The sequence below is a fragment of the Halanaerobium sp. ST460_2HS_T2 genome (assembly GCF_003337665.1).
Lineage (GTDB): Bacteria > Bacillota > Halanaerobiia > Halanaerobiales > Halanaerobiaceae > Halanaerobium > Halanaerobium kushneri.
The window spans coordinates 57,672-108,740 of the sequence record NZ_QPJF01000008.1 but is presented as its reverse complement, the minus strand read 5'-3'; the positions used below and the strand labels follow the sequence as shown (position 1 = coordinate 108,740).

51 protein-coding genes (1 of these 51 cut by a window edge) are annotated in these 51,069 nt (G+C 35.0%); all 51 read left to right on the top strand.

The annotated features are described in order from the left end of the window. The first annotated feature begins 211 nt into the window (after positions 1–211). Positions 212–1,195 (top strand): flagellar hook-basal body complex protein, encoded by a 984-nt coding sequence (locus DFR80_RS05630; RefSeq protein WP_158537683.1) that lies wholly within the window; start codon positions 212–214, stop codon positions 1,193–1,195. Positions 1,196–1,276: 81 nt separating this feature from the next. Next, positions 1,277–1,486, top strand: coding sequence for a flagellar FlbD family protein (locus DFR80_RS05625; protein ID WP_076544433.1), 210 nt, complete (start codon positions 1,277–1,279; stop codon positions 1,484–1,486). Beyond that, positions 1,487–2,296 (top strand): motility protein A, encoded by an 810-nt coding sequence (locus DFR80_RS05620; RefSeq protein WP_076544432.1) that lies wholly within the window; start codon positions 1,487–1,489, stop codon positions 2,294–2,296. Beyond that, the gene (locus DFR80_RS05615) at positions 2,286–3,140 is read left to right on the top strand and encodes a flagellar motor protein MotB (RefSeq protein ID WP_076544483.1); all 855 of its coding nucleotides are present in this window, start codon (positions 2,286–2,288) and stop codon (positions 3,138–3,140) included. The genes DFR80_RS05620 and DFR80_RS05615 overlap by 11 nt, the downstream gene beginning before the upstream one ends. Beyond that, positions 3,133–3,585, top strand: a complete 453-nt coding sequence (fliL, locus tag DFR80_RS05610; protein ID WP_076544431.1) for a flagellar basal body-associated protein FliL — start codon at positions 3,133–3,135, stop codon at positions 3,583–3,585. The genes DFR80_RS05615 and fliL overlap by 8 nt, the downstream gene beginning before the upstream one ends. A 12-nt stretch (positions 3,586–3,597) precedes the next feature. Next, positions 3,598–4,605, top strand: coding sequence for a flagellar motor switch protein FliM (fliM, locus tag DFR80_RS05605; protein ID WP_076544430.1), 1,008 nt, complete (start codon positions 3,598–3,600; stop codon positions 4,603–4,605). Further along, positions 4,595–5,836, top strand: coding sequence for a flagellar motor switch phosphatase FliY (gene fliY, locus DFR80_RS05600; RefSeq protein ID WP_114489419.1), 1,242 nt, complete (start codon positions 4,595–4,597; stop codon positions 5,834–5,836). Before fliM ends, fliY begins: the two co-directional genes overlap by 11 nt. 12 nt (positions 5,837–5,848) lie before the next feature. Beyond that, complete coding sequence (locus DFR80_RS05595) at positions 5,849–6,217, top strand: flagellar biosynthetic protein FliO (protein ID WP_076544428.1); 369 nt, start codon at positions 5,849–5,851, stop codon at positions 6,215–6,217. Beyond that, on the top strand, positions 6,210–6,974 hold the full coding sequence (gene fliP, locus DFR80_RS05590; RefSeq protein WP_076544427.1) for a flagellar type III secretion system pore protein FliP: 765 nt from the start codon (positions 6,210–6,212) through the stop codon (positions 6,972–6,974). The genes DFR80_RS05595 and fliP overlap by 8 nt, the downstream gene beginning before the upstream one ends. Positions 6,975–7,032: 58 nt before the next feature. After that, the gene (gene fliQ, locus DFR80_RS05585) at positions 7,033–7,302 is read left to right on the top strand and encodes a flagellar biosynthesis protein FliQ (protein WP_076544426.1); all 270 of its coding nucleotides are present in this window, start codon (positions 7,033–7,035) and stop codon (positions 7,300–7,302) included. A gap of 13 nt (positions 7,303–7,315) precedes the next feature. Next, entirely contained in the window at positions 7,316–8,101 is a 786-nt protein-coding gene (fliR, locus tag DFR80_RS05580; protein ID WP_076544425.1) for a flagellar biosynthetic protein FliR, read from the top strand. Positions 8,102–8,180: 79 nt separating this feature from the next. Further along, positions 8,181–9,239 (top strand): flagellar biosynthesis protein FlhB, encoded by a 1,059-nt coding sequence (gene flhB, locus DFR80_RS05575; RefSeq protein WP_076544424.1) that lies wholly within the window; start codon positions 8,181–8,183, stop codon positions 9,237–9,239. Positions 9,240–9,391: 152 nt separating this feature from the next. After that, complete coding sequence (gene flhA, locus DFR80_RS05570; RefSeq protein WP_365941429.1) at positions 9,392–11,422, top strand: flagellar biosynthesis protein FlhA; 2,031 nt, start codon at positions 9,392–9,394, stop codon at positions 11,420–11,422. Continuing rightward, complete coding sequence (flhF, locus tag DFR80_RS05565) at positions 11,423–12,736, top strand: flagellar biosynthesis protein FlhF (RefSeq protein ID WP_076544422.1); 1,314 nt, start codon at positions 11,423–11,425, stop codon at positions 12,734–12,736. Beyond that, complete coding sequence (locus DFR80_RS05560) at positions 12,729–13,622, top strand: MinD/ParA family protein (protein ID WP_076544421.1); 894 nt, start codon at positions 12,729–12,731, stop codon at positions 13,620–13,622. Before flhF ends, DFR80_RS05560 begins: the two co-directional genes overlap by 8 nt. 17 nt (positions 13,623–13,639) lie before the next feature. Then, positions 13,640–14,281, top strand: a complete 642-nt coding sequence (locus DFR80_RS05555) for a flagellar brake protein (protein WP_076544420.1) — start codon at positions 13,640–13,642, stop codon at positions 14,279–14,281. 129 nt (positions 14,282–14,410) lie between these two features. Continuing rightward, positions 14,411–14,665, top strand: a complete 255-nt coding sequence (locus DFR80_RS05550; protein WP_147270173.1) for a hypothetical protein — start codon at positions 14,411–14,413, stop codon at positions 14,663–14,665. A gap of 16 nt (positions 14,666–14,681) precedes the next feature. Then, a complete protein-coding gene (locus tag DFR80_RS05545; RefSeq protein WP_114489417.1) occupies positions 14,682–15,428 on the top strand; it encodes a sigma-70 family RNA polymerase sigma factor in 747 nt (248 codons plus the stop codon). 20 nt (positions 15,429–15,448) lie between these two features. Next, positions 15,449–17,047 carry a DUF342 domain-containing protein gene (locus DFR80_RS05540; protein ID WP_114489416.1) on the top strand — a complete coding sequence of 533 codons (1,599 nt, stop codon included), beginning with the start codon at positions 15,449–15,451 and terminating at the stop codon, positions 17,045–17,047. 12 nt (positions 17,048–17,059) lie between these two features. After that, positions 17,060–17,812 (top strand): flagellar basal-body rod protein FlgF, encoded by a 753-nt coding sequence (gene flgF / locus DFR80_RS05535; protein ID WP_076544416.1) that lies wholly within the window; start codon positions 17,060–17,062, stop codon positions 17,810–17,812. A gap of 126 nt (positions 17,813–17,938) precedes the next feature. Next, positions 17,939–18,721 (top strand): flagellar basal-body rod protein FlgG, encoded by a 783-nt coding sequence (gene flgG / locus DFR80_RS05530; RefSeq protein ID WP_076544415.1) that lies wholly within the window; start codon positions 17,939–17,941, stop codon positions 18,719–18,721. A gap of 46 nt (positions 18,722–18,767) precedes the next feature. After that, entirely contained in the window at positions 18,768–19,739 is a 972-nt protein-coding gene (gene flgA, locus DFR80_RS05525; RefSeq protein ID WP_114489415.1) for a flagellar basal body P-ring formation chaperone FlgA, read from the top strand. 13 nt (positions 19,740–19,752) lie between these two features. After that, positions 19,753–20,337 carry a flagellar basal body L-ring protein FlgH gene (locus DFR80_RS05520; RefSeq protein WP_076544413.1) on the top strand — a complete coding sequence of 195 codons (585 nt, stop codon included), beginning with the start codon at positions 19,753–19,755 and terminating at the stop codon, positions 20,335–20,337. A gap of 32 nt (positions 20,338–20,369) precedes the next feature. Then, complete coding sequence (locus DFR80_RS05515; RefSeq protein WP_076544482.1) at positions 20,370–21,491, top strand: flagellar basal body P-ring protein FlgI; 1,122 nt, start codon at positions 20,370–20,372, stop codon at positions 21,489–21,491. A gap of 42 nt (positions 21,492–21,533) precedes the next feature. Continuing rightward, the gene (locus DFR80_RS05510; RefSeq protein WP_076544412.1) at positions 21,534–21,860 is read left to right on the top strand and encodes a rod-binding protein; all 327 of its coding nucleotides are present in this window, start codon (positions 21,534–21,536) and stop codon (positions 21,858–21,860) included. Between the two features lie 139 nt (positions 21,861–21,999). Next, the gene (locus tag DFR80_RS05505; protein WP_084566105.1) at positions 22,000–22,533 is read left to right on the top strand and encodes a tryptophan transporter; all 534 of its coding nucleotides are present in this window, start codon (positions 22,000–22,002) and stop codon (positions 22,531–22,533) included. 172 nt (positions 22,534–22,705) lie between these two features. Beyond that, positions 22,706–23,140, top strand: a complete 435-nt coding sequence (locus tag DFR80_RS05500; RefSeq protein WP_114489414.1) for a MarR family winged helix-turn-helix transcriptional regulator — start codon at positions 22,706–22,708, stop codon at positions 23,138–23,140. 44 nt (positions 23,141–23,184) lie between these two features. Then, positions 23,185–25,935, top strand: coding sequence for an RND family transporter (locus DFR80_RS05495; protein WP_114489413.1), 2,751 nt, complete (start codon positions 23,185–23,187; stop codon positions 25,933–25,935). Positions 25,936–25,965: 30 nt separating this feature from the next. Then, a complete protein-coding gene (locus DFR80_RS05490) occupies positions 25,966–26,781 on the top strand; it encodes an outer membrane lipoprotein-sorting protein (protein ID WP_076544409.1) in 816 nt (271 codons plus the stop codon). Between the two features lie 141 nt (positions 26,782–26,922). Further along, positions 26,923–28,308: a hypothetical protein gene (locus DFR80_RS05485; RefSeq protein WP_076544408.1), complete on the top strand. Its 1,386-nt coding sequence runs from the start codon at positions 26,923–26,925 to the stop codon at positions 28,306–28,308. Between the two features lie 225 nt (positions 28,309–28,533). Continuing rightward, a complete protein-coding gene (locus DFR80_RS05480; protein WP_076544407.1) occupies positions 28,534–28,704 on the top strand; it encodes a DUF362 domain-containing protein in 171 nt (56 codons plus the stop codon). A gap of 174 nt (positions 28,705–28,878) precedes the next feature. Then, positions 28,879–30,108, top strand: a complete 1,230-nt coding sequence (gene glyA, locus DFR80_RS05475) for a serine hydroxymethyltransferase (RefSeq protein ID WP_076544406.1) — start codon at positions 28,879–28,881, stop codon at positions 30,106–30,108. An 82-nt stretch (positions 30,109–30,190) separates the two neighbouring features. Further along, the gene (locus tag DFR80_RS05470; protein ID WP_076544480.1) at positions 30,191–31,009 is read left to right on the top strand and encodes a Cof-type HAD-IIB family hydrolase; all 819 of its coding nucleotides are present in this window, start codon (positions 30,191–30,193) and stop codon (positions 31,007–31,009) included. Positions 31,010–31,102: 93 nt separating this feature from the next. Next, positions 31,103–31,765, top strand: coding sequence for a hypothetical protein (locus DFR80_RS05465; protein WP_076544405.1), 663 nt, complete (start codon positions 31,103–31,105; stop codon positions 31,763–31,765). Positions 31,766–31,804: 39 nt separating this feature from the next. Beyond that, positions 31,805–32,779 carry an ROK family protein gene (locus tag DFR80_RS05460; protein ID WP_076544404.1) on the top strand — a complete coding sequence of 325 codons (975 nt, stop codon included), beginning with the start codon at positions 31,805–31,807 and terminating at the stop codon, positions 32,777–32,779. Further along, positions 32,772–33,689, top strand: coding sequence for an HPr(Ser) kinase/phosphatase (gene hprK / locus DFR80_RS05455; protein WP_076544403.1), 918 nt, complete (start codon positions 32,772–32,774; stop codon positions 33,687–33,689). The genes DFR80_RS05460 and hprK overlap by 8 nt, the downstream gene beginning before the upstream one ends. Positions 33,690–33,715: 26 nt before the next feature. After that, a complete protein-coding gene (locus DFR80_RS05450) occupies positions 33,716–34,654 on the top strand; it encodes a glucodextranase DOMON-like domain-containing protein (protein WP_114489412.1) in 939 nt (312 codons plus the stop codon). Positions 34,655–34,679: 25 nt separating this feature from the next. Next, positions 34,680–35,651 carry a squalene/phytoene synthase family protein gene (locus DFR80_RS05445; protein ID WP_114489411.1) on the top strand — a complete coding sequence of 324 codons (972 nt, stop codon included), beginning with the start codon at positions 34,680–34,682 and terminating at the stop codon, positions 35,649–35,651. Positions 35,652–35,691: 40 nt separating this feature from the next. Then, on the top strand, positions 35,692–36,540 hold the full coding sequence (gene rapZ, locus DFR80_RS05440; protein ID WP_076544400.1) for an RNase adapter RapZ: 849 nt from the start codon (positions 35,692–35,694) through the stop codon (positions 36,538–36,540). 12 nt (positions 36,541–36,552) lie between these two features. Then, the gene (yvcK, locus tag DFR80_RS05435) at positions 36,553–37,833 is read left to right on the top strand and encodes a gluconeogenesis factor YvcK family protein (RefSeq protein WP_076544399.1); all 1,281 of its coding nucleotides are present in this window, start codon (positions 36,553–36,555) and stop codon (positions 37,831–37,833) included. Between the two features lie 53 nt (positions 37,834–37,886). Beyond that, positions 37,887–38,810 (top strand): DNA-binding protein WhiA, encoded by a 924-nt coding sequence (gene whiA, locus DFR80_RS05430; RefSeq protein WP_114489410.1) that lies wholly within the window; start codon positions 37,887–37,889, stop codon positions 38,808–38,810. A gap of 144 nt (positions 38,811–38,954) precedes the next feature. Next, positions 38,955–40,004 carry a sugar-binding transcriptional regulator gene (locus DFR80_RS05425; RefSeq protein ID WP_114489409.1) on the top strand — a complete coding sequence of 350 codons (1,050 nt, stop codon included), beginning with the start codon at positions 38,955–38,957 and terminating at the stop codon, positions 40,002–40,004. Positions 40,005–40,095: 91 nt separating this feature from the next. Next, entirely contained in the window at positions 40,096–41,091 is a 996-nt protein-coding gene (gene gap / locus DFR80_RS05420) for a type I glyceraldehyde-3-phosphate dehydrogenase (RefSeq protein ID WP_114489421.1), read from the top strand. 155 nt (positions 41,092–41,246) lie between these two features. Further along, complete coding sequence (pgk, locus tag DFR80_RS05415; RefSeq protein ID WP_076544395.1) at positions 41,247–42,431, top strand: phosphoglycerate kinase; 1,185 nt, start codon at positions 41,247–41,249, stop codon at positions 42,429–42,431. Between the two features lie 106 nt (positions 42,432–42,537). Then, on the top strand, positions 42,538–43,302 hold the full coding sequence (gene tpiA, locus DFR80_RS05410; protein ID WP_114489408.1) for a triose-phosphate isomerase: 765 nt from the start codon (positions 42,538–42,540) through the stop codon (positions 43,300–43,302). Positions 43,303–43,330: 28 nt separating this feature from the next. Next, entirely contained in the window at positions 43,331–44,872 is a 1,542-nt protein-coding gene (gene gpmI / locus DFR80_RS05405; protein WP_114489407.1) for a 2,3-bisphosphoglycerate-independent phosphoglycerate mutase, read from the top strand. A 104-nt stretch (positions 44,873–44,976) separates the two neighbouring features. After that, the gene (eno, locus tag DFR80_RS05400; RefSeq protein WP_114489406.1) at positions 44,977–46,263 is read left to right on the top strand and encodes a phosphopyruvate hydratase; all 1,287 of its coding nucleotides are present in this window, start codon (positions 44,977–44,979) and stop codon (positions 46,261–46,263) included. Between the two features lie 408 nt (positions 46,264–46,671). Continuing rightward, the gene (locus DFR80_RS05395; RefSeq protein WP_114489405.1) at positions 46,672–47,262 is read left to right on the top strand and encodes a TetR/AcrR family transcriptional regulator; all 591 of its coding nucleotides are present in this window, start codon (positions 46,672–46,674) and stop codon (positions 47,260–47,262) included. Then, positions 47,249–48,598 (top strand): TolC family protein, encoded by a 1,350-nt coding sequence (locus DFR80_RS05390; RefSeq protein WP_114489404.1) that lies wholly within the window; start codon positions 47,249–47,251, stop codon positions 48,596–48,598. The genes DFR80_RS05395 and DFR80_RS05390 overlap by 14 nt, the downstream gene beginning before the upstream one ends. Next, positions 48,599–50,107: an efflux RND transporter periplasmic adaptor subunit gene (locus DFR80_RS05385; protein WP_076544389.1), complete on the top strand. Its 1,509-nt coding sequence runs from the start codon at positions 48,599–48,601 to the stop codon at positions 50,105–50,107. Beyond that, positions 50,107–51,069, top strand: the start of a protein-coding gene (locus tag DFR80_RS05380; protein ID WP_114489403.1) for an efflux RND transporter permease subunit. 2,118 nt of this gene lie beyond the right edge of the window; only the first 963 of its 3,081 coding nucleotides appear in the window; it begins with the start codon at positions 50,107–50,109; its stop codon lies off the right edge, out of view. Before DFR80_RS05385 ends, DFR80_RS05380 begins: the two co-directional genes overlap by 1 nt.

Here is a 51,069-nt window from a genome sequence, read left to right as displayed (position 1 = left end):
GTAACTATTTAATTCAACGGAGCCAGGCAAATGCCTTTTTTATTTAGATATTTTTAGATTTACATTTTTTTCTTCACAACATTAATTATACAACCTGAATAGTCTAGAAATTTTAGAACAGAATTTAGAATTATCAACTGCATCTGGTTATGGAGAAGAATTATCATTTAGTCTACAAGAAACAGAAGAATTTAATGTTTGGGATTTTACTTTGAATGCGAGTAACTCATCAACTGAATTTAGTTCAAATGGAGAAACTTTTGATGATACTTTAAAAGGTAAAATTAAATTAGATAATAATGGCAATATTACTTCTTTTGAAACAAATGAAGGATTAGCAACTGAAGTTGATTTGTTGACAAATCCTTTGGTAACAACTATTGTTGACCCAAGCGGAACTAACCCCGATGAAACTTTGTCTCTATCATCAACTGATGTAAATAATATTTTTACTAACTCAACAGGAGTGAATGATGCAAATGTTGATCTTGCCTTCGAACAAACAGCTAAAAGAAACATTGCTGTTGATGTTTTTGATAGTCAGGGCGGCAAACATACTGTAGTGCTTCCACTTGAAAAAACAGCTAATAATGAATGGCAGATAAGTGATAGTGACGAAGATTTTTCTGTAGATGGTATTACTGGTACTGCCAGTTTGGGTGGAGACCATACAATAACCTTTGATGCAAATGGTAATATTGATGGTGGAGAAACTGTTGAATTAACTTTTACCCCTGCTGGTCCTGATATGGAACAAACTGTTGAACTCGATTTTAGTGCAGTAACTCAGTTTGATGGATCTATGACTGCTAATTTTACCAATGTTAATGGTTATGAAGATGGTGCATTAGAATCGTTCTCCTTTACAGAAACAGGAGATGTTGTTGGTTCTTATAGTAATGGTTTAACACAAACTCTGGCTAAGTTAGGATTAGCAAACTTTTCTAACCCGGCTGGATTGATGCGGCAGGAAGGAGTTTTCCAGACTACAAGTAACTCCGGTGATCCGGAATTAGGTGCTGCGGCTCAGGGTGGTTTTGGTTCTCTGGCTCCAGCAACACTTGAAATGTCAAATGCCAACCTTTCTCAGGAGTTTACAAATATGATTACAGCTCAGAGAGGTTTTCAGGCAAGTTCCAAATTGATTACAACCTCAGATGAAATGCTGCAGGAATTAGTTAACTTAAAAAGATAATTTTAATTAAACTGTCAGGCTGAGACCTATCACAGGTTTCGGCCTGATAGATAATAAAGTTCTTTAATAAGGAAGTGTATGATGATTAAATTGACCAGAACCAGTGGAAAAGAATTTGTATTAAATGCTGATCTGATAGAAGAAGTACAGGAGACTCCAGATACGGTAATTACTCTTACCAATGGCAAGAAATTGCTTGTCAAAGATTCAGCAGATGATATAATTAAAAAAGTAGTAACTTATCGCCAGAAAATAATGGCTGGAATTTCTAGAACAGGGGAGAGATCTTAAATGGATTTAGCAACAATAGTGGGTATGGTAGCAGGAGCAATAATATTTAGTTTAGTCGCGGTGCTGGGTGGCAATGTAGTAATCTTTGTCAGTGTTCAGTCCGCCCTGGTAGTTCTAGGTGGTACCCTGGCCGGTGTAATGATCAGTTATACTTTCCAAGATTTAAAGAATATTCCCAATCTTTTAAGAGTTTCATTTCAGGATGACAAAATGGAGTCAGAACATGTAATAGAAAATTTAGTAAATTTTGCTGAAAAAGCGAGAAGAGAAGGGCTTTTGGCCTTAGAAGATGATGCAGCAGAAATGGATGATGAATTTTTACAAAAAGGAATTCAGCTGGTAGTTGATGGAACAGATCCAGAGCTGGTTAGAAATATACTGGAAACAAAACTTACTTTTTTACAGGAAAGGCATGCCAAGGGGAGAGGTATTTTTGCTACAATGGGTCAGCTGGCACCAGCTTTCGGAATGATTGGTACTTTAATTGGTCTGGTGCAAATGTTGAGTCAGCTTGATGATCCAAATCAGCTTGGATCCGGGATGGCAGTAGCACTAATAACTACTCTGTATGGTGCTCTGCTGGCAAACTGGATTTTTATTCCTCTTTCTAAGAATTTAGAAACTCAGAGTAACCACGAGATTCATGTAAAAGAGGTTATCATTGAAGGGATTCTTTCAATCCAGGCTGGAGAGAACCCAAGAATTGTTAAAGAAAAATTACATGCTTTTCTCTCCGAAGGAGAAAAAGAAGAGGTAGAAGCCAGAATAGGAGAAGCAGGAGAGGTGGGTGCTGCAGAAAATGCCTCGTAATAAAAAGAATAATAATGGCGGGGGAGATGAAGGTGGTTCACCTGCCTGGATGACAACTTTTGGAGATATGATGACTCTGCTTTTAGTTTTTTTCGTATTACTATATTCTTTTTCGACAATGGATGTAGAAAAGTTTAAGGGTTTTATTTCTGCTCTTCAAAGTCAATTAGGTGTTTTAGAGGGAGGACAGACTATTACCCCCAATCCTAATATTGATGCCGGAACCCTGGGTGAAGATTATGCTCAGGCACCCCAGAATATTCGACAGGTAATGCGGGAATTAAACAATTATATAGAAGCTAATAATCTGGGTGACAGAGTTAATGTTGAAAACAAAAGAAAGGGACTGGTAATCAGTTTAACTGGTGAAATTCTGTATGAACTTGGTAGAGCTGAAATTAGAGACCAGGGGAGAGAAGTTCTGGCCATGATTTCTGATATTCTTAAAGATATTCCCAATGATATTATGATTGAAGGGCATACAGATGATTTACCGATTAGAACAGACGAATTCCCATCTAACTGGGAGTTGTCAACTGCCAGAGCTGTTAATGTGATAAAATTTTTGATAGAAGAAAGGAACTTTGATCCGGCAAGACTTTCTGCAGCAGGTTATTCTGAATATCGCCCGGTTGCAGAAAATACTACAGCTGAGGGAAGAGCTGAAAATAGAAGGGTCGAAGTAGTTGTATTAAATTCTCAGTATACAGTTAATAATGGCGCTGAAGCTGAAGACAAGCCTGTAGTTAGTAATCAGGAGTCTGCAGCTGAGGCAAATACAAAAAATCTGTTAAATAATAATCAAACTGAAAATACTGAGGAAGGAGGAAATATAGATGGCTGAAGAAGGACAGATGAATTTTAAAATGCTGGCCTTAATTATAGTTTTAGTAGTAATTATAACCGGGGTGGCAAGTTTTACTTTTTTTACTTATTTTTCAGTTTCCAGTGATGAGCAAAATAAAGAACAAGTTAAGAGTATAGAAGATATACGGCCAACTTATAATGCCGGGAGTTATACAGTTAATATTTCAAATAACAGTCAGATTAGTTTTGTTCGAGCAACTATAGTTTTTGAGCTTGAAAATGCTGAGCTGGCAAAAGAGTTGGACAAACGCTCATCTCAGATTAGAGACAGAGTAATTTCTACTCTAAGAGCTCAGAATCAGGAGATTTTAGAAGAGCCTGGTTCAGATACAATTAAAAAAATTGTTAAAGATAAAATAAATGAGTTATTGATTTCAGGAAAGATTACAAATGTCTGGTTTACAGAACTGGTTGTACAGTAGGGAGGATAAAAGATGGCTGATGTACTAAATCAAAATGAAATAGACTCTCTGCTCTCTGCAATTAGTGACGGCAGCCTTGATGTGGAGGAAGCTAAAGAACAATCAGAAGAAAAAGAAGTTAAAGATTATGATTTTCGCAGACCTGATAAGCTTTCTAAAGAGCAGATGCGAACATTACAGATGATTCACGAAAATCTTTCAAGACTATTTACAACAACTTTATCTACCAAACTTCGCAGTATGGTTAATTTTGAAGTTGCATCAATCGAACAGCTTTCTTATTCAGAGTTTATTCACTCTCTACCTGAACCAACTATTATTGGAATTAATAATTTGGATCCTCTTGACGGACAATTTATTTTTGAAATTAATCCAGAAATTGGTTTTGCAATTATTGATAGACTTTTTGGAGGTTTCGGCAATCCAATAGATGAAGTACGTTCTTTTACAGATATTGAACAGGTAGTAATTAAAAGAGTTATGAGCTGGCTTCTGGAAGGGTTTAGTGAAGCCTGGGAAAATATTTCTCAGTTAAAACCAAAGCTGCTTGAACTGGAATCAAATCCTCAATTTACCCAGATTGTTCCAGACAGTGACATGACAATAATTGTTACTCTTTCGGCGAGAATAGGTGGCAGTGAGGGATTAATGAATATTTGTCTGCCATATATAATGCTGGAGCCAATTGTAAGTAACCTAAATGCTCAATACTGGTTTTCGAGTACCAGAGAGAAACAGACTCCGGAACATATAGCGAAACTTCGCAAAAGATTAAATGAGGCTCTGGTTGAAGTTGATGCAGTTTTAGGAAGTACAGAAATTACAGTTGAAGATTTCCTTTATCTCCAGCCCGGAGATGTGGTAAGACTTGATAAAAAAGTTGAAGAAAATGCTGAATTAAAAATTGGCAGCAGAAGAAAATACGAAGCAGTTGTTGGAAATAAAAATAATCATAAAGCAATTCAAATTATTGGTGTAGCGGAAAACTTGTTAGAGGAGAGTGAAGACGATGACGAATGATGGTAATTTTTTATCACAGGATGAAATAGATGCATTAATGAATGATCAGGAAGACGAAGAACCTGTAGCAGATAGTCAAAAAGGTGGGCCAGATGCTTCTGATTTGAATTCAGAAGAAATTGATGTTATTGGAGAAGTTAATAACATAGCTATGGGCTCTTCAGCTACAGCGCTCTCCACATTACTTGATGAGAAAGTAGATATAACAACCCCAGAAGTTGATGTTAAAACTTTTCAGCAGTTAATTGAAGAATATGACAGACCCTGTGTCTTAGTTAAGGTAGAATATGTCGAAGGAATTGAGGGTCTAAGTCTTTTAGTTATTGATACAGAAGATGCTGCAGTAATTGCTGATTTAATGATGGGTGGAGATGGTCTCGAAGGTATGGACCAGGAAATGTTAAATGAAATTTCAATTAGTGCAGTTGGAGAAGCAATGAATCAGATGATGGGAGCTGCTTCTACAGCAATGTCAAATATTTTGGATGAACTGGTTAATATATCTCCTCCAACAGCAGAATTTATAGATCTGGATGATGTTATTGAAGAGGGAAGAGACTGGTTTGATCCGAACGAAAAAATTGTTGTCACTTCTTTTAAGCTGAAGGTTGGAGATGTAATTGATAGCAGTTTTAAACAGATTTCTTCTTATAATTTTGTTAAGGATCTGGCTGATTCTCTGCTCCATGGTAATACAGGTTTGATGGATAATACTATTGATGAAGAAGAAATTGAAGAAGAAGTAAAAGAAGAAGTTGATACTTCAGTTAAAGAAGAATATCAGGAAACAGCAGGTTCTCAGAGCTCTCAGGGACAAAAAAACAAATCAGCTTCTCAGACTAATACTGGTGAAGCCGGGCGGTCTTCACAGCAGAGAAGAGAACCGCAAAATAGAAATATTGAAAGAGAAGAAAAAGTTGATGTTCAGTCAGCACAATTTCCCGAATTTAGTCAGTCATCTACACAGCCCTTACCAAATAATATGGAATTAATTAAAGATGTACCGCTGGAAGTTACAGTAAGGCTGGGTAAAACAGTTATGAAAATTAGAGATATTCTTGATCTTGGGGATGGCTCTATAATTGAGCTTGACAAGCTTGCTGGAGAACCAGTAGATCTTTTGGTTAACGGAAAGCTGGTCGCAAAGGGAGAAGTTGTTGTTATTGATGAAAACTTTGGCTTTAGAGTTAAAGACATAATTAGTCCCGCTGAACGACTATCAAAGATATAGGCTGGTGATATAATGAATTATCTCTGGGAAACCTTTAAGATTACTTTTTACCTTGTTTTAGTAATTGGCTTTATTTTAGCAATTTATTATCTTTTGAAAAACAGATTTAATTTAACCAATTCCAGGCAGATGGAAATAATTGATACAATGCGGTTGGCCAATGGAGAGACAATTTATCTGGTTAAGGTTTTTAACGAAATTGTAATGCTTGGTGGTAGTAAAGAAGAATTAAATTATTTGCGAAGCTGGCCGATCGATCAGTTAGATTTCGATTTTAATGATTTGAGAAAAGAAAAAGGGAAAAAAGGAGATTTTAAAGATAAGCTAAAAAGTATTCTGGCTAAAGATAAAAGTTCTAACAGCAGTGATCAGGATGTTTAAAAGATTATTTTTAATTGCTCTGGTAATATTATTGTTATTTAATTTCAGTTTTTCTGTTTCAGCTCAGGATTTTAATATTCCAAATATTTCTTTTCAAATTGGAGATGAGGGAGCTGAAAATCAGGGGGATGATTTAGTTTTATCACTTCAAATTTTACTCCTGCTGACAGTTTTATCTCTTGCTCCGGCAATCATAATACTTTTTACATCTTTTACCAGAATCATAATTGTTTTTTCAATATTAAAGAGGGCACTTGCTTTAAATAATATGCCGCCCAACCAGGTTTTAATTGGAATTGCAATATTTTTAACTATATTTATTATGTCTCCTGTCTGGCAGGGGGTAAATCAGAATGCTCTTCAGCCCTATCTTGCTGATGAAATAAGTCTGGAAGAAGCTTATCAGAATACTATTTCTCCAGTTAGAGAATTTATGTTTAATCAGGTTGATGAACGTTCACTGGCACTATTCACTAACATTGCGGAGATTGAGCGACCGGAGACCAGGGAAGACCTTCCAACATTTGTTTTAATTCCCGCTTTTTTAGTTAATGAGATTAAAATAGCCTTTCAGATTGGATTTTTATTATATATTCCATTTTTGATGATAGATATGATTGTAGCCAGTATTTTAATGTCGATGGGTATGATGATGTTACCACCGGTTATTATCTCATTACCGTTTAAAATTTTACTATTTGTTCTGGCAGATGGCTGGCATCTTTTAATTGGTTCTTTAATCGAAACTTTTTTCTAATTAATTAAAAAAACTTATTTTTAATTGCTAATTTTAAATAATTTGGGAGTTGAAGCATATGGGAGAAGCGGTAGTTCTTGATATTGGAAGACAGGCCTTATATACTGTTATTATTGTTGTTTTGCCAGTTCTGGGAGCGGGTTTGATTACCGGTCTTTTAGTTGCTATTTTTCAGGCTACAACTCAGATTCAGGAACAGACACTGGCCTTTGTCCCCAAAATATTTGCTGTACTGGCTTCGATAGCTTTTTTTGGTCCCTGGATAATGACAACTGTTGTAGAGTTTGTGCAGGAACTTCTGCAGAATATTCCTACCTATATTAGTTAGGGGCTGATTATAAGTGATAGATGGATTAATGATTAACGAACATATTTACCTATTCTTTCTAATTTTGAGCCGCTATCTGGGAATGATGCTTTTAACCCCCATATTTAGCAGTCGAGTAATATTATATCAGATTAAAATTTTAGTAGCGGTGAGTCTGGCTGTTCTTACATTTCCACTTGTAGTAGGGAATTATCCTGCAGTTTATCCGGACAGTAATTTGCTGGTGATTATTGAAATTATCAGTGAAGCAAGTATTGGCCTTTTTATGGGCCTGGCTGTTTTTCTAGTTTTTTCTGCAGTCCAGTTAGGTGGTCAAATTGTTGATATGCGGATGGGTTTCAGAATTGCCAATGTTGTTGATCCGTTTAGTGGAGTAGATTCACCGGTGATTGGACAGCTGAAAAATATTTTTGTAACTTTAATTTTTCTGGCTTTAAATGGTCATTTGCTTTTAATCAAACATCTATATCAGTCATTTGAGATTATTCCTCCTGGGCGAGTTAATTTTTCTTCAGAACTCTGGCAGTATTTTTTTAGAAGAAGTGCTGATATGTTTCTACTTGCAGTTAAGATTGCTCTGCCGATAGCTGGAGCTATCTTTTTTATTGACATTATACTTGCTTTTCTGGCAAGATCAGTACCACAGATGAATCTATTTATAATTGGACTACCAATTAAAATTATGGCTGGTTTGATTTTGATATTTGTTTTAATGCCGGTTTTAAACCACTATTATGCAGAAATATTAATGGATGTCATTAATGAAATTCCGGCTCTCTTTAAATTGATTGCACCCTAGTTTTACTGTGATTTGAAGGAGTATATTAGATTAATAATATTTTTAGCTTATTATAAATTGAACTGAAGGAGATAAAATTATGGCGGATAATGGAACTGGTGAAAAAACAGAAGAAGCCACGCCCAAACGGAAAAGAGAGGCCAGAGAAGAAGGTAATGTGGCCAAGGGAAAAGAAATAAGTCAGGCTTTTACGCTGCTGGCAAGTTTTATGTTTCTTTATTTTTTAATGCAGCAGATATTTTTTGGTGTACTTAATCAACTTCAGTATTATTTTAAAAACTTAATTGTCAGACCGTTTACAATTAATATGGCTTTTAATATTTTATATGATGCTTTTTTTTCAGTGGTAGAAACTATTTATCCAATTATGATAGTTACTGCTGCAGCAGGAATTTTGGTCAATTTTCTACAAATTGGAGCTCTCTTTACAACCAAACCTCTGGTGCCTGATCTTAAAAAAATAGATCCGATTAAAGGTGCAAAAAACATTTTTTCACTCAAGGGGTTTGTTGAATTATTAAAATCATTATTTAAGCTGGCTGTGATTGCAGTTATTGCTTATCGTTTTTTAATGAATAATCTTAATATATTTGAAAATAGTATTCACCAGGGACTGGATCAGTCACTGGTTGCTATTGCTGGTTTGATTACCAGGATGGCTTTTGCAATTATTGCTGCTTTAGTAATTTTGGGAGTACTAGATTTACTTTATCAAAGATGGCAGCACAATAAGGATCTTAAGATGTCTAAATATGAAGTAAAACAGGAACGAAAAGAGATGGAAGGGGATCCCATGATTCAGCAGCAGCGGAAGCAGAGACAGCGAGAGATGAGTATGAATCGTATGATGTCTTCTGTCAAAGATGCTGATGTAGTAATCACTAATCCTACTCATATTGCTGTAGCACTGGAATATGATCTGGAGGATATGGAAGCTCCTGTGGTTGTGGCTAAAGGTGAAGATTTTATTGCTCAGAAAATAAAAGAAAGAGCAAGAGATGCAGAGGTCGAAATAGTTGAAAACAAACCACTGGCTCGTTCCTTAAATAAAATGACGGAGATTGGTGATCAGGTTCCGGTTGAGCTTTATCAGGCAGTGGCTGAAATCCTGGCAAAAATATTTCAAAATAGAAATTAAAGAGATTAATTTATTAATTGCTATATTTTGTTTTAATTTAGTCTGATAGTTGATATAATAAGAACAACTTGTTTTAAATTTTTTACTTATACTGGTGGAGGTTAATTTTATTAGTGGATAATACTGCAGCTTTTACAAATATAACAAAAAATATGGATATAATTTTTGCTTTAATGGTAGTTGGAATAATTGTAATGTTTATTATTCCCTTACCAACTATGCTTTTGGATATGCTGCTGGCTGCCAATATAACCTTTTCAATGGTTGTTATTCTGGTGAGTATTTATACCACAGAGCCACTGGACCTTTCAGTTTTTCCCTCTCTTTTACTTTTTGCAACTCTTTTTAGACTGGGGCTTAATGTTTCTACGACCAGATTAATTTTAGGTCAGGGTTATGCTGGAGAAATCATAATGAGTTTTGGTGATTTTGTGGTCGGGGGAAATTATGTTGTTGGTCTGATAATCTTTTTAATTTTGGTAGTTATACAGTTTGTTGTAATTACTAAAGGTGCAGAGCGAGTTGCAGAAGTAGCAGCTCGATTTACTCTAGATGCAATGCCCGGTAAACAGATGAGTATTGATGCTGATTTAAATGCAGGTATTATTGACGAAAGAGAAGCAAAAAGAGAAAGAGAAAAAATTAGACAGGAAGCAGATTTTTATGGAGCAATGGATGGTGCCAGTAAATTTGTAAAAGGTGATGCTATTGCCGGTATTATTATAACTTTTATTAATATTATAGGTGGACTTGTTATTGGAATGTTACAGCAGGGAATGGGTTTTGGCGAAGCTTCTCAAACATATATTCTTTTAACTGTTGGTGATGGTCTGGTTTCTCAAATTTCTGCACTTCTAATTTCTACAGCTACCGGTATGGTGGTCACCAGAGCTGCCTCTGATAATAATATGGGTAATGAGATGACGGAACAGCTTTTAAAACAGCCTAAAGCTCTTTTTATAGCTGCGGGAGTTTTATTAGTACTTGGCTTTGTTCCCGGTTTACCTACAATTCCATTTTTAGTGCTGGCAGTATTTATTGCTACTATGGCGTATTTAATTATCAGGACCGCTCAGGTTGAAGCTCCGAGAGAAAAGAAAAAAGAAAAAGCGGAGTTAAGCCCGGAAGAAAAACAGGAGATGAAGGAACAAGAAATAAAACAGCTGATAAAAGTTGATAAACTTGAAATTGAAGTTGGATATAACCTAATTTCGCTTGTTCTTCCCGAACAGGGTGGAGACTTTTTAGATAGAGTTGCCAATATCAGAAAGCAGATTGCTATGGAGCTGGGTATTATTTTACCACCGGTAAGAATTGTGGACAACTTACAGCTGCAGCCAAACACATATAAGATTAAGCTGCAGGGAGTAGAAATAAGCGAATACCAATTATTTGCTGATAAATATCTGGCTATGGATCCAGGTGATACTTTTGAAGATATAGAAGGAGTAGATACTGAAGAGCCCGCCTTCGGTACACCTGCTATCTGGATTGAGGCTGAACAGCGGGAAAGAGCTGAGATGGCAAATTACACAGTAGTAGATCCTGGTTCAGTCATGGCTACTCATTTAACTGAAATTATTAAATCTCATGCTTATGAATTGCTGGGCAGAGAAGAAGTCAAAAAATTAATTGATAATGTAAAAGAGGATAATCAGGCTGTAGTGGATGAACTTATGCCGGATCTTATGAATCTGGGAGAAATTCAGAAAATACTGCAGAATCTATTGTGGGAAAATATTCCAATAAAAAATCTGGTTTTAATTTTAGAAACTCTGGCAGATCATGCTGCTCGAACTAAAGACCAGACTATTTTGACTGAATATGTACGTCAGGGATTATCCCGACAGATCAGTAATCAGTTTACTGATGAGAATAACAATTTAAATGTTTTTACTATTGATCCGCAGAAAGAGGAAAAACTGGCCAATTCTCTGGAGCAGTCTGATCAGGGTAATTATTTATCTTTACAGCCGGCTGAGGCACAAAATTTAATTAATAGTATAGTTCAGCAGGCTAAGCAGTTATTAGAACAGGGAAGAGAGCCCATTTTATTGACTTCACCAATGATTAGAAGGCCAATTAAAGAAATGGTACATCGAACTTTCTCTGATCTAACAGTACTCTCTTTTAATGAGTTGGAATCTGATGTTGAACTTCAGGTTCAGGGGGTTGTTAATTAAATGAAAGTAAAAAAATATACTGGCGAAACAATGCAGGATGTAATTTTTCAGGTTAAGGCTGATCTGGGACCTGAGGCTGTTATTGTAAATAAAAGAAAATTGAAACAGGGTGGGTTTTTCGGATTTTTCGGAAAAGAGGTTTTTGAGGTAGTTGCTGCTTTGGATAGTAAAGAGTCTGATTCAGAGACTACAGTAAAAGAAGATAATAATGATGATATTGTTGAAATTTCAAACTATGGAAGAAAAACGAGGAAAGTTGAGAGAACTAAGATCCAGAAAACTGCAAGTAAAGATCCTGAAAATAAAAATGCAATTAAAGAATTTATAGATGATTTAAAAACTGCTGCCGGATCTGAAGTAGATGTAACAGAAAAAAAATCAGAGCAGCCGAAACAAACTAAAACCAGCAATCAGACTGTAGAGCCGGAAAACTCTTTTAAAAAAGAATTAAAAAATCAGCAGAATTTAACAGCTGCTCAAAAACTGCAGAATAAATTTGATCAAAAAAATCCAGGAAATAAAAATAAAAATTTAAATAATAGTAATCAATTATATAATTATCTGTTAGAGCAGGGAGTAGACAGCAGAAATGTTAATCTGTTTTTAAAGGAAATGGATATAAAAACAGCTTCAGCAGGTGAAAATAACTTTGAGAGTCGTTTAAAAGAATTTTTAGGAATTTATTTTGCTGAAAATGAGGCAATAAAATTAGATTCAGCTCAAAAAGTTGTTTCTTTTATCGGTCCAACCGGAGTCGGCAAAACCACAACTATGGCAAAAATTGCTGCTCACTTTGCAGTAGATAAAAATAAAAATGTTGGTTTAATTACAGCTGATACCTATCGGATAGCTGCAGTAGAACAGCTGCAGACTTATAGTAAAATTATCGATATTCCATTTGCTGTCTGTTACAGCAGTTCTAAGCTGGAAGAAATGATTGCAGGACAGTTTAGAAATTGTGATTTAGTTTTGATTGACACTCCGGGCAGCAGCTGGAAAGATCAGATTCAGTTAGGGCGACTAAAAGACTATGTTGATCACACTCTGGTAGATGAGGTCCATTTATTATTAAGTTTAAATACTAAAAGCAGTGATCTGCGCAGTATTATCTCTGAGTTTTCCAAACTTAAACCTGATAGAGCTCTGCTGACAAAACTGGACGAAACAAGTAGTTATGGAGATATAATAAATATTAAAGAGAATTATAACCTGTCGTTATCCTATTTAACTTGTGGTCAGGATGTTCCCGAAGATTTTGAAATAGCAGGAGCTGATCAGATATACAGTTATTTATTTGGTGATTTTTATGCGTAGTCAGGCAGCAAAATTAAAAGAAATAATGCAGGAAAAAAAAGAAAAGGTTGAGGTAAAGGAATTTGAAACTTCATCCACCCGGACCATAGCGATTGCCAGTGGTAAAGGTGGTGTTGGCAAATCAACCTTTACAGTTAATTTTGCCTATAATCTTAGCAAGCTGGACAAAGAAGTTCTAATTATTGACAGTGATATTGGGATGGCTAATCTCGATATTATGCTGGGAGTACAACCTAACTATGATATGGGACACCTTTTGCGGGGAGAATGCAGTCTGGAAGATGCTGTGATAGAAGGTCCCGCTGGAATTAAACTATTAAGTGGTATTACCGGTGATGATAGTTTTATTGATATTCAAAATGATGCTATGCAAAAATTAATTGATCTGGGAGATCAGATTGAAAAAAATTATGATTATCTCTTAATTGATCTGGGGGCTGGGGCAGCAAAAAGTATTGTAAATACAATCCTGGCTGCTGAAGAGTTGATCCTTCTTTTAACTACAGAACCAACCTCTGTTATGGATAGTTACAGTTTAATTAAAATTCTGGCCAATCACAAATATAATAAACCGATCAAAATGGTAATTAACCAGACTGAGGACGAAAAGGATGCTCAAAAAACTGCCAAAAGAATTATCAAGACAGTTAAAAATTATCTTGATTTAGATCTAACTTTAATTGGCAGTATAGCTCATGATCGAAAGATTAGTGCTGCACTGCGCAGACAAAAACCTTATTCTGAATTATTTTCTAATCGGAAAGCAGCCAGAGATTTTGAAAATCTGGCAAGAAAAATTACCGGTGCTGAAAAAGAACAGCAGGCAAAAGGTGTAAAAAGTTATTTTTACAAAATGGTTGGTTTTTTTAATAAACATGTTAAATAGTCGATGGAGTTGAGAATATGAAGGAATTAGAGGTTAATCAAAAACTTGAAATAGAAGTTTTATCAGGTTCCTATCAGGGAAACTATTTAAGTAAAGTAGCAGATTTTCTGGAGGCTGGAATTATAATTACAGGTCTCTATCGCGAGGGAGCACCACTTCCTCTTAGATTAGATCAGACAATTAATGTTTATTATACTACTGATCGGGCTGCTTATAAATTTAAATCTAAAATTTTAAAAAGAACCAATAAACCGATACCATTACTTTTAATTGAAAGAGCTGATTCGGTAACTCGAATTCAGAGGCGTGATTATTTCAGACTCGATGTTACCGGTACGGTTGATATATATAAGATGATGGATGACAAAAAATATCCAAAAAAAATTTCCGAAGCCAGACTGCTGGATATAAGTGGTGGAGGGATTCAAATGCAGTTAAAAAAGAAATTCAAAAAAAATGAAGAAATACTAATCAGTTTAAAAAATATTCTGCCACCAAAAGAATTTATTAAAGCAAAAATTGTTCGAATCCAGCGGGAAAATAATGAGCTCAACAACTATGGAGTTCAGTTTGTAGAAATTGAAGAAGAGCAGCGAGAACAGATAATACAGTGGATTTTTGCCTATCAGCGTAAAAGCAGAAAAAAAGGTTTGAGATAGATGTTAGTAAACTCGCTTATTATAGGGCTAATTACATATACAGCTGCAGTTATTTATAATTTAATTATACGACAAAGTTTGGAGTTGGTTTTTTTTCTGGGGCTCAAATTTTTAGTTTATTCAACCCTGATGACTTTTTTTCTGCAGCTCAGTTATTATTTAATTAAAGATTATAATTCAGGTGCTGCAACTGAGATAGAAAATTCGGAAGACGAAAATGGACAGCTAAATTCTGAATCGGAACTGAATGATCAGGGAGAAACAGCTACCGACTCAGAAGCAGGGCAGGAATTTGCTGAATCTGCAGTTGAAAATGAGTTCGATAATCAGGAGTTTTCAGCTTTTAACCCAGAAGAATTTGACTATCAGCAGGATAATAACTAATTAAAGGGAGATTATTATGGCTTTAGATAAATTACTCTGGAAAAAATACAGGCTAAATAATAATCAGCAGGCTAGAGAAGAGATTATCTTAAAACATCTGGGACTGGTAAGGTATGCTGTAGGTAGAATTATTATTATGCTTCCTGATCAAATTGAAGCTGAAGATTTAGAAAGTTATGGAATAATTGGTTTGATTGAGGCAGTAGAAAAATTTGACTATCAAAGAGGAGTTGAATTTTCTACTTTTGCTCTGCCAAGGATTAAGGGAGAAATTTATGATTATTTAAGAAGTAAGGACTGGCTTCCGGATAATATGCGAAGAGAATTAAAAAGAGTAGAAGAGCAGCGAGAAAATTTTAAGGCTAAAACCGGCAGAGAGCCAGATCAAAAAGAACTTTCAGAATTAACAGGAATTAGTGAAAATAGATTAAATACTATTGAAAGACACAGTCAGCTGGCTAATTGGATTTCACTGTCCCATGAATTTGATGGAGCTGAATTAATAGAATTAATTGCTGCTGATCTTGATCAGGCAGTTGATAGATTAACAGATCAGGAAGCTGTTGATTTGTTATCTAAAAAAATTGATTTGCTTTCTGAAAACGAAAAACTGGTTTTAACTTTATATTACTATGAAGAACTAACTCAGGTTGAAATAGCAGAAGTGCTAGAGTTGTCTGCAGCAAGAGTTTCTCAGCTGCATAGTCAGGCAATTCGACGCCTGCGGGGAATGCTGAGTAGATCAAAAGAATATTTTTTCTAATGAGAGGTAGGTAATTAAAAGTGAGTAAAGAGCAGTTTGATAGAAAAGACCAGAATTGTCTGCTTAAGTTTACAGAAGATGAAATATTATTGAAATTAAGGTTGGATAATAATCCAGATTTACTAGAGATTGAAGATTTTTTAGTAGAAAATAATATTATGGAAGCAGATTATGAAAAAATAAAAAAAGCACTAAGTAATGAGCAGGAAGAATGGTTTAAAATTGCTGAAAATATAAATTTGCCTTCCGAAGATGATAAAATAGAAATTGAAGTTTCTAATGATGGATTAAAAGTTTTATTAGATTTTACTCCGGGTAGAGATGGGAAGGAAATTAAATTTGGAGATTTAAAAGAGCTGCTGGCAGATAAGAATATTAGCTATGGAATCAAAGAAGAAAAAATAAAACAGGTTTTAAAAATTAGACAGCCGGTAAAAAGAGAAGTAATTGCTGAAGGGAAAGAACCTTTACCGGGAGAAGATGGATATCTAATCTATCATTTTGAAGAGAAGGAAAATAATATTGGTACTCTACGAGAAGATGGAACCATGGATTTTCATTCCAAAAATTTAATTAATAATGTTCGCCGGGGAGAAAAAATTGTAACAATGGTAGAACCAACCGCAGGCGAACCAGGAAAAGATGTTTTTGGAGAAGAAATTAAAGCTCCTGTTCCTAAGTCCGTAAAATTACCTCGTGCCAAAAACACTGTCAAAAAAAATAACAGCATTTATGCTGCTAAAGACGGTCAGATAGTGCGTAATGGGACAAAAATATCTATTAATCCTGTTTATCAGGTCAAAGGGGATGTAGACCTGGAAGAAGGTAATATAGATTTTGTTGGTAGTGTTAAAATTAGTGGTAATGTTAGAGAAGGTTTTGTTGTTAAAGCTTCTGGAGATATAGAAATTGCAGGAAATGTAGGTGCTGCAAAAATTGAAAGTGGAGGTAGTGTTTTAATAAAAAAAGGTTTTTTGGGCAGGAATAAAGGCGAAATTAATGCCAGTGGTGATGTAAATGCTCGTTTTGTAGAAAATGCTGAAATTAAAGCCAATAATGTAAGAGTACATGAGGCAATAATGCACAGTCATGTTACTGCTAAAAATAGTGTTATAGTAAGTGGAGGTAAAGGTTTAATTGTTGGCGGGCGGGTTATGGCCCAAAATATCATCGAAGCAAATATGATTGGCTCCAGTCTGGCAACAAAGACATATATTGAGATTGGGCTGGAGCCAGAACTGCGCAAGAAATTCAAAGCTGCCAAAGATGAGCTGGAGACAGTGGAGAACAATCTGGATAAGGTAATCAAAAGTGTAGATCTATTAAAATCAATGAAAGAAAAAGGAATCAAGTTACCAGCAAATAAGCGAGAAATGTTTTCTAAATTAAAAGCTACTAAAGATGAGCTGGAAGAAAGAAAATCAGAACTTGAGTCTGAAATTGAAGAACTGGAAGAACAGTTAACTGCATCTGAGGAGGCGGTTATAAAAGTTAATAACTGTATTTTCCCTGGAGTACAGCTTTTAAGTAGTAAGGATAAAATGATTATTCGCAACAAAATTTCGAAATGTGCCTTTACTGAAGTTAATAAGGAGTTAAGACAGAAAACTAATTTATAAGGAGGTGTTAAAATGATTAGAGGCTTATATACTGCCGCTTCTTCGATGAATGTGCTGGAGAAAAAGACAAATATTCGTTCCAATAATCTGGCCAATGTTAATACAGCCGGCTTTAAAAAATCAGAAGCTATCACTGCTTCTTTTCCCGAAATGCTTTTAAGCAGGATTGAAAATGGTAAAGCTGATAAGGAAATAGGTGAGTTGGCAACAGGTTCCTATGTGGAGCAGAGTTTTAAAGACATGAGTCAGGGGGTTTTTCAACGCACTGATAATTATTTAGATTTTGCTGTTGAAGGGAAAGGATTTTTTGTAATTGAAACTGATGCAGGCAACAGATACACTCGGGATGGTAATTTTACTATCAATTCTGATTCCGAGCTTGTAACCCAGAGCGGCAATTATGTGCTGGATAGTGCTGGAGAGAGAATTCAGCTTATTCCTGACCAGGATTTTAGGGTTAGTGCTGACGGACAGATCACTTTTAATAATGGTCTTCAGGGAGCACAGATTGCACTGATGAATTTTGAAGATGAGTCCCAATTACTGCAGCAGGGTGATAATCTTTATGCAGCTCAGGAAGGGGCAGTAGCTGTTGAAACTGACGCTGGAATTGCTCAGGGGTATTTAGAAGGTTCTAATGTTAAAATTGTAGAAGAAATGGCAAAAATGATTAAGACTACCCGGCATTATGAATCAAACCAGAAAGTCATTAGTAGTATTGATGAGACATTAAACAAAGTGATTAATGAAGTTGGACGGGCATAAATATTTTAGATTGAGAGCCGGACCTGAAAAGGAAGCTCTTACTGCTGTTGACTGAAAGAGACAGCAGTTTTCAATTAAATTTATTTCAGTCTGTCCACTTCCAAAAAAATAAATGAGGTGGAAAATATGATTAGTGCTTTATGGACATCAGCAACAGGAATGAATTCACAGCAGACTAATATCGATGTTATTTCTAATAACCTGGCCAATGTAAATACAAGTGGATTTAAAAAATCTAAAATTAATTTTGCGGATTTAATTTATACAAATATGAGAGAATCCGGGACACCAAATGCTCAGGGAGCAGAAATTCCGACCGGGATTGAGGTTGGTCATGGATCTAAAGTTAACAGTACCCAGAAAATATTTACTCAGGGAAATATTCAAAATACTGATAGTCCCCTGGATATGGTTATTGAAGGAGATGGCTTCTTTAGAATACAGCTGCCAGATGGGAATTATGCTTATACCAGAGATGGTTCCTTTAAACAGGACAGTAATGGTAATATAGTTACTTCGGATGGTTATCAGATAGACCCTGGATTTCAGATTCCACAGGAAGCGACAGAAATATCAATAACTTCCGATGGTACAGTAAATGCCAAAGTGAATGGTGAAAATCAACAACTGGGTCAAATTCAGTTATATCGTTTTGCCAATCCAGCCGGTCTTTCCAGTGAAGGAAGGAATCTTTATTTACAGACAGTTGCTTCCGGGCAGGCTATGCAGGGAGTTCCTGGAGAAGCTGGTTTTGGTACAGTAACTCAGGGCTTTTTAGAAATGTCAAATGTTAAAGTAGTAGAAGAAATGGTAAATATGATTGCAGCTCAGAGAGCATATGAGACTAACTCAAAGGCTATTCAGGCTTCGGATGAGATGCTGCAGACAGCTAATCAGCTGAAGAGATAATAAGTTGCTAACTATTGAATAAAGCAGTGGCCAGAGGTGCATAATTATGAAGAAAATAATTGTTTTTTTAACGGTGATCTTAACAATAATTATAACTACTAATACTGCTGCTTTTGAAATTGAAATACAAAAAGAAGTAGAAGTTAGTTCTGCCGAGATTTATCTGGGCGAAATTGCTCAAATTAAAGCTCCAGAGCTCTCTGATTCTGCTCTGAGTGAACTCAAAAATTTAGTTTTTAAATCTTCTCCCAGTCCAGGATATCAAAAAAGGCTGAGTCGAGTTCTTGTTGATTTAAGCATCCAAAATCTGGACTATAAAAAATCACAGTTTAAACTCCGGATGCCGGCAACAGTAATTGTTCGCCGTCGAAGTAGGGTGATTACCGAGGATGAGATTTCTAGGTTGGTTAAAGATTATTTAAAAACTGAGCTTGACTTTAAGGCTGAAGATATATTAATTGAAAGTAAAAGTTCTACCCATAATATTGAAATTGCAGCAGGTGATTATCAAATAAAGGTTGCTGAAAACCAAAATTTATCTCTGTCGGATATTAATCTAAAGCTTGAAATATGGCAGAATGATAAAAAAATACGAAGTCTTTTTTATCCTGTTAAAGTCAAACTGCTGCTTAAGGTGCTGACAGCAGATAAAAGTTTAAAAAGTAATTCAAAAATTAATAAATCGGACTTTTCAATTCGAGAGCAAAAGATTTCAGGTGATCCAGCAGAAGTTATTCAGAGCTGGTCAGAAGTCGATTTCAATAATGTTCAATTATCAAGGCGATTAAAAAAAGGTGAAATACTAAAGTCAAATTATTTAAAGACCCCCTATGTAGTAAAATGGGGACAAAAATTACATTTAAAAGTTGAAGTTAATAATATAAAAGTTTCTACCTTTGTAGAGGCTAAAGAAAGAGGAAAAATTGGTGAAATCATTACGGTTGAAAATTTAAACAGTGGTTATCAATTTCAGGTTGAAGTAGTTTCACCAACTGAGGTTAAAATGATCTCAGATTAAGAGAGGTGCAAATATGTATTATTTAGGTAAATTTAAACTGATTAGTATAGTACTTATAATAGTTTTTCTGGCAACTTCTGCTGCAGCTGCAGAATCACTCTGGAGCGATAATTCTAAAGGTTTGTACCAGGATTATCCGGAGTATGAAATGGGAGATATAATTACTGTAGTAATTGAGGAAGACGCTAGTGCTATTCAGAGCGCTAATTCTGATGCGAGTCAGGGTAGTGATTACAATGCTGAAGGAAGTGGATTTTTAGATTTTCTTCCTTTCTTTGATTTCAGTTATTCAGATTCAGAATCCGCAGATGGTCAGACTCAACGAAGTGGTACTCTGGAGGCAGACATAACGACTGAGGTAGTAGAATTACGAGAAAATGGTAATCTTAAAATTCAGGGAACAAAAAGGGTAAAAATTAATGGTGAAATTCAGACAATTATCTTAGAAGGAGTAATTCGACCACAGGATATTAATTTTGATAATGAAGTTTCTTCCAAAAGGGTCAGTAATGCAAATATAGAATATGAAGGGGAGGGTGTTGTTGGTGATAAACAGGACCCGGGAGTTTTAACTAGATTATTTAATTTTATTTTTTAGTATTTGAAAGAAGGGATAGTTTGTTTAATTTAATGAAATCGAAAGCTTTTGGAACTATATTTATTTCTATTTTTTTGCTGCTGATCAGTTCGACACTGACTGCAGCAGTTAATGATCCTCAGGTCGAAATTGGTAATATAACCAGGATTAAGGGACAGCGTGTTAATCAGTTAATTGGCTATGGTATTGTAGTTGGATTAAACGGAAGTGGTGATTCCAATAGAAGTCAGGCTACAGTTCAGAGTGTTGCCAATATGCTGCAGAATTTTGGTGTTAATGTAACAGATAATCAGGTTGCAAGCCAGAATATAGCTGCAGTTATGGTAACTGCAGAGCTGCCACCTGTGGCTCATAATGGTGACCCAATTGATATTACAGTAAGTTCGATTGGTGATGCTGATAGTTTACAGGGAGGAACATTATTATTAACACCTCTTCAGGCTCCAAATGGTGAAGTTTATGCTTCTGCTCAGGGTCCACTTTCTGTCGGTGGTTACAGTGTAGGCGGTAGTTCTAATTCAGAACAGCAAAATCATCCTACTGTTGGCAGAATACCTGGAGGTGCTCTGGTAGAAAAAGAAATTAATTCTAGCCTGGATAAAAATCAACTGACTTATGTACTTGCCAATCCAAATTTTAAAACTGCCAGTCAGATTACAACAACAATTAATAATAATTTTGGTCAGGGTACAGCCCGGGCATTGAATGACTCAACAATTCAAATTTCAAAACCAGCAAACTTTAACCAGGGAATGGTTAATTTTATTGCCCAGGTGAACAGCTTAAAAGTGACTCCTGCTGTTGAAGCCAGAGTTGTAATTGACGAAAAAACTGGTACTGTTGTTTTCAGTCATAATGTTCAGATATCTACTGTAGCAGTTGCTCATGGTAATCTCTCAGTTAGTATTTCTACTCAGGAAAATGTATCACAGCCACCACCACTTAGCCCGGGAGAAACTACTGTGACTGAGGATGTTAAGATTAAAGTAGATGAAGGCCAACAGGGTAATATGATGGTTGTAAGTCAGGAAAATACTATTGAAGATCTTGTGACAGCTTTAAATGCTATTGGTGCAACTCCGCGGGATATTATTTCAATTATCCAGAAAATTGATGCTGCTGGGGCGCTGCATGCAGAATTAATAATTCAGTAAATAGTCGAAATAAAATAACTGGTAGGAAAACGAGGTGTAAGAATGGTTAAACTCAATAGTAATTATCATCAACTGGCTCAGTATCAGCTTAATAAACAGCAGAATCTGAAGTCAGAAAATAGTATTAAAACTTCTGCTGGAAAAGAAGAAAATCTGGAAAAAGCTGCTCAGGAGTTCAGTTCTATTTTCATTGAGAAAATGTTTGCTTCAATGAAAAAAACACTTGCTGATGATAAAATGCTTGATGGTGGTTATGCAGAAGATGTTTTTTCGGATATGTTGTACCGAGAATACAGTCAGATGGCAGGAAAGCAGGGAATGTTGGCTGAACTTAATCAGGCTCTGGTTGAGCAGCTTAAAAACACCTAACTTTTAACTGAATTGATATCAAATATTTTGACAATTTATTCTGGCTGATGTATAATATTAGGTAATTAGAAAAGCTAATAGAGATTAGCTTAAAATTAGTTGAGATTAGTAAAAAAATAAAAAGGAGAGATGAGTTGAGATGAGAATTAGTACAAAAGATTTAGCACAGGCGGCTTTGTTGGTGGCGATTGGATTTATTTTACATGCATTTTTCCCTCCAATAGTGATGGGAATGAAGCCTGACTTTGCTCTGGCAATGATGTTTATTTTATTGATTATCAAACAGGATTTTAAATTGGGCTTTTTAGTTGCAGTATCTACTGGTATTTTTACTGCTTTGACCACAGGTTTTCCTGGTGGACAGGTAGCAAATATGGTAGATAAACTATTAACATTTATGATAGTTTATCCTTTAATACCAATTATAGTAAAATTACCATCGAGAAAATTATCTACAGGTATTATTACAGCTTTTGGTACTCTTTTGAGTGGTTGTATATTCTTGGGTACAGCTGCATTGCTAGTTGGATTGCCCGGTCCCTTTACGGTTTTATTTTCGACAGTAGTAATTCCAGCAGCAGCAGTTAATACTATTACAGCAGTAATTGTATTCAGTGTAGTTGATTTTGCAATGGATGTAGAAGTTAAAGGAGCCAAAAACGAAGTTGTTTAGTTGAAAATTTAATTTTTATTAACCTCTCATTTAAGTTGAGAGGTTATTTTTTTGTCAAAAAAATAAAAATTTAATCTAATTTTAATCTTATTTAGTTGCATACTCAACTAATTTCTGTTATAATTTTAGCAAGATAGTTGAGAGTGCAACTAAATTTAAAAGAGGTGAGAAAATGAAGATAGATGCTCCAATCGGAAAATGGATAGCAAAATTATATAAAGATCATGATCAATATGTAGATAATTTATTGGAAGATTACAAATTAAATCATAGTGAAGTGAATTTACTGGTTTACTTATATAAGGATGGTGATGGGATTAATCAGAGTAAATTAAAGGATAATTTAGCTGTAGATAAAGCTACTATTTCTCGGGCTATTAATTCGCTGATTGATAAGAAATATTTAAAAAAGAAAAGTTCGCCTGAGGATGGTCGAGTAAATTTAATCTACTTAACTGAAAAAGCTAATGCAGTCCAGGAAGAAATAAATAGAATTTATCAGCAGTGGTTCCAAATTTTCATTGATGAAATTGGAGAAAGAGAGGCAAAAAGAGTCTTAGATAATATAGAAAAAATGTATTATATAGTTAAAAATAGAGATAATTAATTTTTGTCATTTATAATTTTTGTTTTTGCACAGGAGGCCAAATAATGAAAAAAATATTAAAACACGACAGACTAATAATTACTATAATTGCAATAATAACTTTATTTTTTGCTTTTCAGCTGCCGAAGATTGAAATTGATAATGATATTTCGACTTTTTTACCGGATAGTAATAAGTCGGTTATTGTAAATAATAAAATGGAAGATATTTTTGGATCAAGTGAAAATATGATAGTGGCTGTAAAAGTTAGAAATGGAAATATATTTACTTCAAAAAATATCAAACTGATTGATCAAATGACTGAAGAATTAGAAGCGATTAAAAATGTCGATGAAGTTACATCTTTTAGTAATTCTGACTATATTGAGGGAACTTCTGAAGGGATGGTTGTTGAAGAGCTGGTAAAAGAAATCCCGGAGAGTGAATCTGAAATAACAGATTTTAAATCAAGATTATTATCCTGGGATTTTTATAAAAATAATCTTTATTCTAATAATTTTAAAGCAACACAGCTATTAGTTAGTTTAAAAGATGGTATTTCTGCTGAACAGGAAGATAATCTTTATTATGATATAAAAGAAATTACTAATAAATATGAGCAGGAAAATTTAACAACCTATATTGCTGGCACATCTGCAATTAATGTACTTCTCGGCGATAAGATGATTGAAGACGTTAAATATTCGATCCCTTTTATAATCTTAATATTATTTCTTGCTTTATTTTTGTTTTTTAGAAAAATTTTACCTGTTATCTTAATAATGCTGACAGTTAGTATTAGTACGATCTGGTCAGTAGGATTAATGGCAATGCTGGGAATTAAAATGACACTTGTTTCTACTGTCATACCGGTTTTGCTGCTGGCGGTTGGCAGTGCCTATGGTATTCATATTTTGAGTCATTATTATGATTATCTTGCAGCGGAAAAAGGAAAAATAAGTCTTCAAAGGCGCCAGGAAATTGTGATGAAGACTGTAGACAGTATGGGAAAACCTGTTTTACTTGCAGGTTTAACAACTGTAGCCGGTTTTGGTTCGCTGGCTACAAGTAAGATAGTTCCAATTAAGAATTTTGGTTTATTTACTGCTCTTGGTATTTTAGTAGCTTTTATAATAGCAATTTTAATGATTCCGTCTTTATTGCTGGTTATTAACAGAAGAAATAATAATTCTAATGATAGAAATTATTCTGAGGTAAAACACTTTGAAAAGCTAATTATAAAACTGCATAATTTTTATTCACAAAAAAGTATCAGTTTACTTCTAATAATTTTTCTGATAGTTATTGTTTCACTGGTTGGAATGGATAAAATAATTATTGATAGCCCTTTAATTAATATGTTTAAAGAAAATACAGAAATTCGTCAGGCAGATAAATTTATTAATAATAATTTTGCTGGCTCATCAATTTTAACTGTTCTGGTGGAAGGAAATGAAAAAGGTAGTTTAACTGATCCTGAAATTTTAAAATCGATGGAAGAAATGCAGAATTATTTAATGGCAAATAATCAGGAAGTTGGTAAAGCTTCTTCAATTAGTACTTTTATTAAAAGAATGAACAGAGTTATGCATTATCCTTCAACTGCAGCTGAGAATAATCAGGAAGCTGCTGGCACAGAAAAGCAGGATCAACAAAATTCTGATGGAGAAAGTTCCAGTTTTTATAAGGGATCTGATAATAATGCTGAGTCTGGCACTTCAAGCTTTTACAGCAACTCAGAAAAAGAAAGCTCAGCTGGTACTTCAAGCTTCTACAGTGAGTCAGAAAACAGTTCTGAAACTAGCAGCTCGAGTTTTTACAAAGAGGATCAGAGTAAACAGTCAGAACAGAATAATTCTGAGGCTGTGATTGAAAATAAAGGTCCTGATACAAAAAATAATTTAAGTGAGTATGAATTAGTCTCACTTTTAAACAATGCTTTAGCGGAAGCTGATAGTCTTAATCTAAGTTCAGAAGAATTTGTTGGCCTAATAAATAAGAAATTAAATTATAAAGGGGCCAAATATAATGAAATACCCTATGATTTAAGCAAATATCCGGTTCAGAACAGGCAGGGTTTAAAAAATCTTGTTTCTCAGTATTTGCTTTTATATTCAGGTAGTCTGGATGATATGATTAATGATCAGCTGGAACCTGATAAGGCTAGAATGCTGATTCAATTAAATAATTCCAGTAATATTGTTACTGCTAGAATAAAACAGGATATTTTAGATTATGGTAAGGAAAACTTTCCAGAAAACTATAATCTTTCAGTAGCCGGGTATGCTAATATGTCTCTGGCAGCAAATGAGTTAATTATAGGAAGTCAGATAAATAGTATAATAGTTTCCTTTATAATTGTCTTTATAATTGTTGCTCTTGCTTATAGATCCATAATTGCAGGTATTTATGGTGTTATACCGCTGGCATTTTCTCTGTTAATTAACTTTGCTTTGATGGGATATACAGGTATAAAATTAGATATCGGTACAGCAATGGTTGCTTCTGTGGCTATAGGTATTGGAGTAGATTACACTATTCATTTTCTGGATAAATATCACGAAAATAGATTAAAAACTGATGATTTACATCAGGTAACTAGAAACACACTTATCAGTACCGGTAAGGCAATAATCTTTAATGCTTTATCAGTTGCTGCTGGATTTTTAGTCTTATTATTTTCCAATTTCTATCCTCTGGTATATTTAGGATTATTAATTGCAGTGACTATGTTTACTTCATCACTGGCTTCTATGACTATTTTACCATTGATATTAAAAATATTTAAACCCAAGTTTATTTCAAAAAAATTATAAGCCAAAGCAAAATCAAAGGAGGAATTAAAAATGAAAAAATTAAAAAGTAATATTTTAATAACAACTATTCTGCTTGTATTTATTATAAGTGGTAGTGTGATGGCAATGAGCGGTAGAGAGGTAATGGAAAAAGTTGATCAAAGGAATACAGGTGAGAGCAGACATGCACTAATGGGAATGGATCTAATTGATAAAAATGGTGAAGTTAGTCCCCGAGTAATTGAAGTCTGGTCAGAAAAATATGGTAATCCAGCTGATGATCTTGACAAAACAGTAATGGTTTTTCATGAGCCTTCCTCTGTCAAAAACACTCGTTTTTTACAGGTGCAGAACACGGAAGCTGACGATGATCAGTGGATTTATTTACCGGCTCTGGGTAGAGTAAGACGTATTTCAGCTTCTCAGGGTGGAGATTCCTTTATGGGGTCAGATTTCAGCTATGATGATATGAAATCCAGAGAGATTGATAATTTTACTTATAAAATTCTCAAGGAGGAAGTATTGGGAGATTACGAGACTTATGTTGTTGAAGCAACTCCTAAAAACCCTGAAGATGAACAGTATAAAAAAACAGTTTCCTGGATTACAAAAAAACATTTTATCCCGGTCAAGGTAGAAATGTATGATAAAAAGACTGGAGAACTGTTTAAAAGAATGACAGTTGAACAAAATATAGAAAAAGTGAATGGTATCTGGTCTATTTTTTCAACCACAATGGAAAATTTAGAGAGTGGTCACAGCACAAGATTGTATATTAAAAGTAGAAATAATAATTATCTCTTAGAATATAACAAAGATATAGCTGACAGCATGTTTACTCAGCAGTTCTTAAAAACTGGCAGATAAAAAGGAATGATTTTTCCTTTATATTTTAACTTTTCCTCACCTTTGTTTTACTAACTACATTTTCCGGGGGAGGGAGGTGAGGAAAGTTTTAATTAATCAGTATTTTTTACAATAAACTTAATTGGATACAGAGGTGAAATTATGTTAACAAATATTAAAAAGATTACATTTATTTTATTAATAATTATCGTTCTTTCCTCAACAGCAGTAATTGCCTTTGATGATGGTAGTTTTTACGCTGAACAAAAAGAGACAGCAACAACAATTATTGGCGATTTAAAACCTGAAATTAGAGTTTTTGATGATGGAGATTTAGAAAGAAATTTAAGTGGTAACCTTGATATAAGTTATCCTGGCAATAAACACAGTTTTCAACTTATAACTGATTTTCAGATTGGGGCTGCTAAAGAAATTGAATTTAACGAATTAAACTATCAGTATTTTGGCAATAAATACAGTTTATTGCTGGGAAAACACAGAGTAATCTGGGGCAAAGGAGATCAACTTCATGTTTTAGATAATATAAATCCGGAAGACTTAAGTGATTTTTATAACCCTGATTATAAAGATCGTCAGATTGGGGAAGAAATGATTAAAATTGATAGATATTTTAGAAATGGCAATGCCAATCTTGAGTTTATCTACACGCCAGATTTTGAGGGGCACCGGCTGGCAGAAGATCCTGATAGTCCACTCGGCAACTGGATAATCAATCCTTTTGCTGATAAGATTTCAATCTCTGCACTTAAGTCAGCTACTAACTACAGTGAAACAGAAATTATTAGGCAGGTAGAAGCTGCAGTTAAAGAGGAAGAGCAGCAGTTTGGTCTGCGCTTTACTGATACCAGAGGTGGTACAGATTATGGCTTCAGCTACTACCACGGATATTTAAGAGAACCAAGTTATGATCCTGCGGCATTTAATACAGGTTCAAATCCATTTACAAATAACCCGGCGCAAAATAGAGATATATTTAGTCAGCTACTGGATGCTGCTGATCTTCACTATGATCAGGTTGATGTTTTTGGTTTTGAAATGGCCCGAGTGATTGCCAGTATTAATAGTCGCTTTGAACTGGCATATTATAATACAGATGACAGTTCAGGTAATGATCCAACAATTAGAAATAATAAAGTTGCCTGGGTTATTGGTGGAGACAGAGATCTACCAATCAGTAATTTAAATCTAAATATTCAATTTACAGGTGAGAAAATTTTAGATGACAGCCAGATTGAGGCCAATAATGCTGCAGATTTACAGTATAATCAAGATGGAGATTATTTGACAAATAGAGCTGTAGTTAAACTGGAAGACAGCTATCAAAATGAAAAAATAATACCTCAAATCACCTGGGTTTATAACTTAAGTGATCATGATTATTCTCTGGAAAATGCAGTAGAATATGAGTTAAAACAGGATTTGGTAATGAAATTTTCTCATAAAATATTTAATGGAGATCAAAATACTGATTTTGGTCAGTTTGATGATAATGATTTCAGTTCAATTTCTTTACATTATAGTTTTTAATTAAAAAGTTAAGTTTTAATTCCCTATAGTTAATTAAAAAGGCTAAAATTTCTGCCTAAATGGAGTAATTTTAGCCTCATAGTATTTAATCAAGAAAAATTATTGATAAAAGAATTTTCAGAAGTGTAAAGTAGTTGACATTTAGCAACTGGCTGGGTATAATAGTTTTGTGAACTTTTTACAAATAATTTTAATAAAGTTGAATAGCAGGAGGTGAATGTTTAAATGGCTCATGTAATTGCAGATGGTTGTATTATGTGTGGTGCCTGTGCACCAGAATGCCCTGTAGAATGTATCAGTGAAGGTGATACAAAATATGAAATTGATGCTGACGAATGCATCGACTGTGCAGCCTGTGTATCTGTTTGTCCAGTAGATGTTATCAGCCAGGCATAAGTTTATAAATTTTTGAAAAAACCGGGGGTATTCTCCGGTCTTTTTCATTTTAAAAAATCAAAATTTTAATTTTATTTAAAAAAGAAGCTAGAAATTAAGCAGGATTTAATTCTCTTTTAGAGAAATATACATAAAGGTAGATTATAACTATTAAATTAAGGAGATGAGCTTTGGATGCGGGAATTAAAGAAAATTGATCCGGAAATAGCAGAAATTATTTCAGAAGAAGAGAAGAGACAGGCTCAAAATATTGAATTAATTGCTTCAGAGAATTTTGTTAGTTCTGCTGTGATGGAGGCAGCTGGTTCTGTTTTAACAAACAAATATGCAGAAGGTTATCCTCATAAAAGATATTATGGTGGCTGTGAGGTAATTGATAAGGCAGAAGAACTGGCGATAAAAAGAGCAAAAGAATTATTTGGTGCTGAACATGCTAATGTACAGCCTCATTCTGGTTCACAGGCAAATCAGGCAGTTTATTTTTCTCAGGTTCCAAAAGGTGGCACAATACTGGCAATGGATCTTACTCACGGTGGCCATTTAACCCACGGTAGTCCTGTTAATATGTCAGGTAAGTATTATGATTTTATTCACTATGGTGTAACCAGAGAAAAAGAAATTATTGATTATGATCAGGTAAGAGCTCTTGCTGAAAAACATCAACCTGATTTAATTGTAGCCGGTGCCAGTGCCTATCCCAGAGTCATTAACTTTAAAACATTTAAAGAAATTGCCGATTCGGTTGGCGCATTATTTATGGTGGATATGGCCCATATTGCCGGTTTAATAGCAGCTGGATTACATCCCAACCCAGTAGAAACTGCAGACTTTGTTACAACCACTACTCATAAAACTTTAAGAGGAACCAGGGGTGGTATGATTCTCTGCAAGGAAAAATATGCAAAAGATATTGATAAAGCAATTTTCCCTGGACTGCAGGGAGGTCCGCTGATGCATATTATTGCTGCTAAAGCAGTTTCTTTTAAAGAAGCACTGACAGATGATTTTATGGAATATCAGCAGCAAATTATAGATAATGCACATACACTGGCAGAAGAATTAAAGGGTTATGGAATGAGACTGGTTTCTGGCGGCACAGATAATCATATGATGCTGGTTGATTTAAATAATATGGAAATCACGGGTAAAGAAGCAGAAGAAGCCTTAGATAAAGTTGGAATTACAGTAAATAAAAACACAATTCCATTTGAGACCAAAAGTCCTTTTGTTACCAGTGGAATTAGAATTGGAACCCCGGCAGTTACAACTAGGGGTATGAAAGAAAAAGATATGAAAAAAATCGCAGAATTTATCTTTGATGCTTTAAAAAATCTTGAAAATGAAGACAAATTAAAAGAAATGAAAAAAGAGGTTCATGCTTTTTCTGCTCAGTTTATGGAGTAGATTATATATAAGCTAATAATTAATGGGCCGGGGAAACCCGGTCATTTTTTTAGAATATAAGAATATAAGAAAAGGTGATATTATGGATATTAAAATGATAGTATTTGATCTGGATGGAACTTTACTGGATATTGATCATCAGCTGCATAATAAAACAATTGAGGCAGTTAAAATGATTAGAAATAAGGGGATTAGAACTCTGGTTGCAACCGGTAGAATGTATTGTTCTGCTAAACCACATACTGATAAACTGGAGATTGTAGATCCTATAATTACATATAATGGTGCGCTGGTGGTTGATCCTTCAACCCAGAAAGAGATTTTCCACGCCCCAATACCTTTCGAAATTGCTAAAAAAATCACAAAAATGGTTGTCGAAAACAATTATCATCTGCAGCTATATATTGATGATAAGCTCTATGTGGCAGAGGAAAATAAATTTACAGATCGTTACGAAGAGATTTCTGGAATTAAAGCCAATGCTGTTGGTCGTCTGGATGATTTTCTTGAGGCTGAACCTACCAAAATGTTAATAATCGAAGAGGATGAAGATAAGCAGGTTGAGATTAATCATTTTTTAAATGAAAATTTTGCTGAAGAGATTGAACTTTCTTCGTCCTATCCCTCTTTTATTGAAATAACAAAAAAAGATATGTCTAAAGCAGTTCCGGTTAAGAAACTGGCAGCAGATTTCAATATTAAACAGGAAGAAATTATGGCTTTTGGAGATGGTTTAAATGATCTTAAAATGATCGAATGGGTAGGTAAAGGTGTGGCTATGCAGAATGCACATCCCGAATTGCAGGAACATGCTGATGATACTGCACCAGATCACGATGAGCTGGGAATAGCTCGCTATTTAAAACAACATTTTAAACTTGATCTTGATTTAAATAATTAGGCTGCTCCTTAGATTATGCATTTTCCAACTATTTATGTTATAATTTAAGATAGTGATTAACTTTAATATTGGTTGCAATTTGGAGGGATTTATTTGGAAATTTTTTCGATTTTAAAATCAACATTTAAAGATTTTTATGAAGACTTATTTAAACTGGTATTGCTTAGTGTGGCCTGGTTTGTAATAAGTTCAGTACTTTTATTTGCTGTTTTTATTGGGCTGACCAGTGGCTGGTATTTAATACTTTTGTTACCCTTAGTTTTTTTGGGACCAGTATTTTTGACTTCACTTTATGGGACCAGTCAGATTTTAGAAGAGGGAAGTATTGCTCTTAAAGCACTTTTTTCATATTTTAAAAATAATTTTTGGCGTGGATTTTTAGTTTTTTTAATCTCGGTTATTTTATATATAATTTTTGTGGTTGATCTACGCTTCTTTTTGTTAAAAGGACAGGAAAATATATGGCTTTTGGCTTTTGCTTTTTTATTTGCCTATTTATTGATCTATTTTTCAATTTATCAGGCTTATTTATGGGGACTTTTAATTATTCAGGGTGAGAGACCATTAAAGGACATTTTTAAAAATGCAGTAATTCTCAGTCTGGATAACATTATATTTTCACTGCTCTGGTTTCTGGCAATTTTCTTAATTAGTGTAATTTTATTTGTTACAGGTATTGGTCTGCCAGCTGGATTTATTGGGATTATTGGTATTCTGATTCTTCAGGGAACAAAAGAAATGCTGGCAAAATATTAAAATATAAATTTAAGCTATAAATTGAGAGGGGAATAATTAATGAAAGAATATTATTTGGGTCTTGATCTTGGTGGAACAAAAATTTTAACAGGTCTTGCTGATAGTGAAGGAAAGATAATTACTAGATCACGCAGAGATACAGAAGCTGATTTAGGTGAAGATAAAATAATAGAAAATATGATAGCAACTATAGAGGATGTATTAGAAGAGTCAGATGTTAGCAAAGATCAGATTATAACTCTGGGTATTGGCAGTCCGGGCCCGCTTGATTCGAAAAAAGGGATTATAATTGAAAATGCAAACCTCCCCTGGAAAAATGTGCCTCTGGTTGAAAGAATGGAGTCGGCGCTGGGGATTAAAACCCTACTGCAGAATGATGCTAATGCTGCTGCTCTGGGTGAAAAATGGTTTGGAGCAGGGAGAAATGTTGAAAATATGGTCTACATAACTATCTCTACCGGTATAGGTGGGGGAGCTATTATTAATAAAGAGTTATTTACAGGGGTTAATGATAATGCCTGTGAAATTGGACATACAGTTATTGATCCTAATGGTCCACTCTGTGGCTGTGGAAACCACGGTTGTCTGGAAGCTTTTTCTTCTGGTACATCGATCGGTAAGAGAGCTAAAGAAGCAGCGGCAGCTGGTGAGAGCAAAGAAATGCTGGAACTGGCAGATAATATAGTTGAAGATATTGATGCAGTAATCTGTGCCCAGGCTGCTTATCAGGGAGATCAGGTGGCTAGAGATATCTTTAAAAATGCAGGTTATCATCTTGGAATTGGACTCGGTAATGTTGTAAATACTTTTAATACAGAGATGATAATTCTCGGTGGTGGAGTTATGAAGGCTTCCGATTTATTTTTAGATGAAGCAATAAAGACTATGGAGGATATTGCTCTGGCGGGTTCTCTGGAGATGGTTACAGTTAAGGAAGCTGAACTTGGATCTGATATTGGTTTGATGGGAGCTATAGCTGTAGCAATGGAAGATAGGTTAGTAAAAAATGATTGATGAAGATAAAGTATTAGTTCTTGATATTTTTAATCGTTTTGATCTTGAAATTAAAGCCGGACGCTCTGGCATTAAAAGAGAGGTTAAAGTAAGTGATATTAAGAGACCAGGAATTGAGCTTGCAGGTTTCTGGAAGCACTTTGTCCCCGAGCGGGTTAATTTGATAGGAAGAACCGAATTGTCTTTTTTGCGGGGGCTTGATGAAAAAATATTAAAAAAAAGAATTGAAGAATATGTAGACTATAATCCAGTCTGTATTATAGTTGCCAGAGGAGAGCATATTCCCGATTATTTACTGGAAAAAGCAAATCAAAATGGTATTCCAGTTCTTTCCACAGAAATTTCGACAACCAGATTTAGCAGTATGCTTTTAAACTATCTGGAAGAAAAATTGGCGCCTGTTAAGGTTATTCATGGTGTCTTAGTAGATATTTATGGTATTGGTGTTTTAATTAGAGGCCAGAGCGGAATTGGTAAAAGTGAGACTGCTATCGAACTGGTTAAAAGAGGACATCGTCTGGTTGCTGATGATATTATTGAAATTAAAAAAATTGGTGAGCTGCGACTTAGTGGTACTGCTCCCAGTAATTCGCGCTACTTTCTTGAAATGAGAGGTATTGGTATTATAAATGTAAAAACTCTGTTTGGGGCTGGAGCAGTAAAACATGACTCTCCAATTAATTTAACCATTAAATTAGAAAAATGGGAAGAGGGAGAGGAATATGAAAGACTTGGTATTGACAGTCGTAAAACAGAAATTATGGATCTTGAAATTGATGAAATAGTGATTCCAGTCAAACCAGGGAGAAATCTGGCTCTAGTTTTAGAGGTTGCAGCTATGAATTATAGAATGAAATCAATGGGCTATAATGCTGCAGTTGATTTTACAGAGAATATAATGAAAAGATAAAGAATGCTTCTGGCAGAGGTGTAAAAATGGTTTTAAAAAAAATCAAAGATAAGAGAAAAAAACTAATCATATTATTCATTATCTGTCTTTTTATTTTTACTGCAGCAGTTAACGCAGAAAATTATAATGTAATATTTAATCATCTCGATGCCGCTGGCGATGACTATGGGCCGGGAAATTATCTTTATCCTCAGAATCATATATTTCAAAACAAAGGTAATCTTTTTGATCTTCAGTCGATGACTATTTTTGAATCTAAAAGCGAATATAAAATTCGCTTTTCTTTTTCTAATTTAACTGATCCCTGGGGGGCAAAATACGGTTTTTCTTTACCATTATTAGAAATATACATAGATAATAATTCTACTGGCAGTAATCAACTTTTTCACAGTGGGGCTGGTGTTAGTTTTGATCCTGATTTTAACTGGAATAAATTTATTAAAATTAGCGGCTGGTGGATAAGAGCTTTTAATCCGGACAGTCAGAAAGAAAATCTTTTAAATATAAACGAGTTATCTCTTAATGAGCCAGGAGTAAATAATAATTTTAGTTTAAATAAGAAAGATAATGATATTTTTTTGATACTGCCAAAAAGCGAAATAAAATCACTGGATAACAGCAAGATAGTTGTTATGGTAGGAAGTTTTGATCCATTTGGTTATGATCATTTTCGTTCACTATCAAAAAGCAAAAGTTACTGGCAGATTTATTCTGGAAATGAGATACCTCTGACTAAAGCACCCAGAGTTCTTGATATACTGGTTCCCGGGGGGAGTAGTCAAAAAGAGATATTAAAGGGTGAATTACCAGCAATACCATATCTTGAGATTGATACTGATATTGCTGCTGTTGAGCCGACAATAATAGATTATTTAAAACCGATCAATAAAATTTCTGTTTCCATTCTTTTGTTTTACATATTTTTATTAATTTTTGTAATTTATAGGTTTAAATATCATAATTAAATTTAAATTTTTAAGAGGTGAAATAATGACAGCCGAGCCAATGAATTATGCCAGGAAAATCTTAAAAAAGGTATCTCGAAGTTTTGCTTTAACAATCCCTATGCTTGATGATCAAATAAAAGATGAGGTTCTTCTGGCCTATCTGCAGGATAGGATACTTGATAATTTTGAAGATGAAATTTATCCTCCCGATCTTAAATTACAGAAGGATCTGATGGATCGAGTCAGCAGAATTTTTTCGCCGGTAGTTTATGACCGCAGTTCTGATTTTGAAATTATTAAAAAAAACAGCAGCTTAATTGAGGATTCATCACTGCAGGAATTAACCAGAAATATTGATTTAGTCTATCAGGGTTATCAGAGTTTAGAACCTAAAATTCAGCAGGTTTCTCACAAATGGCTGCAGGAAATGAATCAGGGAATGCAAAAATACTTAAAAAAAGAAGTCGAAACCTTTGCCGAATTAGATGAATACTGTTATTATGTTGCAGGTACAGTTGGTGGTTTTTTGACTGAAACTATAATTTATAAATTTGAGATTGATCAACAGAACCAGAAGCTTCTAATGGATAATTTTAATCAGGCGGGGCTTTTTCTGCAGAAAGTAAATTTGATTAGAGATATTAGAGAAGATTTAGAAAGTAGAGATAAGCATTTTTGGCCGCTCAAAGATTTGGGGATTAGTGAGGCAGAACTGGCAGATCCAGAATGTAGGGAGCAGGCTATGCAGGCTCTGGAGCAGATGCTTTTAGATTTAAAAAACCATATTCCGGCTTTAAAAAAATATTATCAGGCACTGCCGGAGGAGCTTAAAGGCTATAAAAAGTTTTTTGCAGTTAATAATGCCCTTGGGCTTGCAACTCTAGATAAGCTGAATAATAATCCGGAAGTATTTTATGGAGATAAACCTGTTAAAACTTCTAAATTGACTTTTTTAAATATTATGCGGTCTCCTGAAAAATATTTTTTTAAGCATGCAGCTCGGATAAAGGATTAGCTGCTTTGATTTATTTTGCTGAGAAAGGAGAAAAAATGTAATGGATTTTTTACTGATTACTGGTATGTCTGGAGCGGGAAAGTCTCTTGCCTTAAATTATTTTGAGGATAGGGGATATTTCTGTGTGGATAACCTTCCGCCAGCTTTAATTTCCAAATTTGCGGAATTATGTCTGCAGTCTGATCTGGATAAGATTGCTCTGGTTAGTGATATTAGAGGGCGAGAATTTTTTACCGAATTATTCGAAGAACTGGCTAAGATAGAGGATATGAATTTAAATTATAATATTCTTTTTCTGGAGGCTTCTGATGATGTTTTAATTAGAAGATATAAAGAGAGTAGAAGACGTCATCCTCTGGATGAAGAGGGAAGAATTCTGGATGCTATTGAAAGAGAAAGAAAAATGTTAGAAGAACTCCGGGGTAGAGCAACAAAGATTATTGATACCGGGGAATTGAAGAGTTCAGAATTACAGGAGGAATTAAATCAATTATTTTTGGGAGAAGAAGATAAAAATTTACTACATTTAAGTTTAATATCTTTTGGTTTTAAATATGGAATACCACGCGATGCAGATTTAGTAATGGATGTAAGATTTTTGCCCAACCCTTATTATGTTGAGTCTTTAAGAGAGCAAACGGGTAATGATCAGGAAGTTCAGAATTATGTTTTAAAATGGCCATTAACAGATAAGTTTTACAGTAAATTTTTTGATTTAATTGATTTTTTACTACCTGAATATAAAAAAGAGGGAAAGAGTCATCTTTCGATTGCAATTGGCTGTACTGGTGGCAAGCACCGCTCAGTTACTACAGTTAATAAGTTAGCGGAATTTTTAAAGGATAAAGATTTTAATATAAATATTGAACATCGGGATATCGAAAAATAAGGAAGTGTAATTATGAACCTGCCAAAATGGTTTTTTCCCGGTCTGGGTGTTAAGCGGTGGTTTTTAGTTATTATATTTGCATTTATTTTAATTAGTATTGGAATAACTCCTTTATTTGGTTTTGACATAAGTGTCTATGTTACAAATCAGCTGCTTTTAATGCTCAACAATATATTTGGTCATCAGGCCGGTTTTGTGCTTAAATTGACTGCTTTGTTTATGATTTTAAGTGGGATTAGTTTGACTTATTATTCTCTGCTAAAAATCAAATCAGAATTTAATACCCATATAACTCCTAATGGAGAAATTCTTGATTTATTATATGAAAAAAGAAGGTCAAATAAGGGACCAGAAATTGTTGCTTTTGGTGGTGGTACCGGTTTATCAAATCTCCTGCGGGGCCTGAAAAAAAATAGTGACAATCTGACAGCAGTCGTCACAGTGGCTGATGATGGTGGTAGTTCAGGTCGTTTAAGAGATGAAATGGGTATTTTACCACCTGGAGATATTCGTAACTGCCTGGTTGCACTGGCTGATAGAGAACCTTTAATGGAGAAATTATTTCAACACCGCTTTGAATCTGAAGGTGGGCTTGAAGGTCACAGCTTTGGTAATTTATATATTGCTGCTATGACTGAGGTTTTAGGAGATTTTGAGGAAGCAGTTAGAGCTTCCAGCAAAGTTCTGGCTATTAGGGGTAAAGTTCTACCTGCTACTAACGAAGATATTAAATTGGGGGCAGTTTATCACGATCAGGAAGAAAGAATGGGCGAATCTGCTATTCCAGTCTATGATAAAGAAATCAATAAAGTTTTTTTGTATCCTGAAAATGCAAGTACTACTCCAGAAGTAAAAGAGTCAATCCAAAAAGCAGATGTAATAGTGATTGGCCCGGGTAGTCTTTATACCAGTATTTTGCCCAATTTGCTGGTGAAAGGAATTACAGAAGAAATTAAAAATAGTAGTGCCTTAAAACTATATATCTGTAATGTGATGACTCAGCCTGGAGAAACCGATGGTTATACAGCAGCTGATCATGCTCGAGCAATCATTGATCACTGTGGTAGTGGAGTTTTTGACTATATTGTTGTCAACAATCGTCAGGGTACAGCTAAACTGAGAAAGAAATATGAAGCAGAAGGTGCTTACCCAGTTAAGATAGATCATCAGCAGTTAGAGAAACTGGGAGTAAAGGTTATTGAAGCTGATCTCTTAAAAAAAGACAGCTATCTGCGCCATGATCCGGATGCACTGGCAGAACTTATTTATGATTTAAATAAGAAATATAATTAACAACAGGAGATTACAAACTAATTTCATTAATTAAGATTTAAAAGGTGATAAAAATGTCTTTTACTGATCAGGTTAAGGAAGAATTAACACATAAAGATAAATATGATTACTCTGAGCAGCTGGCCGAACTGGCGGCTCTAATCAGGATAGATGGGTCGATTCAAATCTCAAATAAACATCTGGCTGTTAAGATTACTCTTTATCATGGTAATTTAGCCCGCAGAATTTATTCCCTGATTAAGGAGCGGTTTGGTTTCAGTATCGAGATCAGAGTCAGACAGGATAAAAGATTTAATTTAAGCCATAGTTACGATATTATTGTTACACCACAGCCAGGTGTGAGAGAATTTCTACTGGAACTGGGATTTCTAACCCCGGATAATAGTTTAGTTTTTCACATTAAAGATGAATATTTGAATTCTCGCCAATTATCTCAGGCTTATTTACGCGGTTTATTTTTAGGTGGGGGATCAGTTAATAAACCTCAGAGCGAATATCACCTTGAATTTCGCTGTGAGCGTGAAAGTGTAGCTGAAGATTTGAAAATTTTACTGGCTAAATTTGAATTAGAAGCTCATCAGACTCAACACAAGGGTTATCATGTAATTTATTTTAAGAGCTATGCTGAAGTAGTTAAGATTTTAAATATTATTGGAGCTCATCAGGCAATGCTTAAAATGGAAAATGATCATATTGTTAAAGAGTTAAAAAATGATGTTAATCGGCGGGTGAATTTTGAAACTGCAAATTTAGAGAAATCTGTTTCTGCAGCTATGGATCAGCTGGAGTATATAGATATTATAGAGCGCAAAGAAGGGTTGGAGTCATTGAGCCCCGGTCTGCAGGAAATGGCTGAGGTTAGAAGAGAAAATCCTTATGCCTCTTTAAAAGAGCTGGGTGAAATTTTAGATCTCAGTAAATCGGGAGTTAATCATCGTTTGCGAAGAATTAAAAAAATTGCCCAAAATTTAACTTGAAATTATCTCAGGAGATGATATAATACATTTGGAAGTTAAAAATAAATCAAACTTGCTGCTGATTTAAAAATCAGCTTTGTTTTTGGCTGTATCGGGACAATTATGTTCCATTTGGACAAAAACGTTCCAGCTCGGAGGTTAAACATGAATAAACTGTTTAAAATTCAGCAGAAAATTGTACCGGAAATTGTTAAGACAGCCCAGCAAAGATATAATATTTTACGTGGTATATATTACAATCAGCCTATTGGAAGACGAGCTCTAGCAAAGATATTAGGATTGAGTGAAAGAACAATTCGTAATGATCTGGAGTTTTTTGAAAAAAATGCCTTTATAACTATTACCCCGGCAGGTACTCAAATTACTAGAATTGGAGAAGAATTTCTGATAGAATTAGATGAGTACATCAAAGAGTTACGAGATATCAGTTATTTAGAAAATAGACTGGAAAATATTCTGGGATTAAAAAAAGTTAAGCTGGTTAATGGCGCAGTTCCGGCCGGAGATTTAAAGGCCGAGATTGGTAGAATGGCCTCACAGCTTTTACAGCAGGAAATTAAAAATGGAGACATTCTTGCTGTGACGGGTGGGACAACCCTGGCCCAGGTTGCAGCAGAGATGACCTACAGCGCTGAATCCAGGGATGTGACAGTAGTTCCCGGCCGAGGTGGACTGGGTGAGGATGTTGAAATACAGGCTAATACGATTGCTGCTAAAATTGCCAAAAAGCTAGGCGGCAGCTATCATCTCCTGCATATTCCGGACAATATGGCTGAAGAAAATATTTATCATATAACAAAAGAACCAACAATTAAAAAAACTCTGGAAATTTTAAAAAGAGCCAATATTTTGATTCACGGAGTAGGAACAGCTAAAGATATGGCAGGCCGACGGGGGATGGACGAAAAAGAAATCAATGATCTCCTTAATGCCGGTGCCGTGGGAGAGGCTTTTGGATTTTATTTTAACTCCCGGGGTGAGATTATCTATTCCACTACCAGTGTTGGTTTGAATCTTGATGATCTGCAGGCAATAAATAAAGTGATTGTTGTTGCAGGTGGAGAAAATAAGGCAGAAGCTATTATTTCTGCAGTTTCTCCTAAATACCAGGATATTTTAATTACTGATGAAATTACAGCCCGAAAAATTATCTCTCTTAAGGGGGGTGAGGCCGAAGACAGGCTGGCAGATTAGAATCAGCAGGTTATAAACTTTCAAATTTTTTAAGTCTTTGTTTAGTAAATTAATTTATGTAAATGTTCAACATATTATAAGGAGGAATAAAATAATGAAAAAAGTAGCAATTAATGGATTTGGACGTATTGGTAGAGGTTACTTAAGATTAGTTGAAAAAAGAGGAGAAGACATTGAAATCGTTGCAATTAACGATTTAGTTGATGTTGAAAATTTAGCTTATTTACTTAAATATGACTCTGTACATGGTCGTTTTGATGGTACAGTAGAGGTTGAAGCTGGAAACTTAGTAGTTAATGGTAAAACAATTAAAGTTACTGCTATTAAAGATCCTAAAGAACTACCATGGGGCGAAAATGACATTGATGTAGTAATTGAATCTACTGGTGTATTCCGCAAAAAAGCTCAGTTAATGCAGCATATTGAAGCTGGTGCGAAAAAAGTTCTTTTAACTGTACCTGCTAAAGATGAGATTGATAATACTATTGTACTTGGTGTTAATGATGACGATCTCAGCGATGATGACTTAATTGTTTCCAATGCTTCCTGTACAACTAATTGTTTAGCTCCTTTAGCTAAGGCTCTTAACGATGAGTTTGGAATCGAAAAAGGATTAATCACAACTGTTCATGGTTATACAACCAGTCAGGCTATCCTAGATATGCCAGCTGGAAAAACAAGAAGAGGTAGAGCAGCTGCTGAAAACATTATTCCTACAACTACAGGTGCTGCTATTGCAACAACAAAAGTACTGCCTGAGTTAGATGGTAAAATTGACGGTATGGCTATTCGTGTTCCAGTACCTGATGGCTCCTGTGTTGATGGAGTATTTACTTTAGAGAAAGATGTAACTGCTGAAGAAGTAAATGCAATGTTTAAAGAAAAAGCAGAAGGTGAAATGAAAGGTATTTTAGGCTATACTGAAGATGAATTAGTTTCCAGAGATATTATGGGACAGTTCGAATCTTCTAAAATTGATGCTCAGTCAACTATGGTAGTTAATGGCAATATGGTTAAAGTTATTTCCTGGTATGACAACGAATTAAGTTATACAAATAGAGTTGTAGATTTATCATTAAAGCTGTAATTTAAATATAAAAATCATTTCAGGGTGGGGCATAGTTGCCTGCCCTGAAATTTTCTCAATAAATTTTTTTGCCTTATTTTTAGAGATAGATATTAAGCCTTTTAAGATAGCTGTCAAAAAATTAGTAACTGCTAATTAATATGGAGGTATTAAAAATGAAAAAAACACTTAAAGATATGGATTTTAAAGGAAAGAAAGTTTTAGTTAGAGTAGATTTTAATGTTCCTCTTAAAGATGGAGTTGTTGGTGATACAACCAGAATTAAAGCAGCTCTGCCAACAATTGAGTATTTAATTAAAGAAGAAGCAAAAGTATTACTTATCTCTCATTTGGGTCGCCCGGGTGGAGAGCCAAAAGATGAGTTAAGAATGGATCCAGTTGCTAAAGAACTGGCTAATTTATTAAACAAAGAAGTTAAAAAAGCTGATGACTGTATTGGTGACGAAGTTAAAAAGGCAGCTGACAGTCTTAAAAACGGTGAAGTTTTAGTCTTAGAAAACAGCCGTTTCCATGCAGGTGAAAAGAAAAATGATCCAGAATTCGCGAAAGAATTAGCATCACTTGCTGACCTTTATGTCAATGATGCTTTTGGTGCTGCCCATAGAGCTCATGCCACTACAGTTGGGGTAACAGAATACTTACCATCTGCTGCTGGTTTCTTAATGCAGAGAGAATTAAATGCTCTGGGTGAGGTAATGGAAAATCCGGAAAGTCCTTTTGTTGCCATAATGGGTGGCGCTAAAGTTTCTGATAAAATTGATGTGATTAAGAATCTGATCAATAAAGTTGATCAATTAATTGTTGCTGGGGGAATCGCCAATACATTTCTGATGGCAAAAGGTTATGAAGTTGGAGATTCTTTAGTTGAGGCTGACAAAGTTGATCTGGCTAAAGAATTAATGACTGAAGCTGAAGAAAAGGGAGTAGAAATTGTGCTTCCAATTGATGTAGTAATTGCTGATGATTTTTCCAATGATGCTAACACAAAAACAGTATCTGTAAAAGAAGTTCCTGCTGGCTGGCAGATTCTGGACTGTGGTGGCCCTCAGAGTTTAGAAAACTACAAGAAAATTATAAAAAATGCCAAAACAGTAATCTGGAATGGACCTTTAGGAGTATTTGAGATGGAGAAATTTGCTCACGGTACAGTGGAATTAGCAAAAGCTCTGGCTGAATCAGATGCTCATTCAGTAATTGGTGGAGGAGATTCTGCCGCAGCAATCAATCAGGCTGGAGTGGCTGATAAGATGAGTCATATTTCTACCGGTGGTGGAGCTTCTCTGATGTTCTTTGAAGGTAAAGAACTTCCTGGTGTTGCTGCACTGGACGATGTTGAGTAATTTTATTAAGTTCATTTAGTAGAATAAACTAAGAATAACGATTAATTATTCAAAAAAATTCTAAACAAAAACTTTGCATTTGGGCAGAGTTTGAGGAGGAATATTAATGCGTAAACCATTTATTTGTGGAAACTGGAAAATGAATAAAAATGTTGAAGAAGCTGAAGCAATGATAACCGCTTTAAAAGATAAAGTTAAAGGTGTAGAAAATGTAGAAATGGGTATTTGCCCAACCGCTCTCTGTTTAACAACTGTTAAGGAAGCTGCTCAGGGCAGTGATATTGTAACAGGTGCCGAAAATATTTACTGGAAAGACTCAGGTGCTTATACTGGCGAAATATCTGCGAAGATGCTTGCTGATAGTGGTATCGAGTATACAATTGTTGGTCATTCCGAGCGCAGAGAAATATTTGGTGAAAGTGATTATGAGGTAAATAAGAAGGTTCTTTCTGCACTTGAACATGGTGTGAAGCCAATTGTCTGTGTTGGAGAAACTTTAGAAGAAAGAAAGGCAGATCAAATAGAAGCCAAAGTTAACTTTCAGGTTGATTCTGCACTTGCTGGTCTAAGTGAAGATGAGGTAGAAGATGTGGTAATTGCCTATGAACCAATCTGGGCTATTGGTACAGGAGAAACTGCTTCTGCTGAAGAAGCTAATCGTGTAATTGGAATTATTAGAAAAAACATTAGAAAAGAATATCCTGAAGCTGCTGATAAGATTAGAATTCAGTATGGTGGAAGTGTTAAACCACATAATGTAGAAGAAATTATGGCTCAGGAAGAAATTGATGGTGCTTTAGTTGGTGGAGCCAGCCTGGCAGCAGATTCTTTTTCTGAAATTATTTTAAAAACTGCCGAAATCTATAAGTAAATAAGATATATTATAAGGAGGATTATTTATGGCAAGACCCAAACCACTGGCCCTGATTATTGCAGATGGGCTGGGAATAAACGAAAATGCGGAAGGAAATGCTGTTTATCAGGCAGATACTCCTTTCTTAGATAAATTAAATCAAGATTATCCCCATTCAATCTTAAAACCATCTGGAGAGGCTGTTGGCTTACCAGAAGGTCAGATGGGTAATTCTGAGGTTGGACACTTAAATATTGGTGCTGGCCGCATAGTTTATCAGGATTTTACAAGAATTAATAAAGCTGTAGAAGAAAAACATCTGTTAGAGAACGAAGTTCTAAAAAAAGCAGTAGAACATGCAAAGGAAAATGATGGAGCACTGCATTTAATTGGACTTCTATCTGATGGTGGTGTGCACAGCCATATTAAACATCTTTTTGGACTGATTGAGATGGCTGATCGGGCCGGTTTAGAGAAAGTATATATTCATCCGATTCTTGATGGGAGAGATACTCCTCCTGCCAGCGGTACAGGCTATTTAGAACAACTGCAGGCAGAACTGGACGAAGTAGGAATCGGTAAAATTGCAACTGTCAGTGGTCGTTACTACACAATGGACCGTGACAACCGCTGGGATAGAACTAAAAAGGCCTATGATATGTTAGTGCTGGGAGAAGGAAATAAGGCAGAAGATGCCATTGAGGCTGTAGAAGCTTCTTATAAAGAGGATGTGGAAGATGAATTTGTTGTGCCAACAGTAATTACTGAAAACGGTGAGCCTGTAGGTGAAATGAAGGATCATGATTCTGTAATTTTCTTTAACTTTAGAGCTGATAGAGCGCGTCAGATAACTCAGGCTTTAACAATTGATGGTTTTGAAGGTTTTGAGCGTGCTCCTGAACATCCCAAAGACTTATATTATGTTACCATGACAGAATATGATGAAGAATTTGATCTGCCGGTTGCTTTTGAACCTGTAGAAATTAAAGATGGACTGGGAGAAGTATTAAGCCGGGAAGGCTTAAAACAGCTCAGAATTGCTGAAACTGAAAAATATGCCCATGTAACATTTTTCTTTAATGGAGGAGTTGAAGAGCCGAATGAAGGTGAAGACAGAATTTTAATTCCTTCACCACAGGTTGCAACCTATGAAATGCAGCCAGAAATGAGTGCTTATGAAGTAACAGATAAGCTCTTAGAAAAAATTGAAGCTGATGAATATGATGTGATTATCTTAAATTATGCTAATATTGATATGGTAGGACATACAGGTTATATGGATGCAGCTATTAAAGCTGTAGAAACAGTGGACGAATGTCTTTCTAAACTGGTTCCTGCTATTTTAGAAAAGGGAGGTCAGGCCTTACTGACAGCTGACCATGGTAATGGAGAGAAGATGAAAGAAGAAGATGGGTCTCCATTTACTGCTCATACTGCTAATATAGTTCCACTTTATTATATAGGTGGACCAGAAAATAAAGGTATTGCATCAGGGAAATTGGCTGATCTTGCTCCAACAATGTTAGAAATTTTAGGAATTGAAAAACCAGAATTAATGACTGGTGAATCACTGATTATTGATAATTAATAGTCAAGCTTAAATTAATTAATAAGTAGAGGCAGTCTTAACTGTCTCTGCAAAAATAAATCTAAATTAGTTTCGCTGTAAAATTATAAGGAGGTCAATTAATAATGTTAAACACAACAATTGTAGATGTTTATGCTCGCGAGATTTTAGATTCACGTGGTAACCCAACTGTAGAGGTAGAAGTAGTACTAGAAGATGGTGTAATGGGTAGAGCTGCTGTTCCATCCGGAGCTTCAACTGGTGAATACGAAGCTGTGGAATTAAGAGATGGTGGCGACCGTTACCTGGGTAAAGGTGTTTTAGATGCTATTGAAAACGTAAATGAAGTAATTGCACCTGAGCTAATCGGTTATGATGTAAGAGAGCAGATTGATATTGATAACTTAATGCGCGAATTAGATGGTACTGACAACAAAGGTAAATTAGGCGCTAATGCTATTTTAGGTGTATCAATGGCAGTTGCTAAAGCAGCAGCAGAAGCTACAGGTACTTTCCTTTATAACTATATTGGGGGAATGAATGCTAAAACTCTACCTGTGCCAATGATGAACATTTTAAATGGTGGAGAACATGCTGACAACAATGTGGACCTGCAGGAGTTTATGATCATGCCTGTTGGTGCAGTAAGCTTCCGCGAAGCTCTACAGATGGGAGCAGAAGTTTATCATAATCTGAAAAAGGTACTGCAGGAAAAAGGTTTAGGTACCGGTGTTGGTGATGAAGGTGGATTTGCACCTGACTTAGGTTCCAACGAAGAAGCTCTCCAGGTGATTGTAGAGGCTATTGAAGCTGCCGGTTATGAAGCAGGAGAAGACTTCTACCTTGCTATTGATGCAGCAGCATCTGAAATTTATAAAGATGGTAAGTATGTACTTGCTGGAGAAGGTGTAGAAAAAACTTCCGAAGAAATGGTAGATTTCTATGCTGAATTAATTGATAAATATCCAATTATCTCACTGGAAGATGGTCTTGACGAAGATGACTGGGACGGTTGGGCTCAGTTAACAGAGCATTTAGGTGATCGTCTGCAGATTGTTGGAGATGATCTCTTTGTAACTAATGTAGAAAGATTAGAGAGAGGTATTGAAGAAGATAGTGCTAACTCAATCTTGATTAAGGTTAATCAGATTGGTTCCTTAACTGAGACTTTAGATACTATTAAGATGGCTACAAGAGCAGGATTTACTTCTGTTGTATCTCACCGCTCTGGTGAAACAGAAGATGTAACAATTGCTGACCTTGTAGTTGCAATGAATACTGGCCAGATTAAAACTGGTGCTCCTGCCCGTTCAGAAAGAGTTGCTAAGTATAACCAGCTGCTAAGAATTGAAGAAAGCCTGGGCGATGCAGCTCAGTATGCAGGTAAAGAAGCATTCTTTAATCTGAAGTAAAATTTATTAAATTAAATAGTGTAAGTAATATAAAGGGCCGAGTAGGGTTTATTCTCTACTTGGTCTTTTTTTATTTATAAAGAAAAAAATAAAAGTAAAAAAGCAGCTAAAACAAAGTTTATTAAAAAAATCACTTGACAAAATTTAAAAATAAGATTATACTAACAGTGTACCAGTTAACTAGTGCACTATTTAATAATATATTATTTTGAAATCTCAAGCTATGAATTCTTAAAACCTAACTTTTGATAGGTGGAATGGGCTATATAATATTATATTATTAAAAAAAAAGAATAAATCAGCTGCAGACTAATTTTTTTAATTTTTGTAGTCTTATTTACTTGATTTTATTACTCAGATTCAATATAATATACTCTATACTGACCGATTAGTCGAGAGGGGGATAATATGGCTAAAGACACAAGAGATGAAATACTAAAAGCGGCACTTAACTTATTTTCAATAAATAATTATCATGCTACCTCAATGTCCATGATAGCCAAAGAAGCAGGTCTGAGTAAAGGAACTCTTTACTGGCATTTTGACAGCAAGGAAGATTTATTTAGAGAATTAGTTTTAGTTGGTTTAGAATATTTTCATGAAAAGTATCAGGAAATCCAGAATAGTGATTCAAATGCAGAGGAAAAGTTATTCCAAATAGTTGATTTTAGTATTAGTATGCTGGCGGATAATATTAAAATGGCAAATATTTTGAAAAATAATATTCAGTTGATCAGCAGTGAATTTCAGAAAAAAATGATTGAAAGACATAAATCAGCCTTAAATGCTATTAAACTTGTAATTGAACAGGGGATTAAAGAAGGAAGTATGCAAACTAACGATTCTCACAACACCGCAGTGATGATTATGGTATTAATTTTCAATTCTCATCCTCAGGAATTATTTTACAATTTTGAAAGTAGAGAAAAAGATGTGGAATTTATTTATAATTTTATTATGCAGGGAATCTCCAGGGAGGTTAAAAATGAAGAAAACTAAGTATATCATTTTGATTTTATTATTCTGTCTATTAACTGCTTCATTTAACGTGGCTGCAGCTGAAGAAACAGAAATCACTCTGACACAAGCAGTAAAGATTTTAATGGAAAACAACAGACAGCTGATTAACAGCCGTCAGAATATAGAAAAGGCCCAAAAAGATGTTGAGCTGAGCGGAAGAGGCTATTATCCAACAGCCAATCTGCAGACCTCCTATACCAAGATGGAATCAGGTCAGCAGACTATTGATTTTCAAAGACTATTTAGCCCAACTTATAATGCAGCAAATGGTCTTCCAATGACAGAAACACCCGATACAAACTTCAGCACTTCCTTATCACTATCACAGCCGCTTTATCTGGGTGGACGAGTAAGGATTGGCCAGGATATCTCTGAACTGGGGCTTGAGATGAGCAAAATTGAATATCAAAAACAGCTGGATCAGAGTATTTTCAATCTTGTTCAGGCCTACTATGGTGTCCTACAGGCTCAGGGTATGGTTGAGATTAGAGAAAATGCCCTGGAAGTAGTAAATGAACATTTAAGAATTGTAAAAGTTAATAATGAAGCAGGAATGAGTTTGAGACAGGATTTGCTGCAGACTCAAATTGAGCAGCGCAAAGCAGAAGAAGATTTAATTGCTGCTGAAAATCAGCTGCAGATTGCTAAAAAGAGGCTGGCCCAGCTGCTTGGTGACAGCAGTGTTATGTATCAGGTTTCCACACCACAAAAAAATCCGGAGCCGGCAACTGAATTGGATAAATTAATCAACCTTGCCTTAGAAAATAGAGCTGAATTAAAGTCACTATCCGTAAATCAAAAAATGCTGGAGAAGCAGAAAGATCTGGAAGGTAATCCTTATCGACCTCAGATTTCTTTAAATGGTTCATATAGCTGGCAGGGATCAGAATTAGAATTTAGTGATGGCAGCTGGAATCTAACGATTGCAGGTTCAATTTCTTTATATGATGGTGGTAAAGCTAATTTAAATGAAGAAAAAAAGAAAATAGAAGTAAATAATCTTGAAAATTCAACAAAAGATCTAAAAGAATCTATCAGAATTGAAATTGAAGATACTCTGCTGTCACTGCAGCATTCAGAAGAAATGATTAAGTTGGAGAAATTATCTTTAGAAAACGCAGAAGAAAACTTAGAACTGACAAATAAGAGCTATCAGGCTGGAATTAACACCAATATAGATGTTATAAATGCCCAGACTTCTTATAAACAGGCCCAGATTGCTTTGCTGCAGGCTGAATATGATTATGAAAAAAATCTATATAAATTATTTTATAATACTGGTAGAATTAAAGAACTATTTAAGGATGTGATATAAATGAGAAAAACAATTATAATACTTTTATTATTAATTTTCCTCTCCTTTAATGTTATGGCACAATCTCCGGTAGAAGTTACTACTCCTGAGAGAACCGGGATTTCAGTTAGAGATACAATTACAGGTAATTTTTCTGCTTTCAAAAAAGTAAATATACCTGCTGAAATAGGTGGGATTGTAGATCAAATTACAGTAAGTGTGGGAGATGATGTTAGTCAGGATCAAAAATTATTACAGTTAAACCAGGATAAACTAAATATTCAAATCAAACAGGCAGAGGCTGCTTTAGATGCTGCTAGAGCAAATTATCAGCAGCTTAAAAATGGAGCCAGCCAGGAAGAAATTAATAGAGCCCAGGCTTCTTATGATCAGGCTCAGGCTTCTCTGGAGGGGGCCAAGTCGAATTTAGAATTAATGAAAGAAATATATGAAGACAAAATTAGTTTAAAGCAGCAGCTTACATCTGCCGAGAGTCAGCTGGCAAATGCAGAACAGCAGTTAGCAAGTGCTCGCGAAAGATATAATCAGGCAGAAATTAATTTTGAACAGGCTGAACGAGAATATGAGAGAATGCAGTATTTATATGAAGAAAAAGTCATAACTGAAAAGCAGTTTGAAGGTGCTGAAAGTCAGTATAAAAATGCTAAATCTTCATTAAACACTGCTCAGATAGGTTTAGAACAGGCTAAAATTGGATATAATACTGCCCAACAGAGTTATAAATTAACAGAACAGACTTTTAATAATCCGACTCAGTTAAAACAGCAGCTGGAAAATGCTCGCAGTCAGGTTAAGTCTGCCCAGGCAGGTCTGGCAGTTGCTGAAGCAAATTTGGAACAGGTTAAAAAGGGAGCTACTCAAGAGCAGTTAAATGCGAGCCTGGCCCAGGTAAAACAGGCAGAAGCAGGTCTGGAGCAGGCTAAGCTCAGCCTGGAAAATTCTATAGTTAAAAGCCCAATTAAGGGAGTAGTCTCAGCAGTTAGAACAGAAGCTGGAGAAATTATTTCTCCAGGACAGCCGATAGTTACTGTTATTGATATTGATCAGCTTTATCTGGAAGTTTCAGTTACAGCAGCTACAATGAGCAGATTACAGGAGGGAGATCAGGTTAGAATTATTCCTGAAGCAATTAAAAATGAAGAGCTAACTGCAAAAATTGATACAATTAGTCCCGAAGCAGATCCGGCAAGTAAAAATTTCCCGGTAAAAATGCTGGTTGATAATTCAGCTCATCAAATAAAGCCAGGAATGTTTGCAGATGCAGTTTTTAGTGTGCAGTCTGCCGAAAATACACTGGTTGTTCCAATTTCAACAATAGTTGGTTTTGATTCAACAGAACCTCATGTTTATATTGTTGAAGACAATAAAGCTGTAAAAAAAGCAGTTAAGATTGGAATCGTGTCAGATAATTTAGTTGAACTAGTCTCCGGTGTAGAAGAAAATGATCAAATAATCCTTAAAGGTCAGAATAGACTAAGTGATGGAGAAGAAGTTGAGGTGATTAACTAATGAAAATCTCAAATTTTTCCATCTCCAGGCGGATTACAACGGCAATGTTAGTTTTACTGGTCGTATTAATCGGAATAATTTCTTTTAGCCGATTAAAAGTCGATCTTTATCCTGATGTCACTTTTCCTGGTGCAGCAATAGTAACAACTTATTCCGGTGTTGGTCCCGAAGAAATTGAAAACCTGATAACTAAACCTATTGAAAGTTCGGTTTCTACAGTAACTGGAGTTAAATCTGTTTCTTCGACTTCAGATACCGGACAGTCGACTATAGTAGTTGAATTTGAATGGGGAACAGATATGGATTTTGCTGTTTTAGATTTAAGACAGCAGATTGACTTAATTAGTAGTTTTTTGCCTGATGAGGCTGATGACACGCTTATCTTTAAATTTGACCCGGCAATGTTTCCGATTTTAAGTTATGGAATTACTGGCGAACAGAACCTGGCAGATTTAAAAAGCGAAGTAGAAGACAATATAGCTCCACGTCTGGAAAGATTACCGGGAGTTGCCCAGGTTAATCTGGAAGGAGGTTTAACCAGAGAGATTATGATTTCTCTGGCAGGAGATAAACTGTATAATTATGGTATTGATTTTTCTACTGTCAACGGTATTTTAGCTCAGGAGAATGTTAATGTTTCTGCTGGTGAAATTCAGCGCGGTGATCGTAATCTCTTAATTAGAACCATGGGTAAATTTGATTCTCTGGATGATATTAGAAATATTAATATCCCAACTGGAAATGGTTCAACAGTAAAGCTGTCTGATTTAGGTACAGTACGTGATACTTATGCAGATAGAAATACAATTTCCAGGGTTAATGGTGATTCCAGTATTGGTCTTTCCATTCAAAAGCAGACTGATGCCAATACTGTTCAGACTGCTAATGCAGTTAAAGATGAAATTGAGAAAATAAAAAATGAGTATGATGATTTAAATATTATAACTGCTATGGATCAGTCA

Excerpts from the sequence above, each read along its gene's own strand:
- DFR80_RS05625 (WP_076544433.1), top strand. The coding sequence starts at position 1,277 with ATGATTAAATTGACCAGAACCAGTGGAAAAGAATTTGTATTAAATGCT.
- DFR80_RS05620 (WP_076544432.1), top strand. The coding sequence starts at position 1,487 with ATGGATTTAGCAACAATAGTGGGTATGGTAGCAGGAGCAATAATATTT.
- DFR80_RS05615 (WP_076544483.1), top strand. The coding sequence starts at position 2,286 with ATGCCTCGTAATAAAAAGAATAATAATGGCGGGGGAGATGAAGGTGGT.
- fliL (WP_076544431.1), top strand. The coding sequence starts at position 3,133 with ATGGCTGAAGAAGGACAGATGAATTTTAAAATGCTGGCCTTAATTATA.
- fliM (WP_076544430.1), top strand. The coding sequence starts at position 3,598 with ATGGCTGATGTACTAAATCAAAATGAAATAGACTCTCTGCTCTCTGCA.
- fliY (WP_114489419.1), top strand. The coding sequence starts at position 4,595 with ATGACGAATGATGGTAATTTTTTATCACAGGATGAAATAGATGCATTA.
- DFR80_RS05595 (WP_076544428.1), top strand. The coding sequence starts at position 5,849 with ATGAATTATCTCTGGGAAACCTTTAAGATTACTTTTTACCTTGTTTTA.
- fliP (WP_076544427.1), top strand. The coding sequence starts at position 6,210 with ATGTTTAAAAGATTATTTTTAATTGCTCTGGTAATATTATTGTTATTT.
- fliQ (WP_076544426.1), top strand. The coding sequence starts at position 7,033 with ATGGGAGAAGCGGTAGTTCTTGATATTGGAAGACAGGCCTTATATACT.
- flhB (WP_076544424.1), top strand. The coding sequence starts at position 8,181 with ATGGCGGATAATGGAACTGGTGAAAAAACAGAAGAAGCCACGCCCAAA.
- flhA (WP_365941429.1), top strand. The coding sequence starts at position 9,392 with ATGGATATAATTTTTGCTTTAATGGTAGTTGGAATAATTGTAATGTTT.
- flhF (WP_076544422.1), top strand. The coding sequence starts at position 11,423 with ATGAAAGTAAAAAAATATACTGGCGAAACAATGCAGGATGTAATTTTT.
- DFR80_RS05560 (WP_076544421.1), top strand. The coding sequence starts at position 12,729 with ATGCGTAGTCAGGCAGCAAAATTAAAAGAAATAATGCAGGAAAAAAAA.
- DFR80_RS05555 (WP_076544420.1), top strand. The coding sequence starts at position 13,640 with ATGAAGGAATTAGAGGTTAATCAAAAACTTGAAATAGAAGTTTTATCA.
- DFR80_RS05550 (WP_147270173.1), top strand. The coding sequence starts at position 14,411 with ATGACTTTTTTTCTGCAGCTCAGTTATTATTTAATTAAAGATTATAAT.
- DFR80_RS05545 (WP_114489417.1), top strand. The coding sequence starts at position 14,682 with ATGGCTTTAGATAAATTACTCTGGAAAAAATACAGGCTAAATAATAAT.
- flgF (WP_076544416.1), top strand. The coding sequence starts at position 17,060 with ATGATTAGAGGCTTATATACTGCCGCTTCTTCGATGAATGTGCTGGAG.
- flgG (WP_076544415.1), top strand. The coding sequence starts at position 17,939 with ATGATTAGTGCTTTATGGACATCAGCAACAGGAATGAATTCACAGCAG.
- flgA (WP_114489415.1), top strand. The coding sequence starts at position 18,768 with ATGAAGAAAATAATTGTTTTTTTAACGGTGATCTTAACAATAATTATA.
- DFR80_RS05520 (WP_076544413.1), top strand. The coding sequence starts at position 19,753 with ATGTATTATTTAGGTAAATTTAAACTGATTAGTATAGTACTTATAATA.
- DFR80_RS05515 (WP_076544482.1), top strand. The coding sequence starts at position 20,370 with ATGAAATCGAAAGCTTTTGGAACTATATTTATTTCTATTTTTTTGCTG.
- DFR80_RS05510 (WP_076544412.1), top strand. The coding sequence starts at position 21,534 with ATGGTTAAACTCAATAGTAATTATCATCAACTGGCTCAGTATCAGCTT.
- DFR80_RS05505 (WP_084566105.1), top strand. The coding sequence starts at position 22,000 with ATGAGAATTAGTACAAAAGATTTAGCACAGGCGGCTTTGTTGGTGGCG.
- DFR80_RS05500 (WP_114489414.1), top strand. The coding sequence starts at position 22,706 with ATGAAGATAGATGCTCCAATCGGAAAATGGATAGCAAAATTATATAAA.
- DFR80_RS05495 (WP_114489413.1), top strand. The coding sequence starts at position 23,185 with ATGAAAAAAATATTAAAACACGACAGACTAATAATTACTATAATTGCA.
- DFR80_RS05490 (WP_076544409.1), top strand. The coding sequence starts at position 25,966 with ATGAAAAAATTAAAAAGTAATATTTTAATAACAACTATTCTGCTTGTA.
- DFR80_RS05485 (WP_076544408.1), top strand. The coding sequence starts at position 26,923 with ATGTTAACAAATATTAAAAAGATTACATTTATTTTATTAATAATTATC.
- DFR80_RS05480 (WP_076544407.1), top strand. The coding sequence starts at position 28,534 with ATGGCTCATGTAATTGCAGATGGTTGTATTATGTGTGGTGCCTGTGCA.
- glyA (WP_076544406.1), top strand. The coding sequence starts at position 28,879 with ATGCGGGAATTAAAGAAAATTGATCCGGAAATAGCAGAAATTATTTCA.
- DFR80_RS05470 (WP_076544480.1), top strand. The coding sequence starts at position 30,191 with ATGGATATTAAAATGATAGTATTTGATCTGGATGGAACTTTACTGGAT.
- DFR80_RS05460 (WP_076544404.1), top strand. The coding sequence starts at position 31,805 with ATGAAAGAATATTATTTGGGTCTTGATCTTGGTGGAACAAAAATTTTA.
- hprK (WP_076544403.1), top strand. The coding sequence starts at position 32,772 with ATGATTGATGAAGATAAAGTATTAGTTCTTGATATTTTTAATCGTTTT.
- DFR80_RS05450 (WP_114489412.1), top strand. The coding sequence starts at position 33,716 with ATGGTTTTAAAAAAAATCAAAGATAAGAGAAAAAAACTAATCATATTA.
- DFR80_RS05445 (WP_114489411.1), top strand. The coding sequence starts at position 34,680 with ATGACAGCCGAGCCAATGAATTATGCCAGGAAAATCTTAAAAAAGGTA.
- rapZ (WP_076544400.1), top strand. The coding sequence starts at position 35,692 with ATGGATTTTTTACTGATTACTGGTATGTCTGGAGCGGGAAAGTCTCTT.
- yvcK (WP_076544399.1), top strand. The coding sequence starts at position 36,553 with ATGAACCTGCCAAAATGGTTTTTTCCCGGTCTGGGTGTTAAGCGGTGG.
- whiA (WP_114489410.1), top strand. The coding sequence starts at position 37,887 with ATGTCTTTTACTGATCAGGTTAAGGAAGAATTAACACATAAAGATAAA.
- DFR80_RS05425 (WP_114489409.1), top strand. The coding sequence starts at position 38,955 with ATGAATAAACTGTTTAAAATTCAGCAGAAAATTGTACCGGAAATTGTT.
- pgk (WP_076544395.1), top strand. The coding sequence starts at position 41,247 with ATGAAAAAAACACTTAAAGATATGGATTTTAAAGGAAAGAAAGTTTTA.
- tpiA (WP_114489408.1), top strand. The coding sequence starts at position 42,538 with ATGCGTAAACCATTTATTTGTGGAAACTGGAAAATGAATAAAAATGTT.
- gpmI (WP_114489407.1), top strand. The coding sequence starts at position 43,331 with ATGGCAAGACCCAAACCACTGGCCCTGATTATTGCAGATGGGCTGGGA.
- eno (WP_114489406.1), top strand. The coding sequence starts at position 44,977 with ATGTTAAACACAACAATTGTAGATGTTTATGCTCGCGAGATTTTAGAT.
- DFR80_RS05395 (WP_114489405.1), top strand. The coding sequence starts at position 46,672 with ATGGCTAAAGACACAAGAGATGAAATACTAAAAGCGGCACTTAACTTA.
- DFR80_RS05390 (WP_114489404.1), top strand. The coding sequence starts at position 47,249 with ATGAAGAAAACTAAGTATATCATTTTGATTTTATTATTCTGTCTATTA.
- DFR80_RS05385 (WP_076544389.1), top strand. The coding sequence starts at position 48,599 with ATGAGAAAAACAATTATAATACTTTTATTATTAATTTTCCTCTCCTTT.